Annotated in this window: 54 protein-coding genes and 1 tRNA gene (1 of these 55 running past the window's edge); 36 read left to right on the forward strand and 19 right to left on the reverse strand. The window is 61.8% G+C overall.

Annotated elements, in window-relative coordinates:
• Positions 1 to 177: 177 nt before the first annotated feature.
• Positions 178 to 663 (reverse strand): peroxiredoxin, encoded by a 486-nt coding sequence (locus tag NFX52_RS04500; protein ID WP_055393154.1) that lies wholly within the window; start codon positions 661 to 663, stop codon positions 178 to 180.
• Positions 664 to 888: 225 nt separating this feature from the next.
• Positions 889 to 1260, reverse strand: coding sequence for an Mth938-like domain-containing protein (locus NFX52_RS04505; RefSeq protein ID WP_055393291.1), 372 nt, complete (start codon positions 1258 to 1260; stop codon positions 889 to 891).
• A gap of 149 nt (positions 1261 to 1409) precedes the next feature.
• Between NFX52_RS04505 and NFX52_RS04510 the strand changes: the two genes are divergently transcribed.
• The 6 genes from NFX52_RS04510 to moaD all read left to right on the forward strand — a co-directional run bounded on the left by NFX52_RS04510 (position 1410) and on the right by moaD (position 7709).
• Positions 1410 to 2648 carry a pyridoxal phosphate-dependent aminotransferase gene (locus tag NFX52_RS04510; protein WP_055393156.1) on the forward strand — a complete coding sequence of 413 codons (1239 nt, stop codon included), beginning with the start codon at positions 1410 to 1412 and terminating at the stop codon, positions 2646 to 2648.
• A gap of 93 nt (positions 2649 to 2741) precedes the next feature.
• Positions 2742 to 4076, forward strand: coding sequence for a homoserine dehydrogenase (locus tag NFX52_RS04515; RefSeq protein ID WP_055393158.1), 1335 nt, complete (start codon positions 2742 to 2744; stop codon positions 4074 to 4076).
• Positions 4076 to 5515, forward strand: a complete 1440-nt coding sequence (thrC, locus tag NFX52_RS04520) for a threonine synthase (RefSeq protein ID WP_055393160.1) — start codon at positions 4076 to 4078, stop codon at positions 5513 to 5515. The genes NFX52_RS04515 and thrC overlap by 1 nt, the downstream gene beginning before the upstream one ends.
• A 138-nt stretch (positions 5516 to 5653) precedes the next feature.
• Positions 5654 to 6223, forward strand: a complete 570-nt coding sequence (gene mobB / locus NFX52_RS04525; protein ID WP_055393162.1) for a molybdopterin-guanine dinucleotide biosynthesis protein B — start codon at positions 5654 to 5656, stop codon at positions 6221 to 6223.
• Positions 6208 to 7461, forward strand: coding sequence for a molybdopterin molybdotransferase MoeA (locus NFX52_RS04530; RefSeq protein WP_055393164.1), 1254 nt, complete (start codon positions 6208 to 6210; stop codon positions 7459 to 7461). Before mobB ends, NFX52_RS04530 begins: the two co-directional genes overlap by 16 nt.
• On the forward strand, positions 7458 to 7709 hold the full coding sequence (gene moaD, locus NFX52_RS04535) for a molybdopterin converting factor subunit 1 (RefSeq protein WP_055393166.1): 252 nt from the start codon (positions 7458 to 7460) through the stop codon (positions 7707 to 7709). The genes NFX52_RS04530 and moaD overlap by 4 nt, the downstream gene beginning before the upstream one ends.
• Positions 7710 to 7742: 33 nt before the next feature.
• On the opposite strand, the gene dapA is transcribed toward moaD, so the two are convergent.
• The 4 genes from dapA to NFX52_RS04555 all read right to left on the reverse strand — a co-directional run bounded on the left by dapA (position 7743) and on the right by NFX52_RS04555 (position 10509).
• A complete protein-coding gene (gene dapA, locus NFX52_RS04540; protein ID WP_207401903.1) occupies positions 7743 to 8621 on the reverse strand; it encodes a 4-hydroxy-tetrahydrodipicolinate synthase in 879 nt (292 codons plus the stop codon).
• Positions 8622 to 8892: 271 nt separating this feature from the next.
• Positions 8893 to 9252 carry a hypothetical protein gene (locus NFX52_RS04545; RefSeq protein WP_055393170.1) on the reverse strand — a complete coding sequence of 120 codons (360 nt, stop codon included), beginning with the start codon at positions 9250 to 9252 and terminating at the stop codon, positions 8893 to 8895.
• A gap of 61 nt (positions 9253 to 9313) precedes the next feature.
• Positions 9314 to 10225 carry a hypothetical protein gene (locus NFX52_RS04550; protein ID WP_055393172.1) on the reverse strand — a complete coding sequence of 304 codons (912 nt, stop codon included), beginning with the start codon at positions 10223 to 10225 and terminating at the stop codon, positions 9314 to 9316.
• A 29-nt stretch (positions 10226 to 10254) separates the two neighbouring features.
• Positions 10255 to 10509 carry a hypothetical protein gene (locus NFX52_RS04555; RefSeq protein WP_055393174.1) on the reverse strand — a complete coding sequence of 85 codons (255 nt, stop codon included), beginning with the start codon at positions 10507 to 10509 and terminating at the stop codon, positions 10255 to 10257.
• A gap of 175 nt (positions 10510 to 10684) precedes the next feature.
• On the opposite strand from NFX52_RS04555, the gene NFX52_RS04560 reads away from it, so the two are divergent.
• From NFX52_RS04560 to NFX52_RS04590, 7 genes are all read left to right on the forward strand, one after another.
• Positions 10685 to 10915, forward strand: coding sequence for a hypothetical protein (locus tag NFX52_RS04560; RefSeq protein WP_055393176.1), 231 nt, complete (start codon positions 10685 to 10687; stop codon positions 10913 to 10915).
• Between the two features lie 48 nt (positions 10916 to 10963).
• Complete coding sequence (locus tag NFX52_RS04565; RefSeq protein WP_055393178.1) at positions 10964 to 11443, forward strand: molybdenum cofactor biosynthesis protein MoaE; 480 nt, start codon at positions 10964 to 10966, stop codon at positions 11441 to 11443.
• 399 nt (positions 11444 to 11842) lie between these two features.
• A complete protein-coding gene (locus NFX52_RS04570) occupies positions 11843 to 14932 on the forward strand; it encodes an IPTL-CTERM sorting domain-containing protein (RefSeq protein ID WP_162239728.1) in 3090 nt (1029 codons plus the stop codon).
• A 300-nt stretch (positions 14933 to 15232) separates the two neighbouring features.
• The gene (locus NFX52_RS04575; RefSeq protein ID WP_055393182.1) at positions 15233 to 15565 is read left to right on the forward strand and encodes a YajG family lipoprotein; all 333 of its coding nucleotides are present in this window, start codon (positions 15233 to 15235) and stop codon (positions 15563 to 15565) included.
• Positions 15566 to 15812: 247 nt separating this feature from the next.
• Positions 15813 to 18419, forward strand: a complete 2607-nt coding sequence (gene clpB / locus NFX52_RS04580; RefSeq protein WP_055393293.1) for an ATP-dependent chaperone ClpB — start codon at positions 15813 to 15815, stop codon at positions 18417 to 18419.
• A gap of 66 nt (positions 18420 to 18485) precedes the next feature.
• Positions 18486 to 18842, forward strand: a complete 357-nt coding sequence (locus NFX52_RS04585) for a hypothetical protein (protein ID WP_055393184.1) — start codon at positions 18486 to 18488, stop codon at positions 18840 to 18842.
• Between the two features lie 129 nt (positions 18843 to 18971).
• Positions 18972 to 20411: a coniferyl aldehyde dehydrogenase gene (locus NFX52_RS04590; protein ID WP_055393186.1), complete on the forward strand. Its 1440-nt coding sequence runs from the start codon at positions 18972 to 18974 to the stop codon at positions 20409 to 20411.
• Here the strand turns inward: NFX52_RS04590 and NFX52_RS04595 are convergent.
• A complete protein-coding gene (locus NFX52_RS04595; protein WP_252635491.1) occupies positions 20383 to 22257 on the reverse strand; it encodes an ATP-binding response regulator in 1875 nt (624 codons plus the stop codon). The genes NFX52_RS04590 and NFX52_RS04595 overlap by 29 nt on opposite strands.
• Positions 22244 to 22879: a response regulator gene (locus tag NFX52_RS04600; protein ID WP_055393190.1), complete on the reverse strand. Its 636-nt coding sequence runs from the start codon at positions 22877 to 22879 to the stop codon at positions 22244 to 22246. Before NFX52_RS04600 ends, NFX52_RS04595 begins: the two co-directional genes overlap by 14 nt.
• A gap of 252 nt (positions 22880 to 23131) precedes the next feature.
• On the opposite strand from NFX52_RS04600, the gene NFX52_RS04605 reads away from it, so the two are divergent.
• From NFX52_RS04605 to NFX52_RS04615, 3 genes are all read left to right on the forward strand, one after another.
• Complete coding sequence (locus NFX52_RS04605; protein ID WP_055393192.1) at positions 23132 to 23734, forward strand: hypothetical protein; 603 nt, start codon at positions 23132 to 23134, stop codon at positions 23732 to 23734.
• 207 nt (positions 23735 to 23941) lie between these two features.
• Positions 23942 to 24463: a GNAT family N-acetyltransferase gene (locus NFX52_RS04610; protein WP_055393295.1), complete on the forward strand. Its 522-nt coding sequence runs from the start codon at positions 23942 to 23944 to the stop codon at positions 24461 to 24463.
• Positions 24464 to 24648: 185 nt separating this feature from the next.
• The gene (locus tag NFX52_RS04615) at positions 24649 to 25824 is read left to right on the forward strand and encodes a methyltransferase (protein ID WP_055393194.1); all 1176 of its coding nucleotides are present in this window, start codon (positions 24649 to 24651) and stop codon (positions 25822 to 25824) included.
• Positions 25825 to 25942: 118 nt separating this feature from the next.
• On the opposite strand, the gene NFX52_RS04620 is transcribed toward NFX52_RS04615, so the two are convergent.
• On the reverse strand, positions 25943 to 26509 hold the full coding sequence (locus tag NFX52_RS04620) for a hypothetical protein (RefSeq protein ID WP_252635492.1): 567 nt from the start codon (positions 26507 to 26509) through the stop codon (positions 25943 to 25945).
• Between the two features lie 230 nt (positions 26510 to 26739).
• Here NFX52_RS04620 and NFX52_RS04625 point away from each other — a divergent pair, with 230 nt between their 5' ends.
• On the forward strand, positions 26740 to 27711 hold the full coding sequence (locus NFX52_RS04625) for a tRNA dihydrouridine synthase (protein WP_055393198.1): 972 nt from the start codon (positions 26740 to 26742) through the stop codon (positions 27709 to 27711).
• Here NFX52_RS04625 and NFX52_RS04630 read toward each other — a convergent pair.
• The 10 genes from NFX52_RS04630 to NFX52_RS04675 all read right to left on the reverse strand — a co-directional run bounded on the left by NFX52_RS04630 (position 27708) and on the right by NFX52_RS04675 (position 39559).
• Complete coding sequence (locus NFX52_RS04630; protein ID WP_055393200.1) at positions 27708 to 29627, reverse strand: phospholipase D family protein; 1920 nt, start codon at positions 29625 to 29627, stop codon at positions 27708 to 27710. The genes NFX52_RS04625 and NFX52_RS04630 overlap by 4 nt on opposite strands.
• 107 nt (positions 29628 to 29734) lie before the next feature.
• Positions 29735 to 30937, reverse strand: coding sequence for an ammonium transporter (locus tag NFX52_RS04635; protein WP_055393202.1), 1203 nt, complete (start codon positions 30935 to 30937; stop codon positions 29735 to 29737).
• A gap of 375 nt (positions 30938 to 31312) precedes the next feature.
• Positions 31313 to 32422, reverse strand: a complete 1110-nt coding sequence (ribD, locus tag NFX52_RS04640; RefSeq protein WP_055393204.1) for a bifunctional diaminohydroxyphosphoribosylaminopyrimidine deaminase/5-amino-6-(5-phosphoribosylamino)uracil reductase RibD — start codon at positions 32420 to 32422, stop codon at positions 31313 to 31315.
• Between the two features lie 25 nt (positions 32423 to 32447).
• Positions 32448 to 32876 carry a type IV pilin protein gene (locus NFX52_RS04645; protein ID WP_055393206.1) on the reverse strand — a complete coding sequence of 143 codons (429 nt, stop codon included), beginning with the start codon at positions 32874 to 32876 and terminating at the stop codon, positions 32448 to 32450.
• Positions 32877 to 32905: 29 nt separating this feature from the next.
• Entirely contained in the window at positions 32906 to 36232 is a 3327-nt protein-coding gene (locus NFX52_RS04650; RefSeq protein ID WP_082437232.1) for a pilus assembly protein, read from the reverse strand.
• Between the two features lie 12 nt (positions 36233 to 36244).
• Complete coding sequence (locus NFX52_RS04655) at positions 36245 to 36991, reverse strand: pilus assembly PilX family protein (RefSeq protein ID WP_252635494.1); 747 nt, start codon at positions 36989 to 36991, stop codon at positions 36245 to 36247.
• 18 nt (positions 36992 to 37009) lie between these two features.
• Complete coding sequence (locus NFX52_RS04660) at positions 37010 to 37900, reverse strand: PilW family protein (RefSeq protein ID WP_055393212.1); 891 nt, start codon at positions 37898 to 37900, stop codon at positions 37010 to 37012.
• Between the two features lie 3 nt (positions 37901 to 37903).
• The gene (gene pilV / locus NFX52_RS04665) at positions 37904 to 38512 is read right to left on the reverse strand and encodes a type IV pilus modification protein PilV (protein ID WP_055393214.1); all 609 of its coding nucleotides are present in this window, start codon (positions 38510 to 38512) and stop codon (positions 37904 to 37906) included.
• On the reverse strand, positions 38503 to 39066 hold the full coding sequence (locus NFX52_RS04670; protein WP_082437233.1) for a GspH/FimT family pseudopilin: 564 nt from the start codon (positions 39064 to 39066) through the stop codon (positions 38503 to 38505). The genes pilV and NFX52_RS04670 overlap by 10 nt, the downstream gene beginning before the upstream one ends.
• Before the next feature lie 88 nt (positions 39067 to 39154).
• Positions 39155 to 39559, reverse strand: a complete 405-nt coding sequence (locus tag NFX52_RS04675; RefSeq protein ID WP_252635495.1) for a hypothetical protein — start codon at positions 39557 to 39559, stop codon at positions 39155 to 39157.
• 92 nt (positions 39560 to 39651) lie between these two features.
• On the opposite strand from NFX52_RS04675, the gene rpsO reads away from it, so the two are divergent.
• From rpsO to NFX52_RS04770, 19 genes are all read left to right on the forward strand, one after another.
• Positions 39652 to 39918, forward strand: a complete 267-nt coding sequence (rpsO, locus tag NFX52_RS04680) for a 30S ribosomal protein S15 (protein ID WP_005793232.1) — start codon at positions 39652 to 39654, stop codon at positions 39916 to 39918.
• Positions 39919 to 40125: 207 nt separating this feature from the next.
• Complete coding sequence (pnp, locus tag NFX52_RS04685; RefSeq protein WP_055393218.1) at positions 40126 to 42372, forward strand: polyribonucleotide nucleotidyltransferase; 2247 nt, start codon at positions 40126 to 40128, stop codon at positions 42370 to 42372.
• A 97-nt stretch (positions 42373 to 42469) separates the two neighbouring features.
• Positions 42470 to 43456, forward strand: coding sequence for an NAD(P)H-quinone oxidoreductase (locus NFX52_RS04690; RefSeq protein ID WP_082437234.1), 987 nt, complete (start codon positions 42470 to 42472; stop codon positions 43454 to 43456).
• Between the two features lie 2 nt (positions 43457 to 43458).
• Complete coding sequence (gene tpiA, locus NFX52_RS04695; RefSeq protein WP_055393221.1) at positions 43459 to 44208, forward strand: triose-phosphate isomerase; 750 nt, start codon at positions 43459 to 43461, stop codon at positions 44206 to 44208.
• Positions 44209 to 44247: 39 nt separating this feature from the next.
• Complete coding sequence (secG, locus tag NFX52_RS04700; RefSeq protein WP_055393223.1) at positions 44248 to 44622, forward strand: preprotein translocase subunit SecG; 375 nt, start codon at positions 44248 to 44250, stop codon at positions 44620 to 44622.
• 114 nt (positions 44623 to 44736) lie between these two features.
• Positions 44737 to 44821 (forward strand) — tRNA-Leu (locus tag NFX52_RS04705).
• 73 nt (positions 44822 to 44894) lie between these two features.
• Positions 44895 to 45254, forward strand: a complete 360-nt coding sequence (locus NFX52_RS04710) for an NADH-quinone oxidoreductase subunit A (protein WP_252635496.1) — start codon at positions 44895 to 44897, stop codon at positions 45252 to 45254.
• 24 nt (positions 45255 to 45278) lie between these two features.
• Positions 45279 to 45758, forward strand: coding sequence for a NuoB/complex I 20 kDa subunit family protein (locus NFX52_RS04715; protein ID WP_007849129.1), 480 nt, complete (start codon positions 45279 to 45281; stop codon positions 45756 to 45758).
• A 10-nt stretch (positions 45759 to 45768) separates the two neighbouring features.
• The gene (locus NFX52_RS04720) at positions 45769 to 46377 is read left to right on the forward strand and encodes an NADH-quinone oxidoreductase subunit C (protein ID WP_055393297.1); all 609 of its coding nucleotides are present in this window, start codon (positions 45769 to 45771) and stop codon (positions 46375 to 46377) included.
• A 26-nt stretch (positions 46378 to 46403) separates the two neighbouring features.
• Positions 46404 to 47657, forward strand: a complete 1254-nt coding sequence (locus tag NFX52_RS04725) for an NADH-quinone oxidoreductase subunit D (protein WP_055393228.1) — start codon at positions 46404 to 46406, stop codon at positions 47655 to 47657.
• Positions 47654 to 48145 (forward strand): NADH-quinone oxidoreductase subunit NuoE, encoded by a 492-nt coding sequence (gene nuoE / locus NFX52_RS04730; protein WP_055393230.1) that lies wholly within the window; start codon positions 47654 to 47656, stop codon positions 48143 to 48145. The genes NFX52_RS04725 and nuoE overlap by 4 nt, the downstream gene beginning before the upstream one ends.
• Entirely contained in the window at positions 48142 to 49497 is a 1356-nt protein-coding gene (gene nuoF / locus NFX52_RS04735) for an NADH-quinone oxidoreductase subunit NuoF (protein WP_055393232.1), read from the forward strand. The genes nuoE and nuoF overlap by 4 nt, the downstream gene beginning before the upstream one ends.
• Positions 49498 to 49511: 14 nt before the next feature.
• Positions 49512 to 51647 carry an NADH-quinone oxidoreductase subunit NuoG gene (nuoG, locus tag NFX52_RS04740; RefSeq protein WP_055393234.1) on the forward strand — a complete coding sequence of 712 codons (2136 nt, stop codon included), beginning with the start codon at positions 49512 to 49514 and terminating at the stop codon, positions 51645 to 51647.
• Positions 51644 to 52726 (forward strand): NADH-quinone oxidoreductase subunit NuoH, encoded by a 1083-nt coding sequence (gene nuoH / locus NFX52_RS04745; RefSeq protein ID WP_055393236.1) that lies wholly within the window; start codon positions 51644 to 51646, stop codon positions 52724 to 52726. The genes nuoG and nuoH overlap by 4 nt, the downstream gene beginning before the upstream one ends.
• Before the next feature lie 12 nt (positions 52727 to 52738).
• On the forward strand, positions 52739 to 53251 hold the full coding sequence (gene nuoI, locus NFX52_RS04750) for an NADH-quinone oxidoreductase subunit NuoI (RefSeq protein WP_010463942.1): 513 nt from the start codon (positions 52739 to 52741) through the stop codon (positions 53249 to 53251).
• 50 nt (positions 53252 to 53301) lie between these two features.
• Positions 53302 to 53970, forward strand: a complete 669-nt coding sequence (locus tag NFX52_RS04755; protein ID WP_055393238.1) for an NADH-quinone oxidoreductase subunit J — start codon at positions 53302 to 53304, stop codon at positions 53968 to 53970.
• Complete coding sequence (gene nuoK / locus NFX52_RS04760; RefSeq protein WP_005793248.1) at positions 53967 to 54275, forward strand: NADH-quinone oxidoreductase subunit NuoK; 309 nt, start codon at positions 53967 to 53969, stop codon at positions 54273 to 54275. Before NFX52_RS04755 ends, nuoK begins: the two co-directional genes overlap by 4 nt.
• Positions 54276 to 54306: 31 nt before the next feature.
• A complete protein-coding gene (gene nuoL / locus NFX52_RS04765) occupies positions 54307 to 56352 on the forward strand; it encodes an NADH-quinone oxidoreductase subunit L (RefSeq protein WP_055393240.1) in 2046 nt (681 codons plus the stop codon).
• Positions 56353 to 56364: 12 nt separating this feature from the next.
• On the forward strand, positions 56365 to 56435 hold the start of the coding sequence (locus tag NFX52_RS04770; RefSeq protein WP_055393242.1) for an NADH-quinone oxidoreductase subunit M. The gene runs 1405 nt beyond the window's last position; the window shows 71 of its 1476 coding nt (coding positions 1-71); it begins with the start codon at positions 56365 to 56367; its stop codon lies off the right edge, out of view.

The raw sequence follows: 56435 nt of genomic DNA on the forward strand, positions 1-56435 counted from the left end.
GGTCGGTAAAGGGGTAACGGGTGGGTCAGAAAGCAAAAAGCCGCCTGGAGGCCAAGGCGGCTTTTTGGAGGAGGGCAAACGTTGCGATAACCAGGGGCATAAAACCATTATGCCTACTCCGGATGTCTTGCCTGGGCAAAACAAGCGGGGTGTCGCGCCGATGCCCCAATGTGCAGATCAGGCGGCCTTTTTCAGGGCCTTGATGGATTTGACGGCTTTCAGGACCTCGTCCACGTGGCCGGGAACCTTGAGGCCGCGCCACTCTTGCACCAGCAGGCCATCGGGGCCGATCAGGAAGGTGCTGCGCTCAATGCCCTTGACCTTCTTGCCGTACATGATCTTGTTCTTGACCACGCCGAACATGTGGCACATCTTTTCTTCGGTGTCGGCGATGAGTTCGAAGGGCAGTTCCAGCTTTTCCTTGAATTCGTCGTGCGACTTCATGTTGTCGCGGGACACGCCGAAAACGGCAGCGCCTGCCTTCACGAAGTCCTTGTACTTGTCGCGAAACTGCATGGCCTCCGTGGTGCAGCCAGGCGTGTTGTCCTTGGGATAGAAGTAGAGAACCAGAATTTGGCCAAGGTGGGAGGTGTTGGAGACCTTGAGTCCACCGGTAGCGTTGGCTTCAAATTCAGGGAGGGGTTTGTTGACAACGATCGCCATATCACTTCAATCTCTCAGGATGTAGTCGTTGGTAAGCCGGGGGAGCTAGTGTGTTATTGCTCTTGGTGGTGCCCCCGACCGCAACCGGCGATTTTACCCCGAATTCACTCTTCGGCCAAATGTAAGACAGTGTGTCCGGCCCGCAGTGGCGGGCATTTAGGCAAGGCCTTGCATAGGTGCAAGCGCCGGATTTGCAGCTTGCCGCGGCGGTTGCGGGCCTGCAGCTCAGGCTTCCAGAATCAGTGCTGCCACCACGTTGCGCCCTTCACTGGCCAGGATGTTGTACGTGCGGCAGGCGGCAGGGGTGTCCATGGTTTCCAGCCCCAACCGGCGGGCGATGAGCGGCGCCAGCCACGCCGGTGGCGGGAACCGGTTGCGTGTGCCGCTGCCAAAAATGACGAGCTCTGTCTCCAGGGCTGCCAATTGCGCGAAATGTTCGGGGGTCAGGTCTTCAAAGCGCGTGCAGGGCCAGGCCTGGCGCAGCCCCGACGAGCCGATGATGACGCTGTGCGTGATCTTCTCGGCATCCACGCCGATCCAGCCGGGGCCGTAGCCGCTGATGGTTTGTGCGTTCGAGCGGTCGGGCTGGAATTTCATGGGTGTTGGCGTCGGTTGCAGGCGGTGGCGCTGCGGGTAGGCCCGGCGCAGGGCCTGGGCGCGCTTGTGATCTGTGGTCAAATTATAGGTTTCGCCAAGGTGCCAGCCGCTCTGGCCGCCACCTGACCCCACTGCACCACCGTCAGCGCATGAAAACCGTCCAAAAATCCGCCAAGCTCGCCAACGTCTGCTATGACATCCGGGGGCCCATCATGGACGCGGCCAAGCAGATGGAGGAAGACGGCCACAAGATCATCAAGCTCAACATCGGCAACCTGGCGGTGTTCGGTTTTGATGCGCCGGAAGAGATTCAGCTGGACATGATCCGCAACCTGCCCAATTCGGCGGGTTACTCGGACAGCAAGGGTATCTTTGCGGCGCGCAAGGCCGTCATGCACGAGACCCAAAAACAGGGCATCAAGGGTGTGATGCTGGACGACATCTACTTGGGCAATGGCGCCAGCGAGCTGATCGTGATGGCCACCAATGCGCTGCTGGACAACGGCGACGAGCTGCTGCTGCCCTCGCCCGACTACCCCCTGTGGACCGCCGCCGCCAGCCTGTCGGGTGGCACCCCCGTGCACTACGTGTGCGACGAAGCCAATGGCTGGATGCCCAACCTTCAGGATATCCGCGCCAAGATCACGCCCCGTACCAAGGGCATCGTGGTCATCAACCCCAACAACCCGACCGGCGCGCTGTATTCGGACGAATTGCTCAAGGGCATCGTCGCCATTGCACGCGAGCATAGCCTGGTCATCTTTGCCGACGAGGTGTATGACAAGGTGCTTTACGACGGCGCCAAACACACGGCTATTGGCTCGCTGAGCGAGGATGTGCTCACACTCACCTTCAATTCGCTGTCCAAGAGCTACCGCTCATGTGGCTACCGCGCGGGCTGGATGGTGGTGTCGGGCGACAAGAAGCCCGCCAAGGACTACATCGAGGGCCTGAACATGCTCTCGAACATGCGCCTGTGCGCCAACGTGCCCGGCCAGTGGGCGGTGCAGACGGCGCTGGGTGGCTACCAGAGCATCAATGAGCTGGTAGGCGAGGGCGGCCGCCTGCGCAAGCAGCGTGATCTGGCGTACGAGCTGATCACGGCCATCCCGGGCGTGACCTGCGTGAAGCCCCAGGCGGCGCTCTACATGTTTCCGCGCCTCGACCCTGCCGTGTATCCCATCGAGGACGACCAGCAGTTCTTCCTGGAGCTGCTGCAGGAGACCAAGGTCATGCTGGTGCAGGGCACAGGCTTCAACTGGGCGGCGCCGGACCATTTCCGCATCGTGTTCCTGCCACACGAAGACGATCTGCGCGACGCCATCGGCCGCGTGGCGCGCTTCCTGGAGCAATACCGCAAGCGCGTGCAAATGGCGGCGGCTGCGTAACTTGCACGTTGAGTGGTGCAGAAACTCATTTTTTCATAGCTGCTAGCGCTTGATGGATAAGCGCCAGAGCCCATTTTGACTGATAAAAATCCCATGAAACCCATCCAAGTAGGCCTTCTGGGCATCGGCACCGTCGGCAGCGGCGTGTTCAACGTGCTCGCGCGCAACCAGGACGAGATCAGCCGCCGCGCTGGCCGTGGCATTGAGATCACCATGGTGGCCGATCTTGACGTGGAGCGCGCCAAAGCGGTAGTGGGTGCTGACATCCAGGTCGTCAATGACGCCCGCGCCATCATTGCCAACCCTGACATCGACATCGTCATCGAGCTGATTGGTGGCTATGGCATCGCCCGCGCGCTCGTGCTCGAAGCCATCGCCGCTGGCAAGCACGTGGTCACCGCCAACAAGGCGCTGCTGGCCGTGCACGGCACCGAGATCTTCGCGGCTGCATCGGCCAAGGGCGTGATGGTGGCCTTTGAGGCGGCCGTGGCGGGGGGCATCCCCATCATCAAGGCGCTGCGCGAAGGCCTCACCGCCAACCGCATCCAGTGGATCGCCGGCATCATCAACGGCACCACCAATTTCATCCTGTCCGAGATGCGCAGCAAGGGGCTAGACTTTGATGTGGTGCTCAGGGAAGCACAGCGCCTGGGCTACGCCGAGGCCGACCCCACCTTCGACATCGAAGGCGTGGACGCCGCACACAAGGTCACGCTGATGAGTGCCATTGCGTTTGGCATCCCCGTGCAGTTTGACAAGGCCTATGTCGAAGGCATCACCAAGCTCGGCGCGGCCGACATCAAGTACGCCGAGCAACTGGGCTACCGCATCAAGCTGCTGGGCATCACGAAGCGCGCGGACAAGGGCATCGAGCTTCGCGTGCACCCGAGCCTCGTGCCCTCCAAGCGCCTGATCGCCAACGTCGAAGGCGCCATGAACGCCGTGGTGGTGCAGGGCGACGCCGTGGGCACCACGCTGTACTACGGCAAGGGTGCGGGCAGTGAGCCCACCGCCAGCGCCGTGATTGCCGACCTGGTGGACATTGCGCGCCTGCACACGGCCGACCCTGAGCACCGCGTGCCGCACCTGGCCTTCCAGGCCAACACGCTGGCCGACGCCATGGACACGCTGCCCGTGCTGCCCATGAGCGAAGTGGTCACCAGCTACTACCTGCGCCTGCGCGTGGCCGACCAGGCCGGTGTGCTGGCCAAGGTCACCGGCCTGTTGGCCGAGGCCGGTGTGAGCATCGACGCAGTATTGCAGCGTGAGGCTGACGAAGTCGGTGGTGAAGGATCTACGCAAACGGACCTGATCATCCTGACCCACGACACCCGCGAAGGCACCATGGACGCCGTGATCGCCCAGATGCAGGCCCTGCCCACGGTGCTGGCGCCCATCACGCGCATCCGCAAGGAGGAACTGAACTGATGCTGTACATCTCCACACGCGGCCACGCCGACCGCAAGCATTTCTGCGACATCCTGCTCGAAGGCCTGGCGCCCGATGGCGGCCTGTACCTGCCCGAGCACTACCCGCAGGTCAGCGACGCGATGCTGACAAAGCTGCGCAAGGCTTACCACGAGCAAGGCTACGCCGAGCTGGCGTTTCAGATCCTGTCGCTCTACATCGATGACATCCCCGCCGCTGACCTGAAGGCCCTGTGCGCCAAGACGTACACCGCCGAGGTGTTTGGCACGGGCGAGATCGTGCCCCTGCGCCACCTCGAAGACGGCCTGTGGCTCGAAGCCCTGTCCAACGGCCCCACGCTGGCCTTCAAGGACATGGCGATGCAATTGCTGGGCAACCTGTTCGAATACGAACTGAACCGCCGGGGTGAAGAGCTCAACATCCTGGGCGCCACCAGCGGCGACACTGGCAGCGCGGCCGAGTACGCCATGCGCGGCAAAAAGGGCGTGCGCGTCTTCATGACCAGCCCGCACGGCCGAATGAGCGCGTTCCAGCAGGCGCAAATGTTCAGCCTGCAGGACGAGAACATCCACAACATCGCCATCGAAGGCGTGTTCGACGACTGCCAGGACATCGTCAAGGCCGTCAGCAACGACCTGGCCTTCAAGCGCAAGTACAAGATTGGTACCGTCAACTCCATCAACTGGGCGCGCCTGCTGGCGCAGGTGGTGTACTACTTCGCAGGCTACATCCAGGCCACCGAGACCAACGACCAGAAGGTCAGCTTCACGGTGCCCAGCGGCAACTTTGGCAACGTGTGTGCGGGCCATGTGGCGCGCATGATGGGCCTGCCCATTGACAAGCTGGTGGTGGCCACGAACGAGAACGACGTGCTCGACGAGTTCTTCCGCACCGGCGCCTACCGCGTGCGCGCCGCAGCCGACACGCACGAGACATCGAGCCCCTCGATGGACATCAGCAAGGCCAGCAATTTCGAGCGGTTCATCTTTGACCTGCTGGGCCGCAACGGCCAGCGCACGAACGCGTTGTTTGCCAAAGCGCTGCCCGCCTATGGCCGGTTTGACTTGAGCGCCGAACCGCTGTTTGCCGAAGCCGCCACCAAATACGGTTTTGAAAGCGGCAAGAGCACGCACGCCGACCGCCTGGCCACCATCAAGGACAACTTCGAGCGCCACGGCGTCACCATCGACACCCACACGGCCGACGGCGTGAAGGTGGCGCGCGAACACCATCAGGACCCCAAGGTGCCCATGATCGTGCTGGAGACCGCGCTGCCCATCAAGTTTGCCGAGACCATCGTCGAAGCCCTGGGCCATGCGCCCGAGCGGCCCGCCAAGTTCGCGGGCATCGAAGACCTGCCCAAGCGCGTGCAGGTGATGCCGGCCAACGTGCAGTTGGTCAAGCAATACATCGAGCGCCATTGCACGCCCGCCCTCTAGGGTGGGCAATCCGCAGCCGCTCTGTCGCTGCGGATGCGGGAGCGGCTCAGGATGCTGGGTTTGAACTAAAAATGCCCCTGGCGCTTGTCTGGTAAGCGTTAGCAGCTATAAATACAATAGCTAACCAAGGAGCAGTGGATGAAGGTTGTCGGTTTTGCCGGTTTTTCCGGCAGTGGCAAGACCACGCTGGTCGAGCAGTTGATCCCCGAACTGCGGCTGCGGGGGTTGCGCGTGTCGGTGGTCAAACATGCCCACCATAGTTTCGACATCGACCACCCGGGCAAGGACACCTACCGCCACCGCGAGGCAGGGGCCTTCGAGGTGGTCGCGGCATCGGACAAGCGCCTCATGCTGGTGCGCGAGTTCGAGCAGCCCGCCACGCTCAGCGTGCACCACCTGCTGGCCGAGCTGTACCAGGGCGTGGACTGGGTGCTGGTGGAGGGCTTCAAGGACAGCGACCTGCTCAAGATCGAGGTCTGGCGTGCCCCCGAACCCGGCCAGGTGGCCAAGCCTGTGCGCTACCCCGAAGACGATTTTGTGGTCGCCGTGGCCACCGATGCACCGCAGGGCCTGCCTGTGCCCACCCAGTTGCCCCTGCTGGACCTCAACAGCCCGGCGCAGGTGGTGGACTGGCTGCTCCAATACGAACACCGCTTTGATTACAACTGGGATCTGCACGGAGGCCTGGTGCCATGCGCCCCCCAATGAAGCCCCTGAAGCCGCTCGACGAGGCGCTGGCCGACCTGTTGGCCAAGGCCACACCGTTGCCAGGGACCGAGACGGTTACCACGTTTGACGCGGACGGCCGCGTGCTGGCGCAAAACTGTGTTTCGGCCCTGCAGGTGCCGCCGCAGGACAACAGCTCCATGGACGGCTACGCCGTGCGCTGCGCCGACGTGGCACAAGCGGGTGTGGTGCTACCGGTGTCACAGCGCATTGCCGCGGGCAGTGCTGGTGATCTGCTCGCGCCAGGCAGTGCCGCCCGCATCTTCACCGGCGCGCCAGTGCCCGAGGGGGCGGATGCCATCCTGATGCAGGAAGACTGCGAAGCCCTCGCCACGGGCGACGGCCTGGGCCTGGTGCGCATCAACGCCGTGCCCCCACAGGGCCAGTGGATCCGCCGCGCGGGCGAGGACATCACCCGGGGTGCCGTGGTGCTGTCGGCCGGCACACGCCTGACCCCGGCCGAACTGGGCCTGGCCGCCAGCATCGGCTTGCACGAACTGCAGGTGGCCCGTCGCCCCCGAGTGGCGCTGTTCTCCACGGGCGATGAACTGGTCATGCCCGGCGAGGTGCCGCCGGAGCAAATGCGCCCTGGTGCCATTTACAACAGCAACCGCTTCTTCCTGCGCGCCATGCTGCTGCGCCTGGGCTGCGAGGTGACGGACTTTGGCATCGTGCCCGACCGGCGCGACGCCACCATCGACGCCCTGCGCCAAGCCAGCAGCGCACACGACCTGATCCTGACCAGCGGCGGCGTGAGTGTGGGCGAGGAAGACCACATCAAGCCCGCCGTCGAGTCGCTGGGCACGCTCGACCTGTGGCAGATCGCCATGAAGCCCGGCAAGCCGTTTGCCTATGGCCAGATCCCGCGTGACGGTGGTGCTGCCCACTTCATGGGCCTGCCCGGCAACCCGGTGTCGAGCTTTCTGACCTTTGCGCTGCTGGTGCGCCCGTTTGTGCTGCGGCTGCAGGGTGTGGTGGACGTTGCTCCTCAACCCATAGCTGCTCGCGCTGATTTCACCTGGCCCAAGGCCGATAAACGCCGCGAGTTTCTGCGCGTGCGCCACAACGCGGCAGGTGGGTTGGATCTGTTTCACAACCAGAGTTCGGGCGTGCTCACTTCGGCCGCCTGGGGTGATGGTGTGGTGGACAACCCGGCGGGCCAGACGATTGCATCCGGCGACACGGTGCGGTTCATTGCCTTTTCGGAGCTTTTGTCATGACGGTCACCGTGCGCTACTTTGCCTCCATCCGCGAGGCCATTGGGCAAGGCAGCGAGGCGGTCGATACCGCTGCCACCACGCTGGGTGCGCTGCGCGATGAGCTCATTGCACGCGGCGGCGCCCATGCCAGCAGCCTCGCGCGTGGCCGGGCCGTGCGCATGGCGCTCAACCAGACCTTGAGCGATGAATCCGCCACCCTGGCCGATGGGGCCGAGGTGGCGTTTTTCCCGCCGGTGACGGGCGGTTAGCCGGGGCGCTCTCGCACGCTCTGGCACGTCACCTCAAAGCGCCTTCAAACGATCCTGCAGCGCCTCCGAGGCCGGCATCATCGGCGCGCGCAGTTCGCTGCGCATCCACCCTGCATGCGCCAGCATGGCCTTGAGCGGGGCAGGGTTGGGTTCAGCAAAACATGCGTCCACCCAGGGCTGCAAGGCTTGCCACACCGGGCGGGCTGCGGACAGGTCGCCTGAGCGCAGCAACGCGATCAACTCCACAAAACGCGGCGTCTGCCAGTGTGCACAGGCAGAGATGGCGCCTGCGCCGCCGAGGGCCAGTGCATGGAAGATCTGCGCGTCTTCACCCGTCAGCACCTGCAGTCGACCATCGGCGATCAGGGCCTGCGTCTTGGCCGTGTTGCCGCCACAGTCCTTGATGGCCTCTATGCGCGGATGCGCCGCCAGCGCCAGCAGCGTCTCGGTGGTGAGCGTGGCGCCCGTGCGGTACGGAATGTCGTAAATCAGCAGGGGCACCGCACTGGCGTCGGCCAGGGTGCGGAACCAGTGCAGCAGGCCCTCCTGCGAGGGGCGGATGTAGTGCGGGGCGGACACCAGCAGGCCTGCAACCGGGTAGTGCGCAAGGGCCCGCACCTGTTCCAGCACCTGGCCCTGGTGGTAGCCCGACACGCCCATCACCACGGGCAAACCCTGGGCGGCGCTGAGCACCGTCTCCAGCACCTGCAGCTGCTCGGCTTTGTCGAGGGCCGCGGCCTCACCGGTCGAGCCGCAGGCAACGAAGCCCGCAACGCCGTCGGCACGCAGCCGGGTGGTGAGGGCGGCAAGGGCCGGGTGGTCCACGGCGCCGTCCTTGAACGGTGTGACCAAGGCGATCCAGAGCCCGCTGAACAGCGGCTGGTGGGAGGTAGCGGTATCGGTGGCAGACATGCGAAGCGTCCTTTCAGGGTTCGACCAGGGGAAGAACCGTCCGGAGGGAGCGCGCGCGGAATGCCGGGGAGTGAAACGAGAAAAGGAAATTTCTCTACCAGGTGGTTCCGTCGCTCATCCGGACGGAACCACAGCTCCGGTCAGATGAGCTCTGGTTTTTTGGTTTTGCCCACGCACTGCAACGCCACCGCAAGTGCGGCGGTCATGGCAAAGGGGGTGTGCGTGGACATGGGCCGCAGTATAGCCAAGCGCCCCCGTGTTCCAAGGTTGGTCAGCCTGCCTGCGGTGGCTGGGCCGCGTCGGCTGCAGATTCAGGCTGCGGCGGAACCAGCACGGGGCATTGCCACACCAGCAGCTCGGCCAGCCGGGTGACGATCCATGTCGCTTCGGCAACCGCCACGCCAGATTCGGCCGTGCACAGCCCCGCGTGGATGCGCTGCAGGATCTCGGTCTCGGAAGGCGCCTGCACGTGGTACAGCGTCTGCGCGTGCTCCACCAGGTGGCCTGCCAAGTCTTCGCACAGTTCGTAGCGGGCGCGCACGCCGTCCGCCTTTTCCGTCAGGCGCCCTCGGGTGTCGGTGTACACCGCCATGAAGGAGGGCGGCACGTGGATCTGGTTGTCGTCGTACATGGCTTGTTGGGTGGTGGGCGCGGTTCGGGGGCAGTAAAAAAAGCCCGCCAGAGCGGTGCAGTCAGGGGTTGTGCACACCAGCGGCCTTATTGTGCGTGGGTGCTTGTGAGCGGGCTTGCAGGTGGTGCTGCGCCATGGCCGCTGTCTCTGCAAACCAGCCCAGCAGGTGCTGCAGCCAGATTTGCAGCTCCGCCTGAAAGCGGGGTGTGAGCGCGACGAGGCCCCGGGGCGCGTCCTGTGTGAGGTGGCCCTGCGCTGTGGCTTCATTGACCAGGTTGCGCACATGCGAGTGCGAAAAACCCAGGCGCTGCGCAAGCTCGCTGGCCCGCAGGGGAAACGGCGTGGACCCTTCTTCTCCAGGGCGGTGCACTCGGCAGTGTTCGCGCAACAGCAGCATGGCAATGCGGCCACCGCCGTCGCGCTGGTCAAACCAGTCCCAGCCGCCAAACCGGCCCCGGGTTTCGGCCAGGCGATCCAGGATGTGGTCGGCCCCGGCCAGAAAGGCGGTAAAGTAGTCCGTATCGCTGTCCAGCCGCTGTGCATGGCCTGGGGGCAGGGCGCCCAGGGCCTCAGCGCAGTGCAGGTGGTGCCGCACCCAGGTGCGCAGGCCGTCCAGCAGCCGGGGGGTGGGCACCAGGTAGCGCACCCGGCGGTCGCCGGGGTCAATGTCCACCGCCACCATGCCCGCAAGGCGCAGCACCGCAAAGAACGTGGCCAGCGTGCGCCCACCCCCGGGCATGCGCCGCTGCAGCAGTGCCAGCGTGGGCCGGGGTGCCCCCCGCAATTGCCATTGGTAGTGCTGCACCACCAGCCGCCCCGCCGCATGCGACTGCAGCGCCCGGCCAAAGATCTTGTTGATGAGGCGCTCGTTCCAGTGCAGCCGCAAAATGCCGTCGCAATAGGCCTCTACGGCCTGGGCATAGGTGTCCGGGGCTCGGGAGTCGAGCGCCTCGAAGGATTCTTGCAGGTCCATGGGGCGTGTTGCGGTGCAGAGTTGCTGATTCAGTCCGGCGTGAACAGGCGCTCGAACTTGGCCTGGTCGGACGCCAGCTCAAAGGTCACCACCTGGCCCATTTTCATGTCCGACAGGCGGCAGGCGCCAAACAGGGTGGTTTTGCCCGCCAGCTCCATCACATCCAGGTCGATGAGGGCGTAGGGATGGGGCACGAACACCTGGTGCTCGAACACGTTGCGGACCGTGTTGCGTGGGGACGGGTAGAGCTTGTAGTGAGCGGTCTGAATCGTTTGTGTGGCCATGGGCTTAAGGTGCAGGGGTGGCTGTGGTGCGAGCAAGTGCGGGTACAGTGCGGGCGAATCGTACAGACAAACCTTTTCATGACTTGCGCAAAAATGGATTTCGGCAAGCAGTTCACTCCATGGCGAGGCGGCTGTTGCATCCCCATGTGCGCAAGTCCTACTTTTTTACCAATCTATGGCACGCAACAAAAGTGAATGGCCCGCCAAGGTGCTGGCGCTGGTCCGGGGCGGCAACCTGCCCGCCGCCATCGCACAGATCAAGGTCGCGCCCACCGTCGGTGACGTCACGCGCCTGCAGACCCTGCTGGCCCAGTTGCCTCCGTCGCCCGCACTGGCGCAGTTGAACAAGGTGGTGGAAGAAGAGCGTGCCCTGCTGGCCGCGCCCCGGTTGCACCGCTCGCCCTGAAGACTCTTTTTGTCTGACTTCCACACGCCCCGTAGAGAGTTTTTTTCCATGACCCTGCCCCGCGTTTCCATCCAGACCGAGGACTTCGACCTGTCCACCGAAGTCGCTGCGCTGCGCCGCGAAAACAAAGGCATCGGCGCAGTGTGCAGCTTTGTGGGCACCGTGCGGGATCGCAACGAGGGCGACCAGGTGTCGTCCATGGAGCTGGAGCACTACCCCGGCATGACCGAAAAATCCATCGAAGCCATGGTGGACGAGGCCTTTCGGCGCTTCGATATTTTTGGCGCCCGCGTGATCCACCGCGTGGGCCTGCTGCAGCCGCTCGACCAGATCGTGCTGGTGGTGGTGACCAGCGCCCACCGGGGCCAGAGTTTTCAGGCCTGCGAGTTCTTGATGGACTACCTCAAGACCCAGGCACCGTTCTGGAAGAAGGAAGAAACCGCCCAGGGCGCGCGCTGGGTGGATGCCCGCGTGTCTGACGACGCGGCGCTGGCGCGCTGGGGCATTGTGGCGAACAACGCCGCCTGAGCGGCCACTGCGCATTCCCGCCCCGGGTGGCCTGCGCAGATCCATGCAAACTTTGGACTTGGCGGGTGTGCGCCTGAGTGTCCATACTGCGCCCTTTGTTTTATTGGCCTGCCCGGCAAGAAGCAGGTTACAGGTATGCAGTTTTCAGCACCACTGCGGCTCGTCGAGGCTTCGCGACGTTCGCTTTCCGCCTTCTTCTCCTGCCGCTGGGCCAGCCAGCGTGCCCTGGCATGGTGGCTGTTGGCGGGCGCTGTGCCGTGCGCTGCTTGGGCACAGACGGGAACCTGGCGCGAAGCTGCCAGTTTGTCGCTCCCCCTTTTGGAGCACGCAGTCGTCGCGCTGGACTATGGGCCGGTACTGGTGACCGGTGGGAGCTCCGGCTCTGGAGCCGTAGCCACCGTGGATCGCTATCAACCCTATATGGACTACTGGTGGGGGACGCTGGGCGACATGCGGGAGCCCCGAAGGCTGCACACCGCCACCCAGTTGCCCTACGGCAACCGGGTGCTTCTGGCAGGTGGTTTCTCGGGTGCTGCGCTGGCATCTGCCGAGGTTTACGACGCCGTCGCGGGAACGAGCGTGGCAGCACCGGCGATGAGTGTGCCCCGGGCGCGCCATACAGCCACCAGGCTGCTGTCCGGAGATGTGTTGATCGTGGGCGGCAACCAGCAGGTGGGCGAGAGCGAAGTTTTTGTCCAGGGTGGCGGCTCTTCTGGTCACTGGAGTCCGACGGGCCCCGTCCAGGTCCGCAGGGAGGATCACACCGCCGTCCTGCTGCCCTCCGGCAAGGTGCTGGTGGCTGGCGGAAGGTCTTATCTGGATGGTGCGTTGACTTCGGTGGAGGTGTATGACCCCGCCACCAACAACTGGTCGCCTGCAGGCTCCATGGCAATAGCCCGCTCCGGGCACACCGCGACACTGCTGGCATCAGGACAGGTGCTGGTGGCGGGCGGGCGGGACATTGCAATGCTGCCCCTGAACTCTGCGGAGCTATACGACCCTGCCACCAACACCTGGGCCTCGGTGGGCCCCATGGCGTTTGCGCGCGAACGCCACACGGCCAGCTTGCTGCCGTCGGGTGAGGTGCTGGTGGCCGGAGGCTATACGCCCAACGGCAGTCCGGTGGCAGACAGTGCAGAACGCTTCAATCCCCTCACCAAGGTCTGGCAAACGGACGCTCCCCTTCCGGAAGCCCGAGCCAATCACACCGCCACATTGGTTCCCACGGGCGAGGTGCTGCTGTTGGGGGGCGAGGGGACCACATCGGCGCTGGAAAGCGCCGTCCGTTACCGCTACCCGCAGGGGCTGTGGGCAGACGCACAGGATCAGGCTACCGCGCGGGGCTTTCAGAAAGTGGTGCTGCTTCCCTCTGGAAAAGTGCTGGCGGTCGGGGGCTTGGGTGCGGCGGGGGCCGTGGACACCGTCGAACTGTACGACCCTGCACTGAACGGCTGGGCCCCTGCTGCCGCTATGAGCGAGCGGCGCCATCGGCACACCGTGACGCTGCTGGCCTCGGGCAAGGTGCTGGTGGCAGGCGGGGTTTCCTCCAAGTCTGCCGAGGTGTATGACCCCGTCACTGACACCTGGGCACCCACCCCCGACATGACCGTCGTCCGCGAGCGGCACACCGCTACCCGCCTGGCTGATGGCCGTGTGCTGATGCTGGGTGGTGAAGGGGCTGCAGCAGGTTCCGCAGAGATCTACGACCCGGACCTCAACACCTGGAGTGCCGCTGCGGCGCCCGGGCGCCTTCGCTCTCAGCATTCTGCTGTGCTGCTGGGCACCGGCAAAGTGCTGGTGTTGGGCGGCGACTCGGGCAATGTTGCACTGGCTGCAGAGGTCTACGATCCTGCCACCAACAGCTGGAGCGAGCACGGCCTGCTCAGCATGCGACAGGCCACACTGACACGGATGCCCTCAGGCCGGGTGCTAGCGGTGGGCGGCTATCACGGCAACCAGGCCTTGAGCATTGCCTATGTCTACGACCCGCAGACAGGGTGGAGCTGGGCCGGCGAATTGCCTGGGCGGCGTGCGCGGCATGCCTCCGTGCTGCTGAGCAATGGCCGTGTGCTCATCACCGGCGGCGACGATTCAGCGCCCGACTCGCCCGTCTCCAGCCCCTACGAAAGCTCGCTGCTGTACGACGAATCCACCGGTACCTGGACCGAAGTGGCGCGCCTGCGCACCGCGCGGGCGGACCTCGCGCTCACCTTGTTGCCCTCGGGCCGCGTGCTGGGTGTGGGGGGCACAGTGGGGGCCAACCAGTACACCGCAGAGGTGGATCAATACGTGCCGGAGTTCACTGTCACGCCGGTTTTGCGCACGGGGGGCTACTTCATGCCCGTGGCCCCGGTGCAGGCGCTGCTGGGCGACAGCGTATCGTTTGCGCTGCATACGACGCCGGGCTATAGGGTGACTGCAGCCCAAGGCTGTGGTGGTTCCCTGGTGGGCACGGTGTACACCACTGGACCGATCACCGCCAATTGCAATGTGAGCGCCACCTTTGCGGTGGAACGCACCGTCACCGCCGTGGCGGGGGCTGGGGGCAGCATCACCCCGAGTGGTGCGCAGGTGGTTCCTCAGGGCGGCAAAGCCAGTTTCACCGTCACCCCCCAGCCGGGGTACCAGATTGCCTCGGTGACGGGTTGTGGCGGCACGCTGGTGCAAGGCAGCTACACCACAGCGCTGATCCTGCAGGACTGCACTGTCACTGCGTCTTTCACGGCCACCCAGCACGCCATCACTGCCGTGGCGGCTGCGGGCGGCAGTATCAATCCGGCTGGGGCCATCAACGTGGCCGAAGGCCAAACGGGCGCCTTCACCGTCACGCCCGCTGCGGGCTACCGCATTGCGGCCGTCACGGGCTGCGGCGGCACGCTGGCGGGCAGCACCTACACCACGGCAGCGGTGACGGCCGCTTGCACTGTGCAGGCGCGTTTTGAAACCCTACCTACACCCACGAACACCGGGTCGGGGCCGGTCAACGTGGGCGTGGTGGATGGCAGCGCGGGTTGCCAGCTGGACCTGGCGGGCACCGGCCCGGTGGCGGCACCGGCGCCGTACCCCGGCGCCACTTTGCCGCACGGGGCGTTCCGCCTGCGGCTCATCAACTGCCAGCCGGGTGAGACGGTGCGTGTGGCGGTGACCTTTCCAGACCTCACGGGCTTCACGGTGAAGAAGTACGGCCCCACACCCGACAGCCCCTTGTCCAGCCGCTACTACGACCCCGTGAACCTGCAGATCAGCGGCAATACCGTGACCTACGATGTGACGGACGGCGGCTGGGGCGACAACAGCTTTGGCGCGCAGGACGGCACCATCAACGACCCGGTAGTCCCCGTGCTGCTGGCGCCCAGCCCGGCGGCCATCCCCACCCTGTCGACCTGGGGCCTGGGTGGGCTGGCGGCACTGCTGGGGCTGCTGGTGTTGCGGGGCGGCCGACGCACGTCTGCGCGGTTTGTTGGAGCGGTGGCTCAAACAAGATTTTGAGCAAAATTGGCCGCTAGCGCTTATTGGTAAAGCGCTGGCAGCTATAAATTTTGTAGTGATTGTGAATGGGGCGGATGGAAGGTTTCGGCTGCACCAGGACTTCGTCGGCTCACTGGGTTGCGGTGAGGCATCGCCAGAAACCACAAGCAGTCGTCGGGCCGTCCTACAAGGCGGCAGGGGGGGCATCGATAAATTAGCGCTACCGCTGGCAGTGACTGTTGAACGCCACAGTAGCAGCCAGAAAGAAACTCTCCGCACAGTTTCATCATCGCGTGCGCTTCATCTCCTACAAGGCTTCCCATGAAAAAATCCCTGCTGCTCGCTGCACTTATCGTTACTTTTGGTCTTGCCGCTTGCGAGAAAACGGTTGTGACCCCTCCCGCTACTGCCCCCGTGGTCGTGGTCCCGGGCCCGGCAGGCCCTGCTGGCGCCACGGGCGCAACCGGCTCGACCGGTGCCACGGTGGCCGTTCCCGGCCCTGCGGGCGAAACGGGTGCCACTGGCGCCACCGGTTCCTCGGGTGCTCCCGGTTATGACGGTGCCAAGGGTTCCACCGGCGCTACCGGTGCCGCGGGCGATACGGGAGCCGATGGCAAAAAGGGCGATACCGTGATCGTCGTTCCGGCCAAGTAATTTCTCGCGGACCCTTAAAAAAGCGCAGGCGGAATACCGCCTGCGTTTTTTGCTTTGCGGGCCCACGGATGTGCAGCCCTTGCCGGGCTCAGCGCAGGCGGTCTGAGCCGGCGGTGATCAAATGAATCGGTTCAAGGCATCAGGGCGCCTGGGCGATGATTGATCTGGCGCAAGGCCCGCGCTGGGGCGTCGTCTTGAAATTCCAGAAGATTTGCCCCAAGTGCAGCGCAATTCGGAGGACATCCACATGCGTCTCGACAAATTCACCACCAAGTTCCAGGAAGCCCTGAGCGATGCACAGAGCATTGCGCTGGGCAACGACCACGCCTACATCGAGCCCGTGCACATGCTCGTGGCCATGCTCAAGCAGGACGACGGACCCAAGGCGCTGCTGCAGCGTGCGGGCGCCAACGTGCCCGGCCTGCTGGCAGCGGCGGAAGCCGCCGTCAAGCGTCTGCCCCAGGTACAGGGCAACGACCAGGTGCAAGGCGGCCCCGAGCTGGGCCGTGTGCTGCAGGCCACGGAGAAAGAGGCCATCAAGCGCGGCGACCAGTTCATTGCCAGCGAGCTGTTTTTGCTGGCCGTGATCGACAGCAAGGGCGAAGCCGCCAAGATCGCCAAGGACAACGGCCTCACGCGCAAGAGCCTTGAGGCTGCGATTGAGGCCGTGCGCGGCGGCCAGAAGATGGACAGCGCCGAGGCCGAAGGCCAGCGCGGCGCCCTGGCCAAATACTGTTTGGACCTGACCGAGCGCGCCCGCATGGGCAAGCTCGACCCCGTGATCGGCCGCGACGATGAAATCCGCCGCGCCATCCAGGTGCTGCAGCGCCGCACCAAGAACAACCCCGTGCTCATCGGCGAGCCCGGCGTGGGCAAGACCGCCATCGTCGAAGGCCTGGCCCAGCGCATTGTGGCGGGGGAGGTGCCCGAGAGCCTCAAGGGCAAGCGCGTGCTGTCGCTCGACATGGCTGCGTTGCTCGCGGGCGCCAAGTTCCGCGGCGAGTTTGAAGAGCGCCTCAAAAGCGTGCTGAACGAGCTGGCCAAGGACGAAGGCCAGACCATCGTCTTCATCGACGAGCTGCACACCATGGTGGGCGCGGGCAAGGGCGAAGGCGCGATGGACGCGGGCAACATGCTCAAGCCCGCGCTGGCGCGTGGCGAGCTGCACTGCGTGGGCGCCACCACGCTCGACGAGTACCGCAAGTACATCGAAAAAGACGCAGCGCTGGAGCGGCGCTTTCAAAAGATTCTGGTGGGCGAGCCCACGGTGGAAGCCACCATCGCCATCCTGCGCGGCCTGCAGGAAAAGTACGAAGTGCACCATGGCGTGGACATCACCGACCCGGCGATCGTGGCCGCGGCCGAGCTGAGCCACCGCTACATCACCGACCGCTTCCTGCCCGACAAGGCGATCGACCTGATCGACGAGGCGGCGTCCAAGATCAAGATCGAGATGGACTCCAAGCCCGAGGTGATGGACAAGCTCGACCGCCGCCTGATCCAGCTGCAGATCGAGCGCGAAGCCGTGCGCCGCGAGAAGGACGAATCCTCGCAAAAACGCTTTGCGCTCATTGAGGAAGAGATCTCCAAGCTGCAAAAGGAAATCGCCGACTACGACGAAATCTGGCAGTCCGAAAAAGCCCAGGCGCAGGGCAGCGCCCATGTGCGCGAAGCCATCGACAAGCTCAAGTTCCAGATCGAAGAATTCACCCGCAAGGGCGACTTCAACAAGGTGGCTGAGCTGCAATACGGCAAGCTGCCCGAGCTGGAAAAGCAGCTCAAGGAAGCGCAGGCGCAAGAGGCTGGCAAGGACGGCGCCCCTGCCGCGCGCCGCCTGCTCCGCACACAAGTCGGTGCCGAAGAAATCGCCGAGGTGGTGAGCCGTGCCACGGGCATCCCCGTGGCCAAGATGATGCAGGGCGAGAAGGACAAGCTCTTGCAGATGGAAACCAAGCTGCACGAGCGTGTGGTGGGCCAGCAAGAGGCGATTGCTGCGGTGGCCAACGCCATCCGCCGCTCGCGCTCGGGCCTGTCCGATCCCAACCGGCCCACGGGCTCGTTCCTGTTCCTCGGCCCCACGGGCGTGGGCAAGACCGAGTTGTGCAAGGCGCTGGCGGGCTTTCTGTTCGACAGCGAGGACCACCTGATCCGCATCGACATGAGCGAGTTCATGGAGAAACACTCCGTGGCCCGCCTGATCGGCGCGCCGCCCGGTTACGTGGGCTACGAGGAGGGTGGCTACCTGACCGAGGCCGTGCGCCGCAAGCCCTACAGCGTGCTGCTGCTCGACGAGGTGGAAAAGGCCCACCCCGACGTGTTCAACGTGCTGCTGCAGGTGCTGGACGATGGCCGTCTGACGGACGGACAGGGCCGCACGGTGGACTTCAAGAACACCGTGATTGTGATGACGAGCAACATCGGCTCGCACCTGATCCAGGCCATGGTGGGGCAGGACTCGGACGACATCAAGGAAGCGGTGTGGGGCGAGCTCAAGAACCACTTCCGGCCCGAGTTTTTGAACCGCATCGACGAGACCGTGGTGTTCCACGCGCTCGATGCGCAGCACATCGCATCCATCGCCAAGATCCAGCTGCAACTGCTGCAAACCCGGCTGGCGAAGATGGATTTGGAGTTGCAGGTGTCCGATGCTGCCTTGGCAGAATTGGCCAAGGTGGGGTTCGACCCGGTGTTTGGTGCGCGGCCGCTCAAGCGGGCGATCCAGCAGCGCATTGAGAACCCGCTGTCCAAGCTGCTCTTGGAGGGACAGTTCCCGCCCAAGAGCGTGATCGCTGTGAGCGTGAACCCGGTGCTGGAACCGGGGGTGTTCCAGTTCAGCGCCGCGCCGCAGGGTTGATCGGGACCAGGGGAGAAGGGGGTAACCCCTTTTCCCCTCTTCCCAGATGTGAAGGAGAGGTGACGTTTGAATGATTTTGTTGCGGGCGTTGTGCGCCTTTTGCTGCGGGTAGTGGTCGTCGCCATGGGCTTGGTGCTGTTTGCCAGCCTGCTGGTGGCGGTGATGGTGCTCGCGCTGGTCTGGGCATTGCGCGCGGGCTGGGCTCGCCTGACAGGCCGCCCCGTGACCCCGTGGGTCATGCGCATGGACCCGCGCACGGGCTTCAGCACGGTGTTTCGCTCTACCGAGCGCTGGTCCTCGGGCCGCCGTGGCGCCGCGCCAGCGGCGCCTGACGCCAGCGAAGAGACCGCAGCATCGCGCCGGGGTGGCATCCTGCCTGGCGCCGCTGAGGTCACGGACGTCGAGGCGCGCGAAGTGCGCTGAAGGGGCGCTTCTGACCGGGCACTGCCCCGCACCATGCCCCATCCAGCGCGGAGCCGCAGGGAGCCTGCACCGGTGTCGCCTCTGCTTTTTTCGTGACGCGCCCGTCGGGGTGTCTTCTATGATCCAACCATGACACCCGCCGATATCCACGCCCATTTCGATCTTCAACGCCAGGCCAGCCGCGCGCATGTGGATGTGCCGCTGCTGGTGCGCCGCGAGCGGCTGCTGCGCATCTCCAAGATGCTCAATGAGCATGGCCCGGTGCTGGCAGCGGCCGTGCAGACCGACTTTGGCATGCGTTCTCCGCGCCTGACCGAGGTGGCCGACTTCTTTGTGCTGCGCACCCTGCTGTCGCACACGCTGAGCCACCTGGCGAAGTGGATGAAGCCCCGCAAGGTTCGCACGCCCATCTTCCTGCAGCCCGCCAGTGCGCACATCCAGCGCCAGCCGCTGGGCGTTGTGGGCGTGATTGCCCCGTGGAACTACCCAGTGCAGCTGGCCCTGGCGCCCGCCATCACGGCGCTGGCGGCGGGCAACCGCGTGATGCTCAAGCCCAGCGAGCTGACACCCCACACCTCGGCCCAGCTGGCGTTGCTGGTGGCCCAGTTTTTTTCACCCGACGAGTTCTGTGTGGTGCAGGGCGATGCCAACCTGTCGGCCCTGTTTGCCTCCCTGCCGTTCGATCATCTGGTGTTTACCGGCTCGACCGCCGTGGGCCGCAAGGTGGCCCAAGCGGCGGCGCAGAACCTGACACCCACCACGCTGGAGCTGGGTGGCAAGTCGCCCTGCATCATCGACGGCCACTGCGACATGGCGGATGCGGCGCTCAAGATTGCGCACGGCAAGCTGCTCAATGCGGGGCAAACCTGCATTGCTCCCGACTATGTGCTGCTGCCGCGCGGCCGCGAGGGCGAGTTTGCGCAGGCCTACCGGGCCGCGGTAGCGCGGCTGTTCCCCACCATCGAGGGCAACGCTGACTACGCGTCCATCATCACGCCGCGCCACCACGCCCGCCTGCGCACCATGCTGCAGCAGGCACAGACGCAGGGGGCCGAAGTGCAGACCATTGACCCCGCTGCTGGCAAGCCCGTTGTGAACACGGTGGGTACCCTGGGCGACGGCGCCAGCCGCCAGATGCTGCCCACGCTGGTGTTTGGCGCTACGTCGCAGATGCAGCTCATGCAGGAAGAGATTTTTGGCCCCATCCTGCCCGTGATCTCTTACGAACGGCTGGACGATGCCATCGCCCACATCAATGCCGGGCCGCGCCCGCTGGCGTTGTACTGGTTTGGCCAGAGCGAGGCCGTGCGCGACGATGTGCTGCGCCGCACCGTGAGCGGCGGCGTGACGGTGAACGACACGCTGATGCACATTGCGCACGACAACCTGCCCTTTGGTGGTGTGGGCGACAGCGGCTGGGGCGCCTACCACGGCGAGCAAGGCTTCCTGCGTTTTTGCCACCAGAAGTCGGTGCTGGTGCAGTCGCGCTGGTCCATGGGCTCGCTGTTCTACCCTCCCTATGGCGCCCGGTTTGACCAGGTCATGGGGATGCTGCGGCGCTGGTTGTAGCCGTCCCCTCGTCGTCGTCCTGCGGCATGCTGTCCGGTGGCACGGGCTGCGGCTGGGTGATCAGCTGCACCATGGCATCGCGCAGCTGGCCGGTGGACACCGGCTTGTGCGGGAGCAGGGCCGAGGTGGACTGCGCATCGCGCAGGCGCTGGGGGGATGTGTCGCCCGTCATGATGATGGCGGGCACGCTGGTGCCCAGGTAGGCGCGCAGGGCTTGCAGCACCTGCTTGCCGGTCTCTTCGTGGCGCAGGCGGAAGTCCGTGATGATGATGTCGGGTGTGATGTCTTCCAGGCATTCGAGCGCATCGGCGCTCGACTCTGCGGTGATGCACTGGCAGCCCCAGCTGTGCAGCAACGATTGCATGCCGAGGCGCACGGCCTCATCGTCGTCAATGGCCAGCACCTTCAGGCCCACGAGGCTGACGGTATCGGGCGCAGGCGCGGTGTCGTCCTCCAGCGCACCCTGCCAGCGGTCAAGCCACAGCCGGAACACCGAACCCCGCCCCGGCTGCGACAGCACCTCGACCGAGGTGTTCATCTCGCGCGCAAGTCGCTGCACGATGGCCAGCCCCAGCCCCAGACCTTTGCGGCGGTCGCGCTCGGGGTTTCCGAGCTGGTGGAATTCCTTGAAGATGTTGTCCCACTGGCTCCGGGGGATGCCCGGCCCCGTGTCCCAGACCTCCAGCGCCAGGCGCTTGCCGCGCGTGCGGCAAGCAATCAGCACACCGCCTTTGGCGGTGTAGCGCAGCGCGTTGGAGATGAAGTTGTGCATGACCAGCCCGACCAGCGAGCGGTCGGCAAAGGCCGCTGCCGAAGTCTCCCGCGTGCGGTACACCAGCCCCGCCGTGTCGGCCTGTACGCCGAACTCCTGCTCCAGCGCCGTCAGCAGCGGCTGCACGGCAAAGGCATCGGGCCGCACCTTCACCACACCGGCTTCCAGCCGCGAATAGTCGAGCAGGGTGGTCAGCATCTCGGCCGCCGCGCCCGAGGCGGCATGGGCATGCCCCAGCACGGTGAGTTGGTGGTCGTTGAGCGGGCTGCGCTGCAGCGATTCGAGGAACAGGCCCATCGCGTGCAAGGGCTGGCGCAGGTCGTGGCTGGCAGCGGCCAGGAAACGGGATTTGTCGCGGTCGGCCTTCTCGGCGGCCTCCTGGGCCGCGAGGGCGCGTTGCGATTCGGCGCGCAACTGGTTCACCAGCCGGTCGTTTTCCAGCTTGAGCGCAATGCTGCGCCGTGTGGCCCGGTCGGCGGTGCGCGCCTGCATGCCCGTGAGCGCATAGTAGACACCGGTGAGAAACAGCGCGGGCCACATCACAGGCCCGCCAGCCAGCGCCACCGCCATCATCACGCCGCCGATGGCACAGGTGAGGTAAGTGACATAGGCGCGGTACAGCGGGGCCCCCAGCCCCAGTGCGCCCGACGACACCGTGCTGATGATGCCGATGGCGTAGATGACACTTTCGGGGGTGCCCCAGTAGAGCACCACATACCCCAGGCTGCCCCAGCTCAGTCCCATGGCGGACATGCAGGCGATCAGCTTGCGCGCCGCCTGCTGTGCCGGGTCGGTGAAAGGCGCAATGCTGCGCAGCGTGAGGTACACCCCGGCCACCACGAGTGCGTGCGACACCAGCCACACCGTGATGGCCTGTGGCTCGGCCACCCGCGCCATGACCCATAGCGTGCCCAGCGCGGTGGCCAGCGACGCGAGCAGCGTCATCGGAAAGTTGTGCCGCAGCAGGGCCACTTGCTCGCGCAGCACCTCATCGCGCTCCCACGCCGGCCATCCCCAGCGGGTGGGGGGCTGGGCGGCATCCGGCTGCACCGGCAGGGCCTCAGAGGGAGTCATGGAGCTGGGGGGTGGACAGGCCTAGGCGCTGGGCCGCCAGCAAGGCGGCGCTGCGACTGTTGACGCCCAGCTGCGCAAAGATGGCCGCCACGTGCACACGCACGGTGTTTTCGCTCAGGCCCAGGTCGCGTGCGATGACCTTGTTGGGCTTGCCAGTGCACAGCAGCGACAGCACGTCGAGCTGGCGAGCGGTCAGCGACGGCGTGTCCGGCCCGCGCGTGGTGGCGCTGTTGCCGCTGTTGATCGGAAAACACGGCTGCCCCGACAAGGCGCACGAAATGGCCTCCAGGATGTCTTCGGCGCTGGCGGATTTGGGCAGGAAACCATCGGCGCCACGGGCGCGCGCTTCATGGATCGCATCGGGCGCCACGCTGGCCGAAACGAGCACGATGCGCGCCCGGGGGCAGGCCTGGCGCAACAGGCGCAGCCCATCCAGGCCGCTCATGCCGGGCAGCTGGATGTCCAGCAGCACCAGGTCGGCATCGGCCAGTTGCAGTGCGCAGGCTTCGGCAATCGAGCCCGCCTCGGCAATCGTGCCCACGCGGGGGTGGTCCTGCACGATCAGGCGCAGCCCGGTGCGGAACAGGTTGTGGTCGTCCACCAGCAAAAGGCGGGCAGTCATACAGCAACAGCCCCGGCGCAAACCGGGATGCAACACCCGCCTTGCCTTGGGATGAACCGTTTGCCTGAGCTCTGTTTTGCGTAAGTCATGAGCAAGTATTGCGCACAACACACTGTTGCGGACTAGTCCATTTGTGCGATGGACGCTCCGTTGTGCACTTTCTAGACTTTCCGTCAAGCATTGAAAAGCACCTGAGGGGGTGCGTACCAACCATCCATCAATGCGCAACCTTCGTTTTTCAAAGGGTTTCCCATGACTGCCAATGCACTTCACCCAGGTTCAGCCGCTTCCGATGTGTCCCGCCATCACGGCGAACGACGACCGGCGGCCATCGCTTCGCCGCAGGGCAGCACGGGGCTGGGGGGCAACACGCTGGCCCAGATCGTGGAAGAAAACTGCCCTGGCACGCAGGCGTCGGCTGGCGTGGTGATCGAGCACCTGGACGCCCAGGCAGGCACCTGGCAGTTTTCAATGGACGAGGGGCAGACATGGCGTGCCATCCGCACCGATCTCATCAACCGCGATGGCAATCTGGGGCTGGCGCTGGACTGCGATGCGCGGCTGCGCGTGCTGCCTTTTGGGGGCCACCGCGTCAGCGGCGTGCGTGTGGCTTTCCACACGGTGCAGCGCCGCCACGGGCAAGGCAACGGCAGCTACCGCGCCTACGCGAGCGACGAGCGCGAGGAAGGGTGTTCGCGCACCGTCACGTTGGTGCTGGGGCTCTCGGCCATCAACGGTGCTCCCCCGGCCGTGCATGTACCGCGCCCCCGCAACAAGCGCGCGCTGGTGCAGCGTGCAGCGGCGGCAGCCGGTGCGGCGGGGACTTCGCTCTCGGGCTCCATGGCGCTGGCCTGAGATCCTGCTTGGCGCCCGCTGCTGGGTGTTGCTTGCGGCGCAGCCCGCAGCGGCAGCCGCTTTACCGGCGCCGCAATGCTACGTACACAGGCATTTGAGAGGGCCCCACAGAGGGTTTGCGAGGGGCCCGGACAGGGGGAAAAACCGTTTGCGGCGACAATGCCGGTCCTTTCGTTTTTTCTTTCCCTGTTTTCGTTCGGTTTTTTCATGTCCAGTATCCAGGTTCGTCCCGCCACGCTTCGCGATGCCAAAGCCATTGCCCAGATCCATACCGTCTCAGCCCAAGAGGTCTACAAAGGGCTGGTGCCAGACGAGCAGTTGAAATCCATGTCGGTCGAAAAGCGCCAGGCTTACTGGCGCGAGGCCATTGAATATTGCGAGCCCCAGGTCCAGGTGGCCGTGGACGGCGAGAAGATCGTCGGTTTTGTCGGCTACGACCGCTCGCGCGATGAAAAATCCCGCCCCACCACTGGTGAAATCTGGGCCATCTACGCCGCACCTACCCACTGGAACCAAGGCGTGGGTCTGGCTCTGTGGGATGCTGCCCGCGACGGCCTGCAGGAAGAAGGTTGCACCAACGTTACGGCGTGGGTGCCGCTGCGCAACGAGCGCGCCATCCGGTTTCACGAACTGGCGGGCTTCAAGCGCGAACTCTCCACCGCCAAGACGGCTGTGGTGGGGGGCGTCAAGATCGAAGAAGTGCGCCTGAAGCGCCCCATCAACGCGTAGGATGAACAACAACCCCCTGAGCGACTTCGTCGCTTCCCCCTTCTCTCGCGCTTTGCGCGGGGAGGGGGACGCCGCCAGCGCGGCGGGGCGGCCCTTGCGCGGCGGCCTAGGCAGGGGCCGCGCCAGTTTCACGGGCTGCTGTTAACGCCCGAAGCAATAGCAATCTGATGCCCACACTTCTTCCTATGATCGAATGGAGCCGCCAGGGCCAGATTCAACAAGCCCAGTGGCGCTCCGAGAGTGGTGCCCCGGCCCCTCGCCGGGTTGTCACCGCCGACGATACCTTGGCCGCCGACACGGCCTACCGCATGGCCTGTGAAGGCACGGGTCTGCTGTGGCAGGGCGACTTCCAGAACGCCCGCATGCTGCTGCAGGCGCTGATGCGCCGGGCCGATGCCAAGTCCGGCAAGGCGGGCAAATCGGCCAAACCCCGCAAGTCCGCCGCCAAGGCCGCCGAAAAAGCTGCTGCCGCCACCCCCGCCGAAGCCTTTCATCTGCACCGCCAGGCGCAGGCGCAGCGCGCGCGGGTGCTGGCGTCGGTGCTCATCCCGCTCGAAGGCGACTACAGCATTGACCTGCGCCGTGCGCCCGATTGGCGCCAGGCCTGCACCGAGGCCTGGGGCCCGGCCACGGGCGAGCGCTCGGTGGCCACGCTGCGTGAGTTGCTGGGCCTGGTGGGCGCGCACGAATGGCGCAAAAAGGGTGTAGAAGTGCCAGCGCTTGGCGCTCCACCGCTCAACCGCATCCACCCGCACTACGGCGTGTTCTCGCCCGTGCGCGGCGAATACGTGGGCCTGGTGGCCGACATGGCTCTGCCTAGCAAGACATTGGCCTTTGACATTGGTGTGGGCACGGGGGTGCTGTCTGCCGTGCTGGCACGCCGTGGGGTGCAGCGCGTGGTGGCCACCGACCAGGACCCGCGCGCCCTGGCCTGCGCGCGGGAGAACCTGCAGCGCCTCGGTGTCATGCTACAGGTTGAGCTGCTGCAGGCCGACCTGTTTCCGCCCGGCCGCGCGCCCCTGGTGGTGTGCAACCCCCCGTGGGTGCCCGCACGGGCCAGTTCGCCCATTGAGCACGCGGTGTACGACGAAGGCAGCCGCATGCTCAAAGGCTTTCTGGCGGGTTTGTCCGACCATCTGGAGCCTGGCGGCGAGGGCTGGCTGATCCTGTCGGACTTGGCCGAACACCTGGGCCTGCGCCCACGCGCGCAACTGCTCGAATGGATTGCCGATGCGGGGCTGGTGGTGCGTGGCCGGCACGATGTGAAGCCGCACCATGCCAAGGCGGCCGATGCGGGTGACGCCCTGCACGCTGCCCGCGCGGCGGAGGTCACTTCGTTGTGGCGGCTGGCTGCGGCCTGATCACGGCATCATTTTCACAGGACCTACGCAAGTCGGGATGCAACAGCCGCCTCGGCATGGGGTGAACCGCTTGCCTGAACCCTGTTTTGCGCAAGACACGTTTCAAAAAACCTACCCCTCAAGCCAGTGCTGAGGGTTGGGTCGAATCAAACGGCTCGGAGGCCGAAGGCGCAGAAGGCAGCAACTGCTCGAACCTTTCGCGCAGGCTGGCAGCACGTTCGGCCCCCGCGGTCATCGCTACTTCTTCAAACATGGCTTCGCCCACGTCCAGCATGCTCGCGCGGTCCTTGGCGGCGCGCAGCGCCTCGCGAAACTGCTGCGCCAGCACGGGGTCGCGGCGCACAAACAGACGCTCGCAGGTGTCGAACAGGTACATGCGTGCACCGGCCAGGGAGCGCAGGGCATCGCCGGGCTCCGGGCGCTGGATGGATGGCTTGTTGTGTGCAGCGGTTTGCGCGGCGGAGGGCGGCGGTAGATCGGCCGGGCCGGCCAGGTAGCCCTGGCGCATGAGGTTGTCGACAATCTGCGCGCCGATGCCGTTGTACATGGCCTGCAGGTCGGACAGCGGCTTGCCATCCACCAGGAGCAGCAGAGAACGCTCCCGCAGGCTCAGGGTGCGTACGCCGGGCAAGAGTTCCAGGCGGGCTTTTCGGTTTTTTGTAGCAGCATGGGGGTCTCCATTCACGGGTGAATGGCGGTGATTGCAGCAAGCCGCCATGACGCTGTGATGACCTCGCTGCCGCACAATGGCGGGCTGCCCCTGGTCGTAGCATGGCTGCGAAAGCGGTATTTGCTATTTATTTAATAGCTGCTTGCGCTTATCCGTAAAGCGCTAGGGCCCTGTTTGATTCATTTTTTGGCTGTGTGCGGGCCGCGCCCTGTGCTGGGGTGCTGGGCCCGGCGACCTTTCTCGCGATGACCTTGCTGCTTGCCCCCATGGAGGGGCTCCTGGATTTTGTGCTGCGTGATGTGCTGACCCGCGTGGGCGGGGTGGACCGCTGCGTCTCGGAGTTCATCCGCATCACTGGCACGCTGCTGCCGGACAAGGTGTTTCTGCGCTACGTGCCGGAGTTGCACAACGGCAGCCGCACGCTGGCCGGTGTACCGGTGCGTGCGCAGCTGCTGGGCTCTGATCCCGTCTGCATGGCTGAGAACGCCGCACGCCTGGCAGCCCTGGGGCCTGAGGGGATCGACCTGAACTTTGGTTGCCCGGCCAAGGTTGTCAACCGCCACGGCGGGGGCGCGGCGCTGCTGCAGGAGCCCGAACGCATCGCCACCGTGGTGGCCGCTGTGCGCCGCGCCGTGCCTCTGCACCTGCCCGTGTCCGCCAAGATGCGCCTGGGTTTCAACGACACCGGGCTGATGCGCGAATGTGCGCAGGCCATGCAGGCGGGCGGCGCTGCTGAGCTGGTGGTGCATGCCCGCACCAAGGCCGACGGCTACCGGCCCCCAGCGTATTGGGAGCACATCCCCACCATCCGCGCGGCGGTCGGCATCCCCGTGGTGGCCAATGGCGAGATCTGGACCGTGGCTGACGCGCAGCGCTGCCGCGAAGTGTCGGGCTGCGATGCGCTGATGCTCGGGCGCGGCATGGTGGCAGACCCCGGCCTGGCCCGGGCCATCCGCGCGTCGGATGCGGGGCAGCCCGGCGCGGACACGGTGGCCTGGGCCGACCTGCTGCCGCACCTGGCGGCCTTCTGGCAATTGGTGTGTGACGACTTGGAGCCACGCCAGCGGGCGGGGCGGCTCAAACAATGGCTCAACCTCCTGCGCAGACGCTTCCCGGAGGCCGAGGTGGCCTACCAGCACGTGCGCACGATGACGGACCAGCGGGCGATCACCGCATGGGTGGCGGCGCTGCCCGGCGGTGCTTTCAACGCAGACTAAAGCAGGTGATCCGGCGCTAGCGGGCCCAGCAGTTGCAGCATCAGCCGCAGTGGTGCGCTGGCATCGGGTTCGGTGGTGGCATCTGGCAGGCCGCTGCCCTCGGGGGCGTGCCACACCAGCTTGCCACCGTCGCGCAACTGCACATGCCAGGCGGCTTCGCGCAACGCGGTTTCGATCTGCGTGGTGGCGCGGCGTGACAGGTCGCTGCTGCGGATCAGCAGCGCGATCTCCGTGTTCTGGCGCTGCGAGCGGATGTCCAGGTTCATCGAACCCACCACCAGCAGGCGGCCGTCCATGATCAGAATCTTGGAGTGCAGCATAGCGCGTGAGCTGCCGACAGAGCTGGCCGCACCGCTGGTCCCATCACGCCCCCCCGTGCTGCCCGTGGAGCCCAGTGCTCCGCGCAGCACGCCCGTGAGCTCGCTGCGCATTTCGTACAGCTCGACGCCCATGGCCAGCAGATCGGGCCGGTGGCGCGCATAGCCTGCGTGGGCAATGGGTGCATCGTTGGAGGCCAGCGAGTTGGTGAGCACCCGCACCCGAACGCCCCGCGCGCGTGCGGCTGCAAAGGCCTGCTTCATGTCGGGCCCTGGCACGAAGTAGGGCGAAATGATGAGCAGATCGCGCCGCGCCTGTCCCATGAGGTGCAGCAGTCCATCCACCACGGTATCGGTCTGGGCATCAAGAGTTGCAGGGTCGGGGGTAGACACTGCTGCAGTGGCCGATGGGATGCCGTTGGCGGGATTGGACGCTGACGATTCGGGGGTGGCAGCGGCACCGGCCGCCACGGTCAGGGCTTCGGTGGGGGCCTTGGCTGGCGCACGCGCAGCGCCCCGCGACACGACGGCGAGGGGGGTGGCCCGGGCCGGGGGCTTTTCAGGCAGCGCGGCCAGGGAGGTGCCATCGGGCGGAATCTTGGCAGGCTTGTCCACCAGCACCGCCGCAGGGGCCCAGGTGAACTGCGCTTGCGCCAGGTCCATGGGCTGGTAGTCCCAGATGCGCGCACGCTGGGCGGCGGTGGTGCGCCGGCCGTCTTGCACGGGCTGACTGTCCGGTGCCAGGGCGCCACCCTGGCCTGCGATACGCTCGCGCTGCACGGCATCCGAGTTGCGCATGCGCTCGCGCAGAATGTCCAGTTCCTCCCGCGTGACCAGCGATTGCACGGGGTAGGCGCGCTCGTTGTTCCAATAGCTGTCGAAACTGCGGGAGAGATCCTGCACCACAGGCCCTGCTGCCAGCACGTCCAGGTCCACAAAATTGCCGGAGTCGGCATTGCCGAAATAGGCGTCCCCCAGGTTGCGGCCCCCGGTGACGCCCATGGCGTTGTCGGCGATGAAGAGCTTGTTGTGCATGCGCTGCTGCACCCGCGAAAAGTCGCTCAACGCGCTGAACATGCGCCCCAGCGGCGAGCCCCGTGCCCCGGTGAGCGGGTTGAACATGCGCATCTCGATGTTGGGTACAAAGGCCAGGCGCATCACCTGCGCATCGCGGCCCACGCTGTGAAAATCGTCCAGCAGCACCCGCACACGCACGCCGCGCCGGGCTGCGGCCACCACGCTGAGCAGCAGGCGCTCGGTGCTGGCGTCGGCATGGATGGCGTAGTACTGCAGGTCCAGCGTTTTCTGCGCGGCATCTACCAGCGCCAGGCGGCTGCTGTAGGCTGCCTGTGGCCCACTGAGCAGCAGGAACCCCGAGGGGTGGCGGCCGCCTGCCGATGCCCGGCGATCCTCGACGAGTTGGCCCAGGGGCGTCCCTGCGGGGGAGGTCAGGGCGCTCGACACTGGCCGCTCCACGTCCTTGGGCAGGCCGGCGCAGCCGCTGGTTGCGCCTGCGACGATGACGGCCAAAAGCGCCAGCCAGCCGTAGCGGGCCGTGTTGCCCAGAAACGCTGGAATGGCAGGTGTCGATAAAAGCATGGCGCGATTGTGACCGTGTGGCGGTGGCCGCGCTTGTCAGACGCGGCGCCAACTCCGCCACAGTGGCTGCCCAGGCTGGCAGCTGCCTCCTCAGCGTCTTACCGGGTTTACCAGCTCACTTCGCGGTCTGGCGTGGCGCTGATCTTGTGGATCGACAGGTCAGCCCCGTCAAATTCCTCTTCCTGCGTGAGCCGCAGGCCCACCGTGCTCTTGAGAATGCCATACACCACCAGGCCACCCACCAGCGCCCAGGCCACGCCCAGGGTGCTGCCGATCAACTGGGCCGAGAAGCTCACACCACCGAGCCCACCCAGCGCCTTGCTGCCGAAAATGCCTGCTGCCAGCCCGCCCCATGTGCCGCACAGGCCATGCAACGGCCACACGCCGAGCACGTCATCGATCTTCCAGCGGTTCTGGGTGAGCGTGAACATCACCACAAAGATTGCTCCTGCCACGGCACCCACCACCAGCGCTCCCAGCGGGTGCATCAGGTCCGACCCCGCGCACACAGCCACCAGCCCGGCCAGCGGGCCGTTGTGCACGAAGCCCGGGTCGTTCTTGCCCAGCACCAACGCCGCCAACGTGCCGCCCACCATGGCCATCAGCGAGTTCACCGCTACCAGGCCGGAGAGCTTGTCCACGGTCTGTGCGCTCATCACATTGAAGCCGAACCATCCCACCACCAGCACCCAGGCGCCCAGCGCCAAAAACGGGATGTTGGAAGGCGGATGTGCAGAGATGGCCCCGTCCTTGCGGTAGCGGTTGGCGCGCGAGCCCAGCAGGATCACGGCCGGCAGGGCGATCCACCCGCCCATGGCATGCACGACGATGGAGCCCGCAAAGTCGTGGAACTCTTCGCCCGTTAGTCCCTTGATCCAGGCCTGCACCCCAAAGTGCTGGTTCCAGGCAATGCCTTCAAAGAACGGATACACAAACCCCACAATGACCGCCGTGGCCATCAGCTGGGGCCAGAACTTGGCCCGCTCCGCGATCCCGCCCGACACAATCGCCGGAATGGCAGCCGCAAAAGTGAGCAGGAAGAAGAACTTGACCAGTGCGTAGCCGTTTTGCTGCGCCAGCGATTCCGCGCTCACAAAGAAATGCGTGCCATAGGCCACGCTGTAGCCCACCACAAAATACACCACGGTGGACACCGAAAAGTCCACCAGGATCTTGACCAGCGCATTCACCTGGTTCTTTTTGCGAACCGTGCCCAGTTCCAGAAAGGCAAACCCTGCATGCATGGCCAGCACCATGATGGCCCCCAGAAGAATGAACAGGGCATCAGTGCCCTGTTTGAGTGCTTCCATAACGTCCTCGCGCGATTGGTTGATCTGTTCTGGTGCGTTTTGAGCCTGGCTACCAGATTTGCACCAAGTTGAAGCAAAAATCGCGCCAAAGGATGGTGCGTTGTTTTGCACTGTTTTGGTGTGATGTGGAGGGGTAGGGGGCAATGGGATTTGCCGGGACAGGTGGGTGAGCTGGGTGACGGTAGCTATCTGGCATATCTTCGTGCTGCGCAGATGAGGGCCTATCGCGCGATGGTGCAGAGCATTGTCTTGCAGGCATTCCCACTGGGCTACGCCGTGAGAGTCCACCTGCTGCTGCTGTTCAGCCGTTGCCTCACCCGTTTGTCTTTCACCATCCGCACTGCGAAGCCTGTGCGTGCGGGCAGGGTGGAGGTGTTAGAAACTGTCGCGCCCCTGCACGCGTGCCACAACACGCAAGTCCGCGCCCAAGGTCTCTACGGACTTGAATTCCAGCGCCAGCCCATCGGCCAAGGCCGTCAGCGGGCCAAAGTCTGCAATCCCCCGTCCTGCACCCAAAAGCCGTGGTGCCAGGTACAACAACAGCTCATCGACCAGGCCTTCTCGGACCAGAGAGCCATTGAGCTTGTGCCCGGCCTCTACATGCAGCTCGTTGATGCCCCGTTGGCCCAGGTCCTGAAGCATTGCCGAAAGATCGACCTTGCCGTTCGCATTGGGCAGGTGGATCACCGTGGCCCCACAGGCTTGCAAGGCTGCCTTCTTGGTTTCGTTTTCGGAGGCCGTGTAGACATAACAATCGCGCCCGTTCATCAGCAGATTGGTGTCGGTCGGCAACTGCAACTGGCTGTCCACCACCACCACATGGGGCTGGCGTGGCGTAGGCACTTCGCGGACGTCAAGCCGGGGGTTGTCATCCAGCACAGTGCCAATGCCCGTCAATACAGCACACGCCCTGGCCCTCCACGCATGCCCATCCGCCCGGGCAGCGCGGGACGTGATCCACTGGCTGGCGCCATTGTTCAGGGCGGTGGTGCCATCCAGCGAGCTTGCAACTTTCAGCCGCACCCAGGGTGTACCCCGGATCATGCGGCTGAAAAAACCGATGTTGAGTTCTCGGGATTCTTCAGCCCCCGGGCCGACCACGACCTCAACCCCTGCCGCACGCAGCCGGTCAAACCCGCGCCCCCCCACCAAAGGGTTTGGGTCCGCCAACGAGGCCACCACTTTGGCAACACCCGCTTGGATGAGTGCATCGCAGCAGGGGCCGGTTCGCCCGTGGTGGGAACAGGGCTCCAGCGTGACATAGGCTGTGGCGCCCGACGTATCGAACCCCTTGCCGCTGGCGTCGCGCAAGGCCACCACTTCAGCGTGCGGCCCACCCGCACGCTGCGTGAACCCTTGGCCTATCACTTCGCCGCTTGGAGAGACAAGCACGCAGCCAACACGCGGGTTGGGGTTGGAAACAAAAAGCGCCTGGGTGGCGAGCCCAAGCGCTTGGTGGATGTGAGGGGGCGCTTTGTGAATCATGGCGCCCAAGATGGTAGCTTAGTGGCTATTTGTTCCAGCAGGTGGCATCAAAGCCAGCATCACTTTGGATTTTCCCGTTGGCACCTCGTATCCCTGTGTGGGTCAATGTGTAGTTGCCGCATTTGTCACCTACCTGGGGCGTGCCTGCCCGAGGCGTCGCCGTTAACGTGAACGATGAGGTCGTAGCAGGGCCCCCAATGGCTATGGTGTATCGCTTGGTGGCATCCCCAGCCCAAGTCAGCGTGCTTGGCAGCGCGGTTGGGTAACTACCGGTGGCAGTGGAGGCTCTCTCCAACCATTGCTGCGCCTGTAGCAATCCAGCGCGCGCGTCAGCACGGTGCCCGCGTCGGATGTACTCGCTGTACGAAGGTATGGCGATTGCGGTGAGTATGCCAATGATGGCCACCACAATCATCACCTCGATCAGCGTGAAGCCCTGGTGCTTTTTGTGCATATGATTTTGCTCTCTGGTTGACGCACCGATTATTGCAGCTGGCGCCAGCTGGGGCGTGCAGGTTGCTCAGGCATGCGTGCAAGCTTGTCGGGCTTGTTGTCTCCTCCAGAGAGCGTAATGGTTTTTTTGCCGGCTACATTGCTGACAGCTCCGGGTGGCAGTGTCATCCGTGACACGCCATCGTCTGTGGTGTTGTAGAAGCCATCGCCATTGCGGTCCATAACTTGTACGCCTGGTTTCTTGCCATCCATGATATTGAGCAAGGTAAGGTAGGCTTTCTCTGGCGTGCCTGCCGGTTCACAGGTTTCGTCAGTGGAACCGTTGCCACCGTACGCGGGAGTAACTGAAAACACCATCAAATTGTTGCTTGCATCGAAGAAACTTATCGGACGCAGCACACGCTCGCTGGTTACTTGGAAATTGAAGTACCAGCCTTTCTTCACGGGGCCTTTGGTAGCATCGTAGTTGACATTATTCTGGGTCATTTGCCAGAAGCGCCGAGCAGAACTCACTCCTTGACCTGCAATACCTGTGGTATCCACCATGTCTTGCTTGACCAGATCGCTGGTTCCACTGACAGCAGTAGGAATCACACCATCGTCGGATATATCTGTATTGATGACAAGCTTGCCAGAATTGATTTTGTAGTGTGTGTTGTCAAGAATGGAATAGACAGACTGCACATCCGTACTGCTCCGATCATTGTCAGTGAGATTAGCTCCGGTACCAAAGGCCACCATCATGCCGCCCGCACCACGGTCATTCGCCTTGACGGTGGGAGGTGCAGTGATGGGCTGCCGCTTTCCAGAGTACTCTGCAGTAAACAAAGGTTTACAAATAGAGGTTTTCCAGGCACAAGGTGTGGCATCGGTGCTTCCCCATGCTGCGACCGACCAGACGCTGGCATTGGGGCTGGTCAGGTCAAACTTCCAGAGATTGCCTTTCAGATCACCAGCGTAAACGATATCCACTTTACCATCGCTGTTGATATCCACTGGTTTGGGTGCCGAAAGGCCGTTGGCAATGACATTGGTGTCGAGAGTAGCATTAATTGGGGAGCTGATTTTTTGGTTCCCTGTAGCAACAATTTTCACCAATTCTTTGAGGCCATCCAAATATTGAATCAGTAGAACGGGCCGCTCATTTTTACTGTTATAACCATTGCCCATAATTACAGCCCACCGATTGTCGTTCATCATTGCGACTTGGCTGGCTTTGAATGGATTGTTGTCATCCATGACGGGAGGATGGAAAATATGACCAATGTCCTCATCGTCGCTGCCTGCCGTCAATGGCGCGCTGGGGTGCAAGGTTTTGTCCATTACAACCAAGTCTTTGGCATTGACAGTGGCGAAGGTCGTTGCGGGAGTACCTGACTTCCCACCAGGCTGGGTAACATCAAGCACGAAATACCCCTTGCCTCCTGCTCCCAAGGTGCCAACCAGAAGGGTTCGCCAATCTGGTGGCGATGCACTATCTGCCAGGTTTGCATCACCTGTGAACGGAGAGCCATCTACGTAGTAGCGATGAACGTAACCGGGTTCGCTTAACTTAGCGAGTTCAGGAACGACTGCTTTGGGAATGTATGCAATCTGCTCTTCCCCATCGACTCCAGAAAAACCGTGCAGCATGCCGTCATTGCCGCCTACATAGACCATCGGCAGTCGGTTTTTGTGCGTAGAAACGAAGGATTTATAACCTTTGAACGAGTAATTGCTAGCAGGCTTATCGACGTACCAGATACTGGAGTTTCCAATATCTCCCTGCCGTGAGTCGCGTACGCGAAATGGTTTACTGGCAGTACCTTCTTCATAGGTCCTTTCACCCCTTATGAAATTGGTACGCTTTTCCCCAAGACTACCACCGTCAAGAAGTGTCTTCTGAGTTGCACTCAATTTTGTCGTCCCAGTTTCCCATTCAAAAGATACGCCTTGGTTGGTATCGTCATTTGTGGTCAAAATCACCCGGGTTGAAATGTCCCGAAGATCCAGCTTGTTGGCGGTAGTTTTATGGGTGCTGCCGCTCACAACTCCCCATCCTGGATCAGGCGATGTATTGCCTGACGTGTCAATTTTATCGGCTCTTACATACCCTGACCACTTCTTTGGGTCATAGCCTGCAGTAAATCGCTGAAGATCAGTTCGGATGTTGGTGCTGGAACTACCTGCCATACTGGCTACATCGGCCGTATTTTCAAGATTAATATTTTCAAGAATCTTTTTGAATGCTTCTTTTAAGTCATATTTACGGCCAGGGCCGGTAGGGTAGAATTTTCCGCGACTATTAATTGCAATATGCCAAAGTTCGGCAGGATTGTTGGAATTAAGATTTTGGAGTACTGTGGGTACCCAGGTCGTTGTGCCTGCGACGAGCTTTGAGTAATCTCCGCCCGCACCGTAGTTGTCATCATCTGCCATCGACCATTTGGGTGCGCTTGGCCACGAATAAGCATCGGTGCCGTACCCTATGGTGTAGTTTACGAGGTGCTGCCATTTGGCTGGATTGTGCTTCGGATTCCAGTACCGTTGTAATGTGGTTGAACCAAAGGTTTCTGTAGAGGGAACTCCATCAGTTGTACTGGGCTTGATCAAGTCGTCAATGCCTGTCTGCAAATCTTCACGCCACATTCTCATGGCCCAATCTGCTAATAAATTACCTTGCGCACCCCGATAGACGTTGGTTTGATCAGATGCTGTATCGTAAATTTGCCCGTCTGGGAGTGTGTAATTCACATTGTCTGCCTCTCCAGGCAGTTCGCTGGCGGCATAGCCGTTCCAGCCGCCATCGGTCATGAAAATGTGGTATGAGCGGCGGCAACCCAAGTAAGGTTCTTCCTTTGTCCCAGGTGTATAGGCCCAAGGACTATTCAAGCTCTTACCCACTTTCATATAGGTGTAGGCTTGTTTCATCATCCGGTGAGATGGTGTTCCGCTATTTGCTGAAAGGCTACCCGCGAAACTCAAAAAATTGGTCCGATGGGTGTCGTCAAGAACTTTCATGGAGTTGACAGCACCTGCAGTCAGATTGCCTGCCCCAGTGGATCCACCATTGTTGTGCATCACCTGCCATGCCAAGCGAATCTTCCCATCGGGCAACAGCAGTTTGTCATTGAATACGACTGCGAGAGCCTCTTTCAAGCGGAACATCTTGGTCTTGGTATCCCCGCCTCCTACTTGTTCGCTCATACTCCCGGAATCATCTACAGACAGAATGACATTCGGTGTCGGGGGTATGGATACCAAACCCGGGGGAAGTGTTGAAAAATCCAGGGGGTCAGCTAGCGTTACTTGAGGGGTGCAGACTGCAGCAATCAGAGCGCCGATGGCCGTTTTTTTGAATAATGGCGATTTTTTCATAAAATTCTCCTGTCAGTTTTTCATTTTCTGACGAACAAAAGTTGACTGCAGCACAACCTGCGTACTCGGTTTAAGCCCACGAGCTACGGCAGTGATGCGATATGCGACGCTTGGAAGGAGGTTTAGTGCAAGGCTGTTGGAGCCATTGGTGATAAGGCCTGTATTCCCTGCATTGTTATCGTAGGGAAGAATTTCAATCCAGTACCAGCCGCCTTTGGTGGCATCATCTCCTGGCTGATTTAATTTCAGGATTGGGTTGCTTTTGCTGCCTGCCTCGGCGCCAGTAAATTGGCCATAGCGCGCCCCAACACCATCCACCATTAGTGCAGTCAATGTGGTCTTGTCATTCCAGAAATCCTGATTGCCTGTACGTTTCAGGCATATTCCCTTGATGCATTTTGTAGTTGCACCATCCAGTTCGCTCAAAATGTTCCCAATTTCCTTGTCTTCAGTGGGTATCCATACTTTATTTACTACCGCGTCAGGAACTCTGCATACCTCGGGTTTACCTGCGGCCGGGACGCAGGCGGTCCCATCTGGTCGCTCACCACGGATGTCGAATTCTGCATCCTGGACGAGCGCTTGCGCTGCTTCAAAAGCTCTCTGGTAGTCGGCGTCGTTGCCAACAATCATTTCATTGAACAGAGAGGTTCTGGAACCCCACATTGCCAATAAAGCTGAGAGCATGACAATAACTATTACTACGAATAGAGAAATGCCACGTTGTAATTGAGGGGTTTTTTTTGACATGCTTTGCATGATGGTCATTGTCCGTAATCAGCCCGTCAGCCCTTGGCTTCGCAACTGGTATGTGGTGCGAAAGGTAATGTGAAGGCGATTTTTTCGATTGGCCGGAAGTGTGCCGGTACTGCTCATATTGACGGCAGTGCCATCACAGCCAGTGTAGGAGCTGCCGGCGGGCATATCGATGGGTTCATCGCCATAAAGTACGATGCATACATCTGCTCCATAAACAGTATTCCAGGCAGTTCCAATCGTGGTTGCATTGACAGTTTGAATTTTCGGAGCGCCTGTAGTGCTATCCGTTTGCCGAAGGTAGTTGACTTGGAAGTCTGCGATATTGCGGGCCAGCGCTTGTGATCCAATGCCTGTTCCGGCACAGCGAAATTCCTCACCTTGTAGAATGAACTGGCTCTGGAGGATGTTCTGTTCAAGAGGGGCTACCGGCAAATTCGGTGCGTTGGAGAGGCAGTCGCGGAAAAAAGAAACGTTGGATGCGGAGGTGAAGCTCGGTTCGGCATAATTCTGATATGCGACAGAGAGTTTGTATTCAGACGCTGTTGGTGAGTCTTTTCCAGAGATTGGCGGTGTAGATGCTGTCAGCGAGTGAAGTGATATATCTGGAGTGAAAGCAACAACATCTGCAGGGTCAATGGGATCGGTAGGTCCCTTATTGGCAGCCAGATCCAGGCGCATCGAACCTGCTTGCCGCAGTTGCTGTCCAATAATGCGAAAGATATAAGAGGCTTGTTGTTGAATTTGGCTGGCATCACTCACAGTGCCAGATACCCCGCGCGAAATCATCAGTGCACTGGCAGCAACGGCAATCGTCATAAGGCCAATGGTAATTCCAACCAATAACTCCACCAGTGTGGCGCCATGTTGAGTGGATAGATTTTCAGATCTTGGGAGATAGTTTTTTTTCATTGTTCAGACTCCAGGGCAAAAAGTCTGCGGCAAGGTCGGGCCTCCCATTGTGTAGGGCGCGCAACGGGCTGTCAGTTGAATGTACTGAAGATGGCAGATGCTGTTTGCGGGGCAGGAAACACTGCCTGTTTCTGTGTTTGTAATTTTGAAAACAGCGCCTGTTCCCGTATCTTTCTCATTTTCTCGCCAGCTAACCATAACCCCCAATTGTCGATTGTTGTTTGCGACGGTCTCATCTGGAACAATAAAGACATTGACGTCCGAATTGGGAAGTGCGTTGGTAACGGCCTGACGCCAGCGTGAGACGTCATAGAGGGCCAGCTGTTGAGAGTTGCAGGGTGTAGTTTTGCAATCAACAGGTGCTGTAGGTGTTGCGCCCCAGTTCATTAAATAGCTGTTGATATTTCCTGGGGCATTGGGGTTCACCTTGGTGTGCTCGCTCAGGTCTTCAATCAGTCGAATGGCTTGCGCACGCCGTACCCCTGTCTGTGTGTCCGCGAGTGTGCGAAGTTGTACCCCCAAAATTCCCAAAATGCCTAGCGCTGTAACGACAATAGCAACAAGCGATTCAATCAGGCTAACACCGCGTTGTCGATTATTTTTCACGGACATGTGGTTGCTCCTTTCGTTGCTTTAATGCGGCCACCTGAAGAAATGCACAGAGCTGTTGCATGCCTCGACGCTACGCCCAGCGGCTGGGGTGTGACGCTGAAACTGGCAGCCCCAAGTCCGTTGATCTGTCCCCAGCGATCCACTTTGTAAAATGCACCATTGAAAAGGTGGTTAACGTTGACATTGGGCAAGTTTGGAAACGTCTGCAGGACTGCATCTGTTCCGTTCAGAATCCCATCATTATTTGCATCCGTAAAAACAATCCATCCACATTCCCATTGTTGGACGGTCCCGGTGGCGCAATTCTTTCTCACGGAGACAAGTCCTCCCCGCTTGATTGCTTCTGAGCGGGCTAAATAAATACTGTTTGTTATCTCCTCGGTCGCAGCCCTGACCCTGAAGCCGTCCATCAAGTCTCTAAAGCTTGGTCCAGCCAAAGCTGCCAGCACGGCCACAATGGCTACAACAATCATCAACTCGATCACGGTGAATCCACGACTTGGCCGAGAGCGTGTCTGCATTTGCGGTGGAAGAGAGGGGGGCAGTACTTGCATATCGTCATCCTACGAAGATAAGGTGCGTGGTAGTCAGGTTAGGTGACGGGTGGCACCTACACGCCGACGAGAGGTTGGCTTCAGCCTGTCACTTGCGTGTGTATCCCCTGCAGGCCCCGGCGTTGTGCAGGCCTCGGCACTCCCGGAACATACGACGGTCGCGTTCGGCCGCTGTCTCTTCAGAGGTGCTGCGTTGGTAGGTGACCTTGCTCACGCTTTTTTTCCCGGGAGAGGTTTTGGCTACATGGGTTTTATCGTCTGTGGAGCCTTTGGCCTGCGCGACGCCGACGCCTGTGAGTAGTGTTAGCGCGATACCTGCAGCCAGCAAGGCAAGCAGGCTCTGATGCAGGGTGTGAGGAGTGGTGTGGTGGGGAGTGCGCTGAGATTGCATCATGCGGTTTTCGGTCGAAAATGAATGTGTGTAGTGTTTCCGGATCGGGTTGTGCTTGGCAAGGTGAAAATGCGGCTGGGTTATACTCAGCTGGTTTTGCATGGTGCAAGACGCACGCCTGCAGCCGTTCCAGCCGCTGGCGCAAGTAAAAACCACGGCCCAGCTTCCTTTGCGGGCCTTATCAAGGAAAAATAATGATCGCATCCTCCATCAAGGCCGAAGTCGTCAAGGCGAACGCCCGTGCTGCCAATGACACTGGTAGCCCAGAAGTGCAGGTGGCCCTGCTGACCGCCCGCATCAACGAACTGACCCCTCACTTCAAGACGCATGCCAAGGACCACCATGGTCGCCGTGGCCTGCTGCGCATGGTGAGCCGTCGTCGCAAGCTGCTGGACTACCTGAAGGCCAAGGACGCTGACCGTTACACCGCGCTGATCGCCAAGCTGGGTCTGCGCAAGTAATTGCAATCGCATGCGAAAACGCCTGGGTTAGTCCGCTAGCTCAGGCGTTTTTTACTTCGGAGTCGCAAAACAGAGCGAAGCTGTGTCATTCCAATGAAGTTGCCGCCATGGGTTGGTGTGCAGGTTCCCTGGAATGGCATCGTGTTCTGAATTGCTCTCCAAGCCAATCTGGTAGCGCGCTACCAGCTATTAAAACAGGAGCTGAACATGAGCATTTTCAACAAAGTCACCAAGACCTTCCAATGGGGTGACAAGACCGTCATCATGGAAACGGGTGAGATCGCCCGCCAAGCGTCCGGCGCTGTGCTGGTGAACATTGATGACACCGTGGTGCTGGCCACCGTGGTGGCATCCAAGGGTGCCAAGCCAGGACAGGACTTCTTCCCCCTGACGGTGGACTACATCGAGAAGACCTACGCTGCAGGCAAGATCCCTGGCAGCTTCTTCAAGCGCGAAGCCAAGCCCAGCGAGCACGAAACCCTGACCAGCCGTCTGATCGACCGTCCGATCCGCCCGCTGTTCCCCGAAGGTTTCTTCAACGAAGTGCATGTGGTCATCCACACGGTGTCGTTGAACCCCGAAGTGGATGCTGACATCGCAGCCCTCATCGCCACCAGTGCAGCCCTGGCCATCTCTGGCATCCCGTTCAACGGTCCTATCGGCGCCGCACGCGTGGGCTACATCAACGGCGAATACGTGCTCAACCCTGGTCAGACTGCGCGCAAAAACTCGCAGATGGATCTGGTGGTGGCAGGTACCGAGGCCGCCGTGCTGATGGTGGAATCCGAAGCGCAACAACTGTCCGAAGAAATCATGCTCGGCGCTGTGGTGTTTGGCCACGAGCAAGGCAATGTGGCCATCAACGCCATCCACGAACTGGTGCGCGATGCTGGCAAGCCCGTATGGCAGTGGGAAGCCCCTGCCAAGGACGAAACCCTGATCGCCAAAGTGGTGGCCCTGGCCGACGACAAGCTGCGCGCTGCCTATCAGATCCGCAACAAGCAAGCCCGCACGCAGGCTTGCCGCGAAGCTTATGCGGCCGTGATGGCAGCCTTGAAGGCTGAGGGTGTCGAGTTCGACGCTGTCAAGGTTGAAGGCATGCTGTTCGATATCGAAGCTGGCATCGTGCGCAGCCAGATCCTAGCCGGCGAGCCCCGGATCGATGGCCGCGACACGCGCACCGTGCGCCCTATCGAAATCCGTGGCAGCGTACTGCCCCGTGCCCATGGCTCGTCGCTCTTCACGCGTGGCGAAACCCAGGCGCTGGTGGTGACCACGCTGGGCACCGAGCGCGACGCCCAGCGCATTGATGCGCTGGCTGGCGAGTATGAAGACCGCTTCATGATGCACTACAACATGCCTCCCTTTGCCACCGGTGAAGTGGGTCGCATGGGTTCGACCAAGCGCCGCGAAATCGGCCACGGCCGTCTGGCCAAGCGCGCTCTGATTGCCGTGTTGCCGACGAAGGAAGAATTCCCCTACACCATGCGCGTGGTGTCCGAAATCACCGAATCCAACGGCTCGTCGTCGATGGCATCGGTCTGCGGTGGCTGCCTGTCGCTGATGGACGCGGGCGTTCCGATGAAGGCGCATGTGGCGGGTATCGCCATGGGCCTGATCAAGGATGCCAACCGTTTTGCCGTGTTGACCGACATTCTGGGTGATGAAGATCATCTGGGTGACATGGACTTCAAGGTGGCGGGTACCACGGCTGGTATTACCGCGCTGCAGATGGACATCAAGATCCAGGGCATCACCAAGGAGATCATGCAGGTCGCCCTGGCCCAGGCTAAGGAAGCGCGCATGCACATCCTGGGCAAGATGCAAGAGGCCATGGGTGAAGCCAAGACCGAGGTGTCGAACTTTGCGCCCAAGCTTTACACGATGAAGATCAACCCCGAGAAGATCCGTGACGTGATCGGCAAGGGCGGCGCGGTGATCCGTGCGCTGACCGAAGAAACCGGCTGCCAGATCAACATCGAGGAAGACGGCACCATCACCATCGCCGCCACTGACGCAGCCAAGGCCGATGAGGCCAAGAAGCGGATTGAGCAGATCACGGCCGAAGTCGAAATTGGCAAGATCTACGAAGGCCCTGTGACCAAGATCCTGGACTTCGGCGCACTGATTAATTTGCTGCCAGGCAAGGACGGCCTGCTGCACATCAGCCAGATTGCCCACGAGCGCGTTGAGCGCGTGGGTGACTATCTGACCGAAGGCCAGATCGTGAAGGTCAAGGTCATGGAAACCGACGAGAAGGGCCGCGTCAAGCTGTCGATGAAGGTGCTGGCCGATCGTCCTGCCGGCGGCAGCGACCGTCCTGCTCCTGCAGAGCGCGGCGACCGCGAACCACGCCGTGACCATGGTCGTGACGGGGGCCGTCAGCCAGCGGATCAGCAGCAACAGCAACAGTCCTTGCCTTCGGACGGCGGTTCCGGGCAGATCGTCGGCTGATCGGATTTTTGCTATTGATTTTGTAGCTGCTTGTGCTTTTAAATAAAGCGCTAGTAGCCAAAATCACTCAAAAATTGACCGTCCCATGAATCGCAATATGCGTGCTGTCGAGATCACTTCCTTTGGTGGACCCGAGGTCTTGCGCCTGGGTGAGCGCCCCGTGCCGCAGGCGGGTGCCGGTGAGCTGCTGATCCGTGTGGCTGCCAGCGGTATCAACCGCCCCGATGTGCTCCAGCGGATGGGGCACTATGCCCCTCCGTCTGGCACGTCGGACCTGCCGGGGCTGGAAGTCGCGGGAGTGGTGGAGTCGGGGGATGCTGCAGCCATGGCCGAGGCGGGTATACGGGTGGGTGACCGCGTCTGTGCGCTGGTGGCGGGTGGTGGTTATGCCCAATGGTGCGTGGCGCCTGTGGTGCAGTGCCTGCCGGTGCCTGATGGCTTTAGCGATGTTGAGGCTGCATCACTGCCCGAGACGTTCTTCACCGTGTGGAGCAATGTGTTCGATCGGGGGCATCTGCAGGCGGGTGAAAGCCTGCTGGTGCAAGGCGGTACCAGTGGTATTGGTGTGACGGCTGTTCAATTGGCGCGGGCCTTTGGCGCAACGGTCATTGCAACTGCAGGTAGCGACGAGAAGTGTGCGGCATGCCTGCAGCTGGGGGCCCACGAGGCCATCAACTACAAGACGCAGGATTTTGTGGCAGAAGCCAATCGCATCACGCAGGGCAAAGGCGTGGATGTGGTACTGGACATGGTGGCAGGTGACTACGTGGCGCGCGAGGTGCAGTGCCTGGCTGAGGACGGCCGCATTGTCATCATTGCGGTGCAGGGTGGCATCAAGAGCGACTTCAATGCGGGTTTGGTGCTGCGCCGCCGGCTGACCATTACTGGCTCCACCTTGCGTCCGCGTTCTGTGGCATTCAAGGGGGCGATTGCGCGTGCATTGCGCGAGCATGTGTGGCCTCTGCTGGTGGCGGGGCGTGTGCGGCCCGTCATTCACGGCACATTTGCGGCGGCGGAGGCTGCTAAGGCCCACGCGCTGATGGAGTCAAATCAGCACATTGGCAAGATTGTTTTGACGTGGTAATCATGAAAAACAAGAGAAAACTCATCGCAGGTAACTGGAAGATGAACGGCAGTCTGGCTGCCAACGATGCTTTGCTGAAAGGCATCTTGGCGGGGCTGGCTGACGCGGTTTGTGACGTGGCCGTTGCGGTGCCGGCACCCTATCTGGCGCAGGTGCAGGCTGCTGCGTTGGGGTCTTTGGTGGCTGTGGCTGCCCAGGATGTATCGCAGCACGAAGCAGGTGCCTACACCGGAGAGGTGTCGGCCGCCATGTTGAAAGACTTTGGTGTGCGGTACGCGCTGGTGGGGCATTCAGAGCGCCGCCAATACCATGGTGAAACCGATGTGGTGGTTGCCGAGAAAGCGCAACGCGCACTGGCGGCAGGTATCACGCCTATCGTCTGCGTGGGCGAGACCCTTCAGGAGCGCGAAGCTGGGCAGACCGAGGTTGTGGTCAAGCGTCAATTGGCGGCTGTGATCCACCTCAATGGTCACTGCATCAGCGAAGTGGTGGTGGCTTACGAACCGGTCTGGGCCATTGGCACGGGCCGCACGGCGTCGCCTGAGCAGGCGCAGGCAGTGCATGCAGTGCTGCGGGCACAGCTGTCTGCGGCCAGCGAGCATGCGGATCGAATCCGCCTGCTGTACGGCGGCAGCATGAATGCGGCCAATGCCGCCCAGTTGCTTTCCCAGCCGGATATCGATGGCGGCCTTGTGGGCGGTGCCTCGCTGAAAGCGCCCGATTTCCTTCAAATCATTGCGGCCGCCCGTTGAGGCTGCCCTTCAAACTATTCAATCAGGAGTGAACAGAGAATGAACGTGATCGTGAATGTGGTGTTGGCTGTGCAGATGCTGACGGCCTTGGGGATGATTGGCCTGATCCTGATCCAGCATGGCAAGGGTGCCGATATGGGCGCAGCGTTTGGCAGTGGCAGTTCCGGAAGCCTGTTTGGTGCCAGCGGTAGCGCCAACTTCTTGTCGCGTACTACGGCGGTGCTGGCTGCGGTGTTTTTTGTGGCAACGCTGGCACTGGCCTATTTCGGCAATGCGCGTCCTGCCAGTTCGGGTAGCGTGCTGGAAAATCCCGCTGCTGCAGTGCCTGCAGGTGCGCCTTCGTTGTCGGCTTCGGATGCTGCTGTGGCTCCTGCCGTGCCCGCCTCGGGTGCAGCGCAGATCCCCACCAAATAATCTGCACTAAATTGGGCTCCGTAAGCCGAAGCAGGGTTTTTCCGGAGTAGAATTCTGCATTGTCTGGAAAGCCAAAACCGCAAGGTTCCTCATGCCATCCAGATGCAAAAATCAGCCGTCGTGGTGAAATTGGTAGACACGCTATCTTGAGGGGGTAGTGGTGAAAGCTGTGCGAGTTCGAGTCTCGCCGACGGCACCAAAACAAAGGCCTGCCTGCATGACCCGGCTCGGGTCCTGACGGGCAAGGCCACAGCGGTGAGCACATCCTCAAGATGAACCTCGATCAGTACCTCCCCGTCCTTTTGTTCATCTTGGTCGGCATCGCCGTAGGCGTTGTCCCCCTTGTACTCGGCTACATACTGGGCCCCAACCGCCCGGATGCCGCGAAGAACTCTCCCTACGAATGTGGCTTTGAAGCCTTCGAGGATGCGCGCATGAAGTTTGATGTGCGCTACTACCTTGTGGCCATTCTCTTCATTCTGTTCGATCTCGAAATTGCATTCCTCTTCCCGTGGGCGGTGACGCTGCATGAGGTGGGGATCGCTGGTTTCGTGGCGGTCGTTATTTTCCTGGCCATTCTGGTTGTGGGTTTTGCCTGCGAGTGGAAAAAGGGTGCCCTGGATTGGGAATGAGCGAGCCTCAACAAGGATGATGCAATGATTGAAGGCGTGATGAAGGAAGGCTTCATCACCACGAGTTACGACTCGGTGGTGAATTGGGCCAAGACCGGCTCTCTGTGGCCGATGACATTTGGCTTGGCTTGCTGTGCCGTCGAAATGATGCATGCTGCGGCGGCGCGTTACGACATTGGTCGTTTTGGGGCGGAAGTGTTCCGCGCGAGCCCGCGCCAGTCTGACCTCATGATTGTGGCCGGCACGCTGTGCAACAAGATGGCGCCTGCGTTGCGCAAGGTGTACGACCAGATGTCCGAGCCGCGTTGGGTGTTGTCGATGGGCTCGTGTGCCAACGGCGGCGGTTACTACCACTACAGCTACTCCGTGGTGCGTGGTTGCGATCGCATTGTTCCGGTGGATGTCTACGTGCCAGGTTGCCCGCCCACGGCGGAGGCGTTGATCTACGGGATCATCCAGCTGCAGCAGAAGATTCGCCGTACCAACACCATTGCTCGTGTCTGAAGGGTTGATGATGACCGCTGTTGCCATTCGGCCTGAAAAACTCAAAGACAATATTGCCGCCGCCCTGGGGGCGATGGTGCGTCAGATCACAGTGGCGTTGGATGAGGTCACCTTGGTCGTTGATGCGGCTGATTACCTCGAATCCATGCGCGTGTTGCGTGACGCTGAAGGTTGCCGCTTTGAGCAACTGATCGATTTGTGTGGCGTGGACTATTCGGCATATGCCGATGCCGTGCGTGAAGGAGCCCGCTACTGCGTGGTCTCGCACCTGTTGTCCGTCAGTCTGAATCAGCGTGTGCGGGTCAAGGTGTTCTGCGCCGATGATGATTTTCCGGTGGTGGCCTCGGTCTCCGACCTGTGGAACTCCGCCAACTGGTACGAGCGCGAAGCGTTTGATCTGTTCGGCATTGTGTTCGACGGCCACAACGACCTGCGCCGTATCCTGACCGACTACGGCTTCATTGGCCATCCCTTCCGCAAAGACTTTCCGCTGTCTGGTCATGTTGAGATGCGCTACGACGCAGAGCTGCGCCGGGTGGTTTACGAACCCGTGTCGATCGAGCCGCGGGAGATCACGCCGCGCATCATCCGCGAAGACAAGTACGGAGGCCTGCACTAAGGCGCCCGCGCCCCATGTGAACCACCATGGCTGAAATCAAGAACTATTCCCTGAACTTTGGTCCGCAGCATCCGGCGGCGCACGGCGTGCTGCGCTTGGTGCTGGAGCTCGATGGCGAAGTCGTACAGCGAGCCGACCCGCACATCGGTCTCCTGCACCGCGCCACCGAAAAGCTGGCCGAACACAAGACCTACATCCAGTCGCTGCCCTACATGGACCGATTGGACTACGTTTCGATGATGTGCAATGAGCACGCCTACTGCCTGGCCATCGAAAAGCTGCTGGGCCTGGAAGTGCCCCTGCGTGCGCAGTACATCCGCGTGATGTTTTCGGAAATCACGCGCCTGCTGAATCACCTGATGTGGTTGGGTTCGCATGGCAACGACTGCGGCAGCTCCACCATCCTGATCTACACCTTCCGCGAGCGCGAAGACCTGTTCGACATGTACGAAGCCGTCTCTGGCGCGCGCATGCATGCGGCGTATTTCCGTCCAGGCGGTGTGTACCGTGACCTGCCGGACTCCATGCCGCAGTACAAGGTCAGCAAGATCAAGAACGCCAAGGCCCTGGAGGCCATGAACCAGAACCGCCAAGGTTCTTTGCTTGATTTCATCGACGACTTCACCAAGCGCTTCCCCGGTTGCGTAGACGAGTACGAGACCCTGCTGACCGACAACCGCATCTGGAAGCAGCGCACCGTGGGCATCGGCGTGGTGCCACCCGAGCGCGCGCTGAACCTGGGCATGACCGGTCCCATGATCCGTGGGTCTGGCATCGCATGGGATCTGCGCAAGACCCAGCCCTACGACGTCTACGACCGCATGGACTTCGACGTGCCCGTGGGCAAGACGGGCGACTGCTACGACCGCTACCTGGTACGCGTGCACGAAATGCGCGAATCCAACCGCATCATCAAGCAGTGCGTGGATTGGCTGCGCGCCAACCCCGGCCCGGTCATCACCGACAACCACAAGGTGGCCGCACCCGACCGCGAATCCATGAAGTCCAACATGGAAGAGCTGATCCACCATTTCAAGCTGTTCACCGAAGGTTTCCATGTGCCCGAAGGCGAGGCCTATGCCGCCGTGGAGCACCCCAAGGGCGAATTCGGCATCTACCTGGTGAGCGACGGCGCCAACAAGCCCTACCGCCTCAAGATCCGTGCGCCAGGCTTCGCGCACCTGGCCACGCTCGATGAAATGGCCCGCGGCCACATGATTGCGGACGCCGTCGCCATCATCGGCACCATGGATATCGTGTTCGGAGAGATTGACCGATGATTACCGAATCGACCCGCGCGCGTTTTGCGCGTGAAGTGGCCAAGTACCCCGCCGAGCAGAAGCAGTCTGCAGTGATGGCCTGCCTGTCTATCGTGCAACAGGAGCAGGGGTTTGTCAGTGCTGAAAGTGAAGCGGTGATTGCCGAGTATCTGGGCATGGCCCAGATCGCCGTGCATGAAGTCACGACCTTCTACAACATGTACAACCAGCAGCCGGTGGGCAAGTACAAGCTCAACGTGTGCACCAACTTGCCTTGTCAGCTGCGCGACGGACAGAAGGCGCTGCACCACCTTGAAAAGAAGCTTGGTGTGACCATGGGCGAGACCACGGCCGATGGCCTGTTCACCCTGCAGCAGTGTGAGTGCCTGGGCGCCTGCGCCGATGCGCCCGTGATGCTGGTCAACGACCGCACGATGTGCAGCTTCATGGACAACGACAAGCTCGACCAGTTGGTCGACGGCCTGCGCGCGGCGGAGGGACAAGCATGACCGCCGCTGCACAGATCCTCTCGCAGTTCCAGGCCACGGGCGTCCAGACCTGCTTCCACGACCGCCATATCAACCCGCAGATCTATGCGGGCCTGGATGGCACGAACTGGAGCATCAAAGAGTACGAAGCGCGCGGCGGCTATGCTGCGCTGCGCAAGATCCTGGGCACCGATGGCGGTGAACCGCTCACGCAGGACCAGGTCATCGCCACTGTCAAGGAATCAGGCCTGCGCGGCCGTGGCGGTGCGGGTTTCCCCACCGGCCTCAAGTGGAGCTTCATGCCCCGCTCGTTCCCAGGCCAGAAGTACCTCGTGTGCAACTCCGATGAAGGCGAGCCTGGCACGTGCAAGGATCGCGACATCCTTCAGTTCAACCCGCACATCGTTATCGAAGGCATGATCATCGCGGCCTACGCGATGGGCATCTCCGTGGGCTACAACTACATCCACGGCGAAATCTTCCAGACCTACGACCGCTTTGAAGAAGCGTTGGAAGAAGCGCGCGCAGCCGGTTACCTGGGTGACAAGATCCTTGGCAGCAACTTCAGCTTCCAGCTGCATGCGGCGCATGGCTTCGGTGCCTATATCTGTGGCGAAGAAACTGCGCTGCTCGAATCGCTCGAAGGCAAGAAGGGCCAGCCGCGCTTCAAGCCGCCGTTCCCTGCCAGCTTCGGTCTGTACGGCAAGCCCACCACCATCAACAACACGGAGACCTTCGCGGCCGTGCCGTGGATCATCCGCAATGGCGGCCAAGCCTACTTGGAGTGTGGCAAGCCCAACAACGGTGGCACCAAGATCTTCTCGGTTTCGGGCGATGTGGAAAAGCCCGGCAACTACGAAGTGCCCATGGGGACGCCGTTTGCCAAGCTGCTCGAACTGGCCGGTGGCGTGCGCAAGGGGCGCCAGCTCAAGGCAGTGATTCCCGGTGGCTCCTCGTCCCCGGTGCTGCCTGCTTCCATCATCATGGAATGCACGATGGATTACGACTCCATTGCAAAGGCTGGCTCCATGCTGGGTTCGGGCGCTGTGATCGTGATGGACGACTCCCGCAGCATGGTCGAGAGTCTGCTGCGCCTGTCGTACTTCTATTCCCACGAATCCTGTGGCCAGTGCACGCCATGCCGTGAAGGCACGGGCTGGATGTGGCGCGTGATCGACCGTATTCAGCACGGTCAGGGGCGCGAAGGCGATCTGGACCTGCTCAATTCTGTGGCAGACAACATCCAGGGGCGCACGATCTGTGCGCTGGGCGATGCCGCTGCCATGCCTGTGCGCGCCATGATCAAACATTTCCGTCCCGAGTTTGAGGCACTGATCCGGAACAAGGCCCCGCAGGCCGCGACCTCCGTCTGATCGCGAGAAAACATATGGTTGAAATTGAACTGGACGGTCAGAAAGTGGAAGTCGCCGAAGGCTGCATGGTGATGCATGCGGCCGAGAAGGCGGGCACCTACATTCCGCATTTCTGCTACCACAAGAAGCTTTCGATCGCCGCCAACTGCCGTATGTGCCTGGTGGATGTGGAAAAGGCTCCCAAGCCCATGCCTGCGTGCGCTACGCCGGTGACGCAGGGCATGATCGTGCGCACCAAGAGCGACAAGGCCATCAAAGCCCAGCAGTCGGTCATGGAGTTCCTGCTGATCAACCACCCGCTGGATTGCCCCATCTGCGACCAGGGCGGTGAATGCCAGTTGCAGGACCTGGCCGTGGGCTACGGCGGCTCTTCTTCGCGCTACGAAGAAGAAAAGCGCGTGGTGCCTGTCAAGGATGTTGGCCCGCTGATTTCCATGCAGGAAATGAGCCGTTGCATCCACTGCACCCGCTGCGTGCGCTTCGGCCAGGAAGTGGCCGGTGTGATGGAGCTGGGCATGATCCATCGCGGCGAGCACTCGGAGATCACAACGGTCACCGGTGATACGGTGGACTCCGAGCTGTCGGGCAACATGATCGACATCTGCCCTGTCGGTGCGCTCACGAGCAAGCCTTTCCGATACAGCGCCCGTACTTGGGAGTTGTCGCGCCGCCGTTCGGTGAGCCCCCACGATTCGACCGGTTCCAACCTGATTGTTCAGGTCAAGAACCACAAGGTCATGCGCGTGGTGCCGTTCGAGAATGAGGCTGTCAACGAATGCTGGATTGCCGACCGTGACCGTTTCTCGTACGAATCGCTCAACAGCGACGAACGCCTGACCCAGCCGATGCTCAAGCAGGGCGGGGTGTGGAGGCAGGTCGATTGGCAGACCGCACTGGAATACGTCGCCAACGGTTTGAAGAACATCAAGAACGACCACGGCGCAAACAGCATTGGCGCTCTGGTGAGCCCGCACAGCACGGTCGAAGAGTTGTACCTGGCTTCTGCGCTGGTGCGTGGTCTGGGCAGTGACAACATCGACTACCGCCTGCGCAATGCTGAATTTGCAGCGCCCGAAGGTATCCGCTGGCTTGGCACGTCCATTGCCTCGTTGTCCACGTTGCAGAGTGTGCTTGTGGTGGGCTCCAACCTGCGCAAGGACCATCCGTTGTTCGCCCAGCGCATTCGCCAGGCAGCACGCCACGGCTGTCAGGTCAGTGTGGTCGATTCGGCCCTGGCTGACTGGGCAATGCCGGTGAAACACTCCCTGCTGCAGCCTGCTGCCCAATGGGTGGCGGCGCTTGGCGGCATCGCTGCTGCGGTGGCGCAGGAAAAAGGTGCTTCTGCGCCTGCGGGGGCAGATGCCGTGACCGAGGGTGCCTTGGCGATCGCCCGTACCCTGCTGGGTGGCGAACGCAAGGCGCTCTTGTTGGGCAACGCAGCTGCGCACCATGCACAGGCTACGCAAATGCTGGCGCTGGCCAACTGGATTGGTGAGAACACGGGGGCATCCGTCGGCTACCTGACGGAAGCCGCCAATACGGTGGGTGCTCAGTTCGTGGGGGCTCATCCTGTCAATGGTGGCTTGAATGCGGGCCAGATGCTTTCCGGTGGTCTGAAGGCAGCCTTGTTGCTCAATACTGAGCCGGTGTACGACTCCGCTGCGGGCGCCAGTGCTGCTGCCACGCTGTCTGGTTCAGACATGGTGATCACGTTGAGCCCCTTCAAGGCCAATATGGAGTTCAGTGACGTTTTGTTGCCAATTGCGCCGTTCACCGAAACGTCTGGCAGCTTCGTCAATGCGGAAGGCCGTCTGCAGAGCTTCCACGCCGTGGTGCGCCCTCTGGGTGACACCCGTCCTGCATGGAAGGTTCTGCGCGTTCTGGCCAATCTGCTGGGTGTGCCGGGCTTCGACTTTGAAACCTCGCAGGACGTGCTGGCCCGTGCCACGAATGCGCCAGCGGGCACGGTCACGCAATTGGCGGCTGCTCAGATGTCGAACGCTGTGAAGACGGTGCCAGTTGCTGCGACAGCCGCAGCAGGTGAACCCGTGGTCGCATCCATCTATCAACTGGACGGCCTGGTGCGCCGTTCCACGTCGCTGCAGCTCACTGCCGACGCGCGCATGGCACGTGAAGGAGTGGCCGCATGATCGACGCGATCTACAACGCGGGCCTGAACCTGCTTTCTTTTGGGTGGTGGACTGGCATCGTCTGGCCGGTGCTCTGGATCCTGATCAAGATCGTTTGTATCCTGGCGCCTTTGATGGGTGCGGTGGCCTACCTCACGCTGTGGGAGCGTAAGCTCCTGGGCTTCATGCAGGTGCGCCATGGACCCAACCGCGTGGGTCCCATGGGGTTGCTGCAGCCTATCGCTGACGCGCTGAAGCTGTTGACCAAGGAAATCATCCAGCCCACGGCGGCCAGCAAGGGCTTGTTTGTCCTGGGACCTGTCATGGCCATCATGCCGGCACTGGCTGCCTGGGTGGCTATTCCCTTTGGCCCCGATGTGGCCTTGGCCAATGTGAATGCAGGTCTGCTGCTGGTCATGGCCATCACCTCGATCGAGGTCTATGGTGTGATCATCGCTGGCTGGGCCTCGAACTCCAAGTATGCTTTTCTCGGTGCGCTGCGTGCTTCCGCACAGATGGTGAGCTACGAAATTGCCATGGGCTTCTGCTTCCTGGTCGTGATCATGGTCTCCGGTAGCATGAACCTGACCGAAATCGTGATGGGGCAGGGGCGTGGCATGGCTGCGGATAAGGGCCTGACCTTCCTGTCCTGGAACTGGCTCCCGCTGCTGCCCATTTTTCTGGTCTACCTGATCTCTGGGGTTGCTGAAACGAACCGCCACCCGTTTGACGTGGTGGAAGGCGAGGCGGAAATCGTGGCCGGCCACATGGTGGAGTATTCCGGCATGGGCTTTGCGATCTTCTTCCTGGCTGAGTACGCCAGCATGTGGCTCGTTTCCATCCTGGCTGCACTGATGTTCCTTGGCGGCTGGCTGCCCCCCATCGACAGTGCGTTGTTCAACTGGATTCCCGGCTGGATCTGGCTGGGTATCAAGACCTTCCTTGTGGTGTCCATGTTCATCTGGATCCGGGCGACCTTCCCCCGTTTCCGTTATGACCAGATCATGCGTCTGGGCTGGAAGATCTTTATTCCAGTCACGCTGGTGTATTTGTTGTTTGTCGGCGGGTGGTTGCTCTCGCCTTGGAATATCTGGAAATAAGCGGGGACACAAATGACTGCTGTTGCTGCTGCTGCACCTTTTTCGTTCAAGGATTTCTTCAAGAGCTTCATGCTCGTGGAGTTGCTCAAGGGCATGGCCCTCACGGGCCGCTATGCCTTTCGCCGCAAGGTGACTGTGCAGTTCCCGGAAGAGAAGACGCCTCTTTCACCCCGTTTTCGCGGTCTGCATGCGCTGCGACGCTATGACAACGGGGAAGAGCGTTGTATCGCCTGCAAGTTGTGCGAGGCCGTTTGCCCCGCCATGGCGATCACGATTGAGTCAGACGTCCGTGCCGATGGCTCCCGCCGCACCACTCGCTATGACATCGATCTGACCAAGTGCATCTTCTGCGGTTTCTGTGAAGAAAGCTGCCCGGTGGATTCCATCGTGGAGACGCACATCTTTGAATACCACGGCGAAAAGCGTGGCGATCTGTATTTCACGAAGGACATGCTCCTGGCCGTGGGCGACCGGTACGAAGGTGAAATTGCGGCAGCCAAGGCTGCGGACGCAAAGTACCGCTGAGCGGTGCAGGCTTCAGCCTCTTTGCCAGACTTTCTATAAAGACCCGATTCATGGACGCCAAGACTGGTTTCTTCTACCTCTTCTCGGTTGTGCTGCTGTTTGCAGCCTTCCGGGTGATCACTGCGCGCAATCCTGTGCATGCTGTGCTCTATCTGATCCTCGCGTTTTCGCAGGCGGCAGCGGTGTGGTTGCTGCTCAAAGCCGAATTCCTCGCCATTGCCTTGGTGCTCGTGTACCTGGGCGCGGTGATGGTGCTGTTCCTGTTCGTCGTGATGATGCTTGATATTCACATCGACACGGTGCGCAAAGGCTTCTGGAAGCACTTTCCCCTGGCCGCCACGGTAGGGGCTTTGATTGCGCTGGAAATGGCCGCTGTGCTGATGGGCGGGTTTCGTGGCATGGACGAGCCCAAGGCCGTCGCCACCATGGTGGATGCTGCGGGGCAGGTGGTCCCGTATTCGAATACCAAGGCGTTGGGCAAGCTGCTTTACACCGAATACCTTTATCCCGTTGAAATCGCAGCTGTGATTCTGCTGGTGGCCATGATTGCCGCCATTGCGCTCACCCTGCGCCAGCGCAAGGACAGCAAGGCCATCAATCCTTCGGTGCAGATCCGCGTCCGTGCTGCGGACCGCCTGGAAGTGGTGAAGGTCGCAGCGACCCAGAAGCCGGTGGACGAAGCACAGGCAGAGCCGGCCGTCGAGGAGAAAAAAGCATGACGCTGACATTGGGACACTTTCTCTCGCTGGGTGCGATGTTGTTCGCGCTCGCGGTGATCGGGATTTTCCTGAACCGCAAGAACCTGATCGTGCTGCTGATGGCCATCGAATTGATGCTGCTGGCGGTGAACATGAACTTCGTGGCTTTCTCCCACTACCTGGGCGACATGCACGGCCAGGTGTTTGTGTTCTTCATCCTGACCGTGGCGGCAGCCGAATCGGCCATCGGCCTGGCCATCCTGGTGCTGCTGTTCCGCAACAAGTCCAGCATCAACGCGGAAGACCTCAACACCCTCAAGGGTTGATGGGCTACCCGTATTCCCAAGGTTCTCAAGAATGAGTCAAACCCTCTCTGCTTCAACGCTCCTGGCCGTGCCACTGGCTCCTCTGGCGGGTGCTTTGCTGGCCGGCATCTTTGGTACGACCTTTGGTGGTAACTGGATAGGCCGACGCCTGAGCCATACCCTGACGATCCTGGGCGTGCTCGTGGCGTTCGTGTTGTCTGCGATGACGCTCAAGAGCGTTGCGATCGATGGCGCGCGTTTTAACGAGACGCTGTACACCTGGATGGTTGTTGGTGGTCTGAAGATGGAAGTGGGCTTCCTGGTGGACAGCCTCACCGCCATGATGATGGTCGTGGTGACCTTCGTGTCGCTGATGGTGCACATCTACACCATTGGCTACATGGAAGAGGACGACGGCTATAACCGTTTCTTCGCCTACATCTCGTTGTTCACGTTCTCCATGCTGATGCTGGTGATGAGCAACAACCTTCTGCAGCTGTTCTTCGGTTGGGAAGCCGTGGGCCTGGTCTCTTACCTGCTGATCGGCTTCTGGTTCAACAAGCCTTCGGCGATCTTTGCCAACATGAAGGCCTTTCTGGTCAACCGGGTGGGCGACTTCGGGTTCATCCTGGGCATTGGCCTGATCGCAGCTTACGCTGGCACGTTGAACTACGGCGAAGTGTTCGCGAAGACGGGTGAGCTGGGTGGTCTGCCATTCCCCGGCACCGACTGGATGCTGATCACCGTGATCTGCATCTGCCTGTTCATTGGTGCGATGGGCAAGTCGGCCCAGTTCCCGCTGCACGTGTGGTTGCCCGACTCGATGGAAGGTCCAACCCCTATCTCGGCGCTGATCCACGCGGCAACCATGGTGACCGCGGGCATTTTCATGGTGGCGCGCATGTCGCCCCTGTTTGAACTGTCTGATACGGCCCTGAATTTCATCCTCGTGATTGGTGCCATCACGGCGTTGTTCATGGGATTCCTGGGCATCATCCAGAACGACATCAAGCGTGTGGTGGCTTATTCCACGCTGTCGCAGCTGGGTTATATGACCGTAGCGCTGGGCGCATCGGCTTACTCGGTGGCCGTGTTCCACCTGATGACCCACGCGTTCTTCAAGGCGCTGCTGTTCCTCGGGGCCGGCTCGGTCATCATGGGCATGCACCACAACCAGGATATCCGCTGGATGGGCGGCGTGCGCAAGTACATGCCCATCACCTGGATCACCTCACTGCTGGGTTCGCTGGCGTTGATCGGTACACCGCTGTTCTCGGGCTTCTACTCCAAGGACAGCATCATTGAGGCCGTGCACTTCAGCCAACTGCCCGCAGCCGGTTTTGCGCACTTTGCCGTGCTCGCAGGTGTGTTCATCACGGCGTTCTATTCGTTCCGCATGTATTTCCTGGTCTTCCATGGCAAGGAGCGCTACGACCAGAACCCGGATGCGCACCATGACGACCATCATGGTCATGATGATCACCACGGGCACGATGCCAAGCCACACGAATCCCCCTGGGTGGTGACGGTGCCGCTGGTGCTGCTGGCCATTCCTTCGGTGGTGGTGGGCTTCATGTTCATCCAGCCCATGCTGTTTGGTGACTTCTTCAAGGACGTGATCTTTGTCGATGCGGCTAAGCACCCGGCCATGGCGAAGCTGGCAGAAATCTTCCACGGTCCGGTGGGGATGGCACTGCATGGTCTGCAGACAGCGCCTTTCTGGCTTGCTTTGGCGGGGGTGGCTGCTTCGTACTACATGTACATGGTCAATCCTGCGCTGCCTGCGGGCATCAAGGCACGTGTCCAGCCGCTGTACACCTTGCTGGAGAACAAGTATTACCTCGATTGGATCAACGAGAACATCCTCGCCCGTGGTGCTCGTGCGCTGGGTGTCGGGCTGTGGAAGGTAGGCGATCAGGCCATCATCGACGGCGCTCTCGTGAACGGTTCTTGGAAGTTGGTGCGTGGAGTTTCCGGCATCGTGCGCTGGATGCAGTCGGGCTTTATCTTCCACTACGCGCTGGTGATGATCCTGGGTGTCTTCGCGCTGATGACCTGGTTTGTCTGGGGCGATGCTCTGTTGCAGCTCATCAAATAAGGAAAACAACAAATGGGTCTGTTGAGTCTTGCAATCTGGGCACCGATTGCCTTCGGTGTACTGCTGCTGGCCATTGGGCGGGA

It is taken from the genome of Acidovorax facilis, from assembly GCF_023913775.1.
In the GTDB taxonomy this organism is placed as follows: Bacteria; Pseudomonadota; Gammaproteobacteria; order Burkholderiales; family Burkholderiaceae_C; genus Acidovorax; species Acidovorax facilis.

Coding starts and splice junctions, on each gene's coding strand:
- thrC (WP_055393160.1), top strand. CDS start 4,076: ATGCTGTACATCTCCACACGCGGCCACGCCGACCGCAAGCATTTCTGC.
- NFX52_RS04690 (WP_082437234.1), top strand. CDS start 42,470: ATGCGTGCTGTCGAGATCACTTCCTTTGGTGGACCCGAGGTCTTGCGC.
- NFX52_RS04605 (WP_055393192.1), top strand. CDS start 23,132: ATGACTGCCAATGCACTTCACCCAGGTTCAGCCGCTTCCGATGTGTCC.
- NFX52_RS04565 (WP_055393178.1), top strand. CDS start 10,964: ATGACCCTGCCCCGCGTTTCCATCCAGACCGAGGACTTCGACCTGTCC.
- NFX52_RS04545 (WP_055393170.1), bottom strand. CDS start 9,252: ATGTACGACGACAACCAGATCCACGTGCCGCCCTCCTTCATGGCGGTG.
- pnp (WP_055393218.1), top strand. CDS start 40,126: ATGAGCATTTTCAACAAAGTCACCAAGACCTTCCAATGGGGTGACAAG.
- ribD (WP_055393204.1), bottom strand. CDS start 32,422: ATGATTCACAAAGCGCCCCCTCACATCCACCAAGCGCTTGGGCTCGCC.
- NFX52_RS04590 (WP_055393186.1), top strand. CDS start 18,972: ATGACACCCGCCGATATCCACGCCCATTTCGATCTTCAACGCCAGGCC.
- NFX52_RS04720 (WP_055393297.1), top strand. CDS start 45,769: ATGACCGCTGTTGCCATTCGGCCTGAAAAACTCAAAGACAATATTGCC.
- clpB (WP_055393293.1), top strand. CDS start 15,813: ATGCGTCTCGACAAATTCACCACCAAGTTCCAGGAAGCCCTGAGCGAT.
- NFX52_RS04660 (WP_055393212.1), bottom strand. CDS start 37,900: ATGAAAAAAAACTATCTCCCAAGATCTGAAAATCTATCCACTCAACAT.
- mobB (WP_055393162.1), top strand. CDS start 5,654: ATGAAGGTTGTCGGTTTTGCCGGTTTTTCCGGCAGTGGCAAGACCACG.
- NFX52_RS04625 (WP_055393198.1), top strand. CDS start 26,740: ATGACCTTGCTGCTTGCCCCCATGGAGGGGCTCCTGGATTTTGTGCTG.
- tpiA (WP_055393221.1), top strand. CDS start 43,459: ATGAAAAACAAGAGAAAACTCATCGCAGGTAACTGGAAGATGAACGGC.
- dapA (WP_207401903.1), bottom strand. CDS start 8,621: ATGTCTGCCACCGATACCGCTACCTCCCACCAGCCGCTGTTCAGCGGG.
- nuoF (WP_055393232.1), top strand. CDS start 48,142: ATGACCGCCGCTGCACAGATCCTCTCGCAGTTCCAGGCCACGGGCGTC.
- nuoE (WP_055393230.1), top strand. CDS start 47,654: ATGATTACCGAATCGACCCGCGCGCGTTTTGCGCGTGAAGTGGCCAAG.
- NFX52_RS04725 (WP_055393228.1), top strand. CDS start 46,404: ATGGCTGAAATCAAGAACTATTCCCTGAACTTTGGTCCGCAGCATCCG.
- NFX52_RS04530 (WP_055393164.1), top strand. CDS start 6,208: ATGCGCCCCCCAATGAAGCCCCTGAAGCCGCTCGACGAGGCGCTGGCC.
- NFX52_RS04595 (WP_252635491.1), bottom strand. CDS start 22,257: ATGACTCCCTCTGAGGCCCTGCCGGTGCAGCCGGATGCCGCCCAGCCC.
- nuoL (WP_055393240.1), top strand. CDS start 54,307: ATGAGTCAAACCCTCTCTGCTTCAACGCTCCTGGCCGTGCCACTGGCT.
- NFX52_RS04670 (WP_082437233.1), bottom strand. CDS start 39,066: ATGCAAGTACTGCCCCCCTCTCTTCCACCGCAAATGCAGACACGCTCT.
- NFX52_RS04655 (WP_252635494.1), bottom strand. CDS start 36,991: ATGCAAAGCATGTCAAAAAAAACCCCTCAATTACAACGTGGCATTTCT.
- NFX52_RS04555 (WP_055393174.1), bottom strand. CDS start 10,509: ATGGCCACACAAACGATTCAGACCGCTCACTACAAGCTCTACCCGTCC.
- NFX52_RS04715 (WP_007849129.1), top strand. CDS start 45,279: ATGATTGAAGGCGTGATGAAGGAAGGCTTCATCACCACGAGTTACGAC.
- NFX52_RS04755 (WP_055393238.1), top strand. CDS start 53,302: ATGGACGCCAAGACTGGTTTCTTCTACCTCTTCTCGGTTGTGCTGCTG.
- NFX52_RS04515 (WP_055393158.1), top strand. CDS start 2,742: ATGAAACCCATCCAAGTAGGCCTTCTGGGCATCGGCACCGTCGGCAGC.
- NFX52_RS04710 (WP_252635496.1), top strand. CDS start 44,895: ATGAACCTCGATCAGTACCTCCCCGTCCTTTTGTTCATCTTGGTCGGC.
- NFX52_RS04600 (WP_055393190.1), bottom strand. CDS start 22,879: ATGACTGCCCGCCTTTTGCTGGTGGACGACCACAACCTGTTCCGCACC.
- rpsO (WP_005793232.1), top strand. CDS start 39,652: ATGATCGCATCCTCCATCAAGGCCGAAGTCGTCAAGGCGAACGCCCGT.
- NFX52_RS04505 (WP_055393291.1), bottom strand. CDS start 1,260: ATGAAATTCCAGCCCGACCGCTCGAACGCACAAACCATCAGCGGCTAC.
- NFX52_RS04650 (WP_082437232.1), bottom strand. CDS start 36,232: ATGAAAAAATCGCCATTATTCAAAAAAACGGCCATCGGCGCTCTGATT.
- pilV (WP_055393214.1), bottom strand. CDS start 38,512: ATGTCCGTGAAAAATAATCGACAACGCGGTGTTAGCCTGATTGAATCG.
- NFX52_RS04550 (WP_055393172.1), bottom strand. CDS start 10,225: ATGGACCTGCAAGAATCCTTCGAGGCGCTCGACTCCCGAGCCCCGGAC.
- secG (WP_055393223.1), top strand. CDS start 44,248: ATGAACGTGATCGTGAATGTGGTGTTGGCTGTGCAGATGCTGACGGCC.
- nuoG (WP_055393234.1), top strand. CDS start 49,512: ATGGTTGAAATTGAACTGGACGGTCAGAAAGTGGAAGTCGCCGAAGGC.
- NFX52_RS04500 (WP_055393154.1), bottom strand. CDS start 663: ATGGCGATCGTTGTCAACAAACCCCTCCCTGAATTTGAAGCCAACGCT.
- NFX52_RS04575 (WP_055393182.1), top strand. CDS start 15,233: ATGAAAAAATCCCTGCTGCTCGCTGCACTTATCGTTACTTTTGGTCTT.
- NFX52_RS04610 (WP_055393295.1), top strand. CDS start 23,942: ATGTCCAGTATCCAGGTTCGTCCCGCCACGCTTCGCGATGCCAAAGCC.
- nuoI (WP_010463942.1), top strand. CDS start 52,739: ATGACTGCTGTTGCTGCTGCTGCACCTTTTTCGTTCAAGGATTTCTTC.
- NFX52_RS04630 (WP_055393200.1), bottom strand. CDS start 29,627: ATGCTTTTATCGACACCTGCCATTCCAGCGTTTCTGGGCAACACGGCC.
- NFX52_RS04645 (WP_055393206.1), bottom strand. CDS start 32,876: ATGCACAAAAAGCACCAGGGCTTCACGCTGATCGAGGTGATGATTGTG.
- nuoK (WP_005793248.1), top strand. CDS start 53,967: ATGACGCTGACATTGGGACACTTTCTCTCGCTGGGTGCGATGTTGTTC.
- nuoH (WP_055393236.1), top strand. CDS start 51,644: ATGATCGACGCGATCTACAACGCGGGCCTGAACCTGCTTTCTTTTGGG.
- NFX52_RS04675 (WP_252635495.1), bottom strand. CDS start 39,559: ATGCAAAACCAGCTGAGTATAACCCAGCCGCATTTTCACCTTGCCAAG.
- NFX52_RS04635 (WP_055393202.1), bottom strand. CDS start 30,937: ATGGAAGCACTCAAACAGGGCACTGATGCCCTGTTCATTCTTCTGGGG.
- NFX52_RS04560 (WP_055393176.1), top strand. CDS start 10,685: ATGGCACGCAACAAAAGTGAATGGCCCGCCAAGGTGCTGGCGCTGGTC.
- NFX52_RS04615 (WP_055393194.1), top strand. CDS start 24,649: ATGATCGAATGGAGCCGCCAGGGCCAGATTCAACAAGCCCAGTGGCGC.
- moaD (WP_055393166.1), top strand. CDS start 7,458: ATGACGGTCACCGTGCGCTACTTTGCCTCCATCCGCGAGGCCATTGGG.
- NFX52_RS04510 (WP_055393156.1), top strand. CDS start 1,410: ATGAAAACCGTCCAAAAATCCGCCAAGCTCGCCAACGTCTGCTATGAC.